This is a genomic window from Parabacteroides goldsteinii (genome assembly GCF_020091425.1).
Lineage (GTDB): Bacteria > Bacteroidota > Bacteroidia > Bacteroidales > Tannerellaceae > Parabacteroides > Parabacteroides goldsteinii.
This window is the reverse complement of the sequence record NZ_CP081906.1, coordinates 2652886-2710556: the sequence shown is the minus strand read 5'-3', so window position 1 is coordinate 2710556 and position 57671 is coordinate 2652886. Positions and strand designations below refer to the sequence as shown.

Below are 57671 nucleotides of genomic sequence, written 5' to 3'. Positions count from 1 at the left end.
TATAAAGGTGATATGTCGGTAAAAGATGTCCGTGCAGATCGTGATGAACGTTTACAACTTTTCATGATGACTCCGAATGAAATTTTGACGGATGGACAGGTGGAATTTGTGGATACATTGTCTTCATTGCCAAATATTCTGGCAAAAGCAGAAAGTCGTAATGTAACCGGTTATCAACTGCGCAAAGGGTTGTCTAATAACTGGAGCCGCGATTGGAACGAATCTGAAGAGGGTTCTCCGATCTTTCGTGCTACCGAAGCTTATCTGAATTACATAGAGGCTTCCTGTATCGAAAATAATGGTACCAGTATTGATGGAAAAGCACAGGGGTACTGGAGACAGCTACGTGAAAGAGCTGGCTTGCCGAGTGATTATAATGTAACGGTAGCAGCAACAGACCTTGGTAAGGAAAGCGATTGGGCGGTGTATTCTGCCGGTCAACAGGTAACGCCGTTGCTATATAATATTCGTCGAGAACGCCGTTGCGAGATGATGGAAGAAGGTTTGCGTATGTTTGACCTGAAACGTTGGAGAGCATTGGATCAATTGAATGCTACCTGGCAACCTGAAGGTATAAATTTGTGGGAATCCGGATTGTCTCACGAATATGCAAACCAGGGGATAAATCTCGTTGCAGACGGTTCTGATGTGGCAAATGTATCTTCTCCGGATAGAAGTACTTACCTCCGTCCTTATGAGATTATCAACAAGGTTTCTAACCTGATGTATGGTAAAGGATATGATTGGTGTGATGCCCATTATTTGAATCCAATTTCAATTATACATTTCCGTAATACGGCTGAGAATCCGGGCGACTTGACAACTTCTGTGATTTATCAAAATCCGGGATGGCCTCTTGTCGCAGATGAAGGCCCGAAGGTTAAATAATGATATATGAACTCTGAAAGATAACAGAGCATAGATTTCATAGGTATTAGCATAATTGATGTGGAAGGTTTCCTCCTCTGTGAAGAGGGGAAACCTTTGAGCTGATATCATCGAATTATCGGATATTTCAAGTAAGAATCTTTAAAACTATTTATTATGGCAATATTAATTAGAGCAATCCAGAGGGCTAATCCGCGGGATAAGAACGCACCGAAAAAATGGTATGCCGTTCAGAACTCTACCGGATTGGTGCCGGAAACGAAAGTGGCCGAGCTCATTGCCGACGAGACGACTCTCAATCCGTCGGAAGCGTTGATGTCTATCCGCCAACTTCGGAAGGTAATCCAACGTCTGATGGCAGACGGTCATAGTGTGAAACTAGGTGACTGGGGTACATTTTCCCCATCCCTTAACAGTAGGGGCAAGGATAAAAAAGAAGATCTGAAGGCTACGGATATTAATTGTGTAAATATTAATTTCCAGCCCGGAGAAGAATTGAAGGCTGCTATGCAAAAAGTGGACTTTGTATGGATCGACAAGCTGGTTGAAGGTAAAACAAATACCGGTGGTGGTTCTGGCGAGTCTGGCAGTGACCGTCCGGAGATTGAATAATTTCTATTTTCTGAATGATTAAAATTTCCTCTTCGGTTTTCCGGAGGGGATTTTTTATTCCGGCTTTTTGAGTTGAAGAACTCTGTTTTGTAACATGAAGGAGTAAACTCTGAAACATGAAGAGATTTGTTTTGAAACATCAAGAAGTCTTTTCCGAAACTTGAAGAAGTCGGCTTTGCGAGATGAAGAAGTTTATTTCATGAGATGAAGAAGTCGGAATTTCGAGATGAGGAACTTATAAGTTTTCCCTTATTCAGGTGTAGGTTTTGATATATTTTACATTTATATATATTTTGTTTTTTATTCCATAAAAGATTTTTACCTTTGGCACATCGTTCACTATCGGACGTCCAACCATTTAAAACCTTGTACTATGGAACAGTACGTAAACATTATGTTAGATCGCGGCTTCAAAGCCGTATTCGGTAACAAACAAGTAGCTATCGACTTTATCAATGCCGCCTTGGAGGGCGAGCGACAAGTTAAAGACTTGACTTACCTGGATAAAGAAATTTTACCCGAGTCATTGGACCAGCGCACAGTTATTTTCGATTGCCTTTGTGAAGATGTGGATGGGACGAAGTTTATTTTGGAGATGCAGAATTGTCCCCAACGCTATTTTTTTAACCGTGGATTTTATTATATTTGCCGAATGATCTCCCGTCAGGGACAGATAGGTTCGGGGTGGAAGTATGAACTTCTTCCTGTGTATGGTATCTACTTGTTGAACTTCAGTTTGCCGGAATTTTATTCCTGGCGAACGAACGTAGTCTTGGCGAATGAAGAAACAGGTGAATCTTTTGGTGAAATCAAACTGAAACAGATCTATATTTCGTTTGAGTTGTTTAATTTGAGTAAAGAGGAATGCGTAACTCCTTTTGAAAATCTGATTTATATATTGAAGAATATGGATATATTTGATATGTCTCCTTTCAAGGAGGAAAATGAAGCGTTTCGTCGCATACTCGATGCTGCAAACGTGAATGCAATGACATCCCATGAACGTGACGTGTATGACGAAGTCCTGAAGCGTTATCGTGATTGGCGATGTACGACTGAATATGCTATCGAACAAGCCGAGGAGAAAGGTTTGAAGAGAGGCATGGAAAAAGGTCTGGAAAAAGGTCAGCAAGAAGCTTTACAAAGAACTGCTCAAAACATGAAAGCGATGCAAATATCGACTGATGTCATAATGAAAGCAACCGGTATGACCTCCGAAGAGATCGAACAGCTTTAAAGATTTATATTAAAAAGATAGCCATAAAAAATCCCGGGGAATTTTTCTCTCCGGGATTTTTTGTAATATGAATAAAGTTTGCAGCAGTCTGTTATTTTATCGGCCGGATAACAAACTCGAACATTGTCTTCTTTACCGGAACGAGGTATTGAGGTAATACACCCGGGCCGCAGGTAGCTGTTCCTACGCCGGCCTGTTCAGCATCCAGATGGACGGTGACTGTGCCGCTTCGTTTCAGTTGGTTGATATGCGTGGATGCATCGATATTGCTATCCGCGAAAGGAACGATACTGAATTGCCATGGATGGGCGGCCGTTACGTGCAGGCCGTTACCGGCTTCGTTGGTGATTGTTGCCCAGCGCATATCCGTGCGGTTACCTGTCGATTGCGGTTTGACGTAATAATGGAACAGACGTTCCGCGTCTGTCCGGTCGATGGCGATACGGCCGCTTTGGATACGGTCTGTGTAGGTTTCTCCGGTACGCCCCAGGTAGGAAACCTGTGCATATTCGGCAGGCATTTCAAAGGTCAGTCCGATACGTGCCAACGATTTGACGATGGTGGTGTCCGGGGTAAAGGTAGTTGCTATCTTTACTGTGCCGTCAGGGTTGACACTATAGTGCTGTGTCGCTGTCCCTACTGTTTCGGACTTGTCATTCAGTAGTGCCAGGGTTGTCTGTACGCTGTTCTTAGCTGTGCGGAAGGCTGTTGTCTGTTGGCTGAGTTTGTCGAGGCCGGCGGCTTTCCAGAGGCGGGCACCATTGCGGTCGCGGTTATCGTTGTCGGTAATCGGACGGTACAGGCTGATGGTGAGAGGGGTTGAAAGTAACTCTTTACCATCGAGTTTGTAAGATGTCATGGCTCCTGTTTCCGGAGAGAAAGAGATGCTTATACGGTCGTTGCTGAACGTGTTGCCGGATTGTTTCAGGGCGGACGCTTTCAGACTCGGATATTTCGGCTGATAGTTTTTATTGGCTACCAACACAAACTGGTCGTAAGCTACTTCATGGGTGGTAGGCAGGAACGGACGTGCCTGCTTGGGTGTCCAGCTCAGGTTCAGGAAGACTTCTTTGCAGTCTTTCGGCAAAACGGTTTTGCCTAGTGTCAATGTTGCTGTCTCGTGGGGGAGGCAATCGACGGTCTCCGTTCCCTGGCGGACAGTGCGGCCGTCGTCTGTAACCAACTGCCAGTTTAAGGTATATTCATTCAGGTTGCTGAAGTCGTACCAGTTTTTAATGGAGAGGGTCAGATTGTGTTCGTCTGTCAGCTTTGTCTTGATATATTGGTAGACTTTTTTCACTTCGTTCAGATGCGGATGCGGTTCGCGGTCGGCATTGACCAGGCCGTTACAGCAGAAGTTGTCGAAGCTAGGGATACCTTTAGGACCGTAATCGCCGCCATACGACCAATACCAATTGCCATTCTCATCCAGTTCGCGGAAAGACTGGTCCACCCAATCCCAGACGCAACCGCCCTGTGCCATCGGTTCGTCTTCGAATACGTCCCAGTATTCTTTCAGGCCGCCAACACTGTTACCCATCGCATGCACATATTCACAGAGGATAAAAGGACGGTAGATTTTCGGTTCCTTCTGGTTCAGATATTCTTTGATTACGTCTACGCTGCGGTACATGCGGCAATAGATGTCGGTATTGTAGTTTTGTTCGGCACGTTCGTACTGTACGGGGCGGTTCTTCTCGACCGATTTCAGCCAGTCGTAGGTACGTTCGAAGTTGATGCCGTTGCCGGCTTCGTTGCCCAGCGACCAGATTACGATGCAGGGATGGTTCTTGGAACGTTCGTACATCCGGCGGGTGCGGTCCATATGGGCCGGGAGCCAGGTACTGTCTTTAGCCAGCGATTCGGGACCGTATCCCATTCCGTGCGATTCGATGTTGGCTTCGTCGATCATATAGAGGCCGTATTCGTCGCAAAGTTCGTACCATAACGGGTCGGTCGGGTAGTGGGAGTTGCGTACGGTGTTGATGTTGTACTGCTTCATCAACTCGATATCTTTCAGCATCAGTTCGCGGCTGACCGTACGGCCCAGTTGCGAATGTTCATGGCGGTTGGTCCCTTTCACCAATGTCGGTACGCCGTTCACGCAGAAGCGGCCGTCTTTGATTTCGGACGTGCGGAAGCCTACTCTGCCTCCGGTCAGTTCGGTTTCTTTGCCACCAGCGTCTTTCAGGGAGAGGACGAGCGTGTACAGGTTCGGATGTTCGGCACTCCAGGCTTTTACACCGGGGATTGTCGCTTCTTTGAATATAATCCGGCTGTTTTCTCCAGCAGGGATTTTAGCTTCCTCTTTCAGGACTGTTTTGCCGTCGGCATCTTTCAGCTGGTAAGCGATGCGGCTGTCCGGATTGGCAGGACCGGCAATCTGAACGTCCAGGTTGAAGATACCGTCTTTGTAAGTATTCTTGTCGAGAGTGGATACCACCTTGTAGTCGGCAATATACTGCCGGGGCGTGCTGTAGAGGTAGACGCTCCGTTCGATACCGCTCAGGCGCCACATGTCCTGGCATTCCAGGTAGGAACCGCTGCTCCAGCGATAGACTTCCAGGGCTACAGTGTTCTCGCCCGGTTTCAGCTTATCGGTAATATCCCATTCTGCCGGGGTTTTAGAACCCTGGTTATATCCTAGTTTTTCCCCGTTCACCCATACATAATAGAAAGAAATGACGCCTTCGCAGCAGAGAACTATGCGGCGGCCGTCCCAGTTTGCCGGAACAGTGAAAGTGCGGCGGTAAGAGCCGACTTCATTTTCTTCATAAGGGACGAAAGGCGGATTCTTTTTGAAATTGAACATCGGGTCGTCGAACTCATACGTTTCGTTTACGTAGATGGCGGTACCGTATCCCTGCCGTTCCCAGTTGCCGGGAACGTTGATATCTGCCCATCCTCCGGTATAGAAAGAAGGCTTGTAGAAATCTTTCGGGCGGTTGTCCGGGTTCTTTGTCCAGTGGAATTTCCATTTTCCGTTCAGGCTCTGGTACCAGGGGGACGATTCGTGGTCGCGTACGGACACGGCTTTCTCGTTCTCAAAAGGCCAGACGTAAGCATGCGGTTCCAGTTTGTTGAGTCCGGTTGCGTACTGGCTTTGCCACTCGGGCTTGTTGTTGTCTGTCGACCCTGTAGCCGCCTGGAGCATCCCCAGGCAGCACAGAGCGAAAATAGATAACCTCGTTTTTCTCATTTGTATTTTAGAATTGATATGTTTTATTGTACTGTGACTTCATCTATATACATCCAGGTGCCTTGTCCGGGACGTGTATGATCGTCCGGGCATTTGCCGGGATTCCTCAGGGCGACTCTCAGGTAACGGCCTGCTGCTTTCAGATTGTCGAATGTCTTGTCTTCGATGCGGATACCTTCGCGGAATATTTCTTCCGGAGTAAAACTGCGTTCTGCAACCTGCGTATATGTCTGGTTGTCGTCTGAGACGGACAACGTAATCCGGCCAGGGATATGTGCGCCCATTCCGTAATTGGTGATGCAGCCGATTGTTATTTCATTTATTGCCTCCGTTTTTCCCAAGTCGATCGTAAAGGTCGCATCTTCGTCGTACCAGCCGCACCATTCGAAGTCGGATTGTTTGTTGCTACCCCGTAATCCGTTGGTCAGGCGGTATGTCTGGTTGTTTCCATCCTGAACGGGGCGGGCGGTGGCCTTGTTCCAATGGAGCGGGAGGGTCAGGGTTTTTCCCATTTGTTTGCCGTTGGCAAAGGTTGCAGCGTTGATTGTGATATCGTTGGTGACAACCAGAGAGTCGGTGTACAGGGATGATGTGGCGACCGGTTCGTTCCCGTCAGTCGTATAACGTATTTCCATATCCGGCCGGATACAGGTGAGGGTAACTTTCAATGTATCGTTATTGCCTGTTACCAGATGGTCGATGTTGAACATGGAACGGGCATAATTTACTCCCAGATAGTCATAATGTTGTGTTAATACATCCAGGCGTTTCAGGAAGCCGGGCCAGTCTTTCCGGTTTTTTCCCGACCAGGCTATTTCGGCAACGGCGGCCAGACGGGGGAAGATGAGGTATTCGGCATCTTCGGGAGAGTTGGTAAATTCGGTCCATAACGAACCTTGAACACCTAAAAGGTTTGCTGTTACCTCTGGTTCCCATTCCGGTTGTATGGGTTCATAGTCATACACATTTTTCAGTGTGTTATTACCGAAATAAGTACGAGGCTCGAACCATTGCGGACCTTGGTAGCGAATCAGATAAAGCACACGTGCCGGGGTCATGATAAATTTATGACCGAGTTTTCCGGCTTTGTACCCGGCAGTACCTAATCCCTGCCAGCCGTAAATAACGGCATCTTCAGGTATTTTGCTATTGGTCAGTTCATCCCAGCCCATAACCTGTTTACCTTTGCTTTTTACATAGTCAGCCATGCGGTTCATGAAATAGCCCTGTAAATCCTCGACGTCGGTGATGCCTTCTACTTTCATCCGTGCCCGACAAAGTGGGCATTCTTTCCAGTATCTTTTGGAGGCTTCATCGCCTCCCAGATGAATATAGTGGGAAGGAAAGAGGTCTGCAACTTCATCTATCACATCTTCCAGGAAGGAAAATACTTTGTCGTTTCCGGCACAATAGACGATTTCGGATGCATGTGCACCCATACCCGGAATGACGCTGATAAAATCTTTAACTATGGGACATGCCAGTTCCGGATAGGCAGCCAGTGAAGAATTGGTATGTGCCGGCATCTCTATTTCCGGGATAATTTCAACCTGATGTGTTCCGGCATAGGCGATAATTTCTTTCATGTCTTCCTGTGTGTAGAAGCCCCCTACAGGTGTTGGTTCTTCTGGCTGGGCATTTTTGCGTTGGGAGAAATCGCTTTCGCGGGCAACACGCCAGGCTCCGATCTCCGTTAATCGGGGATATTTTTTTATTTCCAGTCGCCAACCGTTTCCGTCGACCAGATGCAGATGTAGTTTGTTCAGTTTCAGCATGGCCATATAATCAATGATTTTGATTATATTTTCTTTAGGAATGAAAAAGCGGGAAACATCGAGCATTAATCCGCGGTAGGGAAAGCGTGGGCTATCTTGAATGCCTAGTGTTGGTACGTTCCATTGGATATTGTTAACCGGTTCCTTACTTTCTATAGCTGGAGGAAGTAGCTGGCGAATTGATTGTATGGCATAGAAGAAACCTGCTTTATCTGCTGCGTTGATGGAGATACGGGAAGGAGTTATGTCCAGTTTATAACTTTCCTTTACGAGTGTTGTGTCGGTAGAAAAAATGACGGAGGCGGAAGCGGCGGACGAACCAGTGTTTACCATAGGGGTAAATCCGGCAGAGGAGGTAAACAAATCAGCTAATAATCCTGCAATCGGTTCCTGTTCCCGGTTCTCGACCTGGATGACAGTATTCTTGCTGAATGTGAAATGGCTGTTTCCGGCTACTTGTTGTTCCGGTAGCGGGACAATATTAATTGGGACCGGATCAGTGGTGGTACATCCGGTAATCAACCAGACAATAAAGAAAAAAAGAAGGAGTTTGCTTTTTGTCATTTGATATACTTTTAATGTTAACAATATTGTTTTATGCTACCGGAGTATGCTGTTGCAAATGTAGATGTATGGTTATAGGTTTATGTCCGGATTTGTACAAAAAACTTCAATATTTGTCCATAAAAGGATATTCGTGTTGATTCTTGTATATTATTCGATTGTGAACTATGTCGCTACGCAAATGGTAATGAACTGTGTTTTCCTGTAAATAAGTTCTGGATGACCCGTGTGATGGAACTGCTGGCGGATAAGAATCTCAGCATCCTGGAGGTTTCGGAGAAGGCAGGGTTTACCAACCAGCGTTATTTTAGCACGGTATTTAAACAAGCTAATGGAACGACTCCGTCCAAATACCGACAGGAACATTTCAGTTGAAAATCTTATTTCCGAATGGGCAGCAGGTAAATGATACGTGCGGAGATTACCTGGCTGGACGATTTGTTGAAGTAATCGCTTTTGCGACTGCCGTAAATATCACCCAGCGCATAATAATAGCGTCCTTCCAGCAGGAAATAACCGATGCCGGTACGCAGTTCAAGCCCCGGACCACCACACAATCCCCAATCGAATTTTTTCTGGATGGCCATGTTGTGTTGCTCATTGGAGCCGGCGTTCGTATTCGTCTCGTTCGGGTTTGTTTCCGTCTTTTCGCTGAAGGCATAACCTATTTTGGGACCCAGGTTAAAATAGAACTTGAATCTGTTGCTGCCGAAATAGATATGAGTGAAGAACGGTATTTCGAAATAATTGATCGTACGACTGTATTTGTAGGTCGGATGTTCTTCGAATTCCTCGTCCCATCCTTGTTGGCTGAAATTCAGTTCGGTTTGCAACCCCAGGTTCTTTTCTGTGTTCCAGCGCAGCACCAGTCCGGCATTGTATCCCTGTTTCATTTTCGTATATACCTTGGGATTGAAACTTACGGACGAGAAGTTCATACCGAAGGAAGCACCTACGGAGACCTCCTGAGGAAACCTGCTTTGCTGTGCCATGGCGCTTATAATAACGGCCAGGCACAAAAAGGATGTGATTATACTCTTTCTGATCATCTTACTTCGCTACGTGTTACGTTAAAATCACTCTGGTAGTGAACGATAAATATATTGGTATTGATGAATCCGCCCCAATTGTTTACCCGTTCAAAATCGAAACCTGTCTGTATGCTCTTGTAACGGATCTTATCCAGGTTGTTTTCGAAATTGGAACCATATTTTTTGATGGCATCAAAGAAGAACATACCGGTGTCGAATCCTAATATACCGTATTTAGGGAACGTATTGATCAGGTTCTTGCTATACCATGTCTTATATTTTGAATAGAAATCGGCAACTTCGGGCGAAAGGTTATCGGCATAGAAGTTACTATATATATATGTATTCAAGGCAAAGAAATCATCCAGGCACTCACGAGTGTATGTTTGCCATACAGGATAACCGAACAGGGTGATATTACATTCGGGTTTAGACTCAGCCAGCATACGTAGAGGAGATTTGAGTTTATTCAGTGCATCCAGTGAATCGGAAGTCGGAATAATCACACTTCGTTTATTTGTACTGAGCATAGCTTCCATCTCGACCGGGAATGTTTCGGCTGAGTAGGTCAGTTCACGCCAGGCGATGTTCCGTTGTTTCATTTCTGCTTTGAAGGCTTTGATGAAATCTGCTTTCTCTTCTATACCGGGCACTTTTACAAAGATGATATTATCGTTTCCAAACAGGTCGCAACCAGCTTGGGATGCTTTGGCATACAAATATGAGTGAGGCGTATTAACCTGGTATACATGCGCATTGGATAATACATCGTCGTTTTTGGAAGTGAACGGGATCACGTATTTGATGTTATTCTTTTCTGCAAATTCGGCAACAGGGGCGATCTGGTCGTTCTGTACGGCTCCGATGATCAGGTTTGCTTCCTTCAAAGCATCTTCTTTCAGGATTTCTTTTACCTTCTTGGTGCCGTTGCCAGTATCGAAGACGGAAAGTTCGATCGAACAACCGCTGTTGCGGAGGCTGTCGACAGCCAGCAGCATACCTTCGTAATATTCAATAAAACGCAACGTGTTGGAAGAAGGAGTTGCTTCGTTTGTCATGAACGGCAATAACAAAGCGACCTTGATCATATTGACGTGCTTGATCTTTTGAGGTGTCGACAAAAGGGCATTGACGTCTCTTTCATGCATGGCAGGGGCTGTTTCAGTCACTGTCTCTTTAGTCTCTACCGGTATTTTAATGACCATACCGGCTTTTACTCCGTTTTTCAGTTCAGGGTTCCTTTTGATCAGCTCTGCACTGGATACATTGAATTTCCGGCAAATGCGGTACATCGTTTCTTTCTTGGCGATCGTATATTCGATTTCCTTGGTTACGGTCTTTATATCTGTGGTCGGCAGTGTCTCTATAGGAGTTGCCGGGATACGGATTGTCTTGCCTATGGTAAAAGAGGAAACGGATAATCCGGGATTTGCCGCGATAATATCAGGACCGGGCACTTTGTACCGGACAGATAATGAATACAGCGTTTCTTTGGGTTGTATAGTATGATACAGATAATTATCTTCAGCGTTTCCCATCGGAGCGGAACTTACATCCTTTTGTGGGATTTTTAAGGTGGCTCCGGCCTTTATGGATTCGCGGCTTTCGGGATTCAGGCGATAAATATCGTCGACAGTTACTCCGTACATGGTTGCGATCGAGTAGACTGTTTGTCCCCGTTCAATCGTATGATAAAATATATTATCATTTAGTTCGTTAGTAGTAATGATCCGTGCTCTGTTGTTTTGTGAATACAAGGAGACAGCGGAAAAACTCAGGCATAACGTCAATACGTATATACTAATCTTATTCATTTGCTGATTCGAATATTTGCAGCAAAGATAGTGTATGTCCGTATAAAATACTAATTTTGGAAGCTAATTAGGTTATAATATATGCAAAGGAATTGTTTAAGAAGAGTGATCGGGACGCTCTGTTTTTTGTTATTGATACTTGCAGCACATGCTCAAAAATATACGGTAACAGGGGGGAAAGGTACGCCTTATCTTGCTTTTGATAATAAGAAAGGCAACACCAGTAGCCGATTTGAAGTTTACCTTGTGTATGGCATGGATAATGTGGAAATACGATATACCCCTACATCAAGTACATATCAATGGTACCGCTATAAAAATAAAGCAGGCGTTGGAGGGGATGCTGAAAAAATACCTTCTGTAAATGAAGGAAATACAACTGTTATCCGGAATATAGAAGAAGGATATGGTTATTATATATTGGAAGACGATGCTTACTCGAAAGCTGGAGGGTATGTATGGATTATTGACTATAGCAAATATGAATTCAATATAACCAGTTTGTTTGTGGATACACAAAAAAGTGGTTGTGATGCCATGTATCTGGGTGGTACAAGCGATATAAAGGATATGAGATATGTGCTTCCTGATGTTAATGGCACTCCCGGTTTTCTGGAACGTGAGTTTGACGTGACTTATCAGACAATGGAAATACCGGAAGGAGATAATCAGAGTATTATTCCTAAAACGGCGACGGCGACTATAACGGGAAATCCGTTTAAAGCCAGCTTAGAACCTCCCTACAGCGATACGGAAGTAGAGTTGAAGGGCGATCAGTTTGCCCGTCATTTCGGTGTGGAAAAATCAATGCTTACTGATATGTATCAGGCTGTCGCTGTGCTGGCTGTTATGAAAATAGATACTTTGTCTTATGCTTCAGATGTGCCTAATATGGTCGTAAAAGGCGACAGCCTCTCTGCTCCGGTCGAGTTTAATTTTACGGCAATTGCAAATACGCCGGTTGCTGCTATGTTTAATTGGAAGATATACAGGAAGGATGAAGGCGGAGGAAGCAGTGAAGGTAATGAAGAAGGCGAAGAGAATAACGGTACGCTATTGAGGGACTTTAGCGGAGAGGAAACTTCTTTTATTTTCAACCAAAATGGTACTTACGTGGTTAAATTAACAGTGAACGACCGGACTGGTCAATGCCAGGCAAATCCACCTGATGTTACGGTAAACATTTCGGATTCTTACCTCGATGTACCGAATGCTTTTTCGCCCGGTACATCACCCGGCATTAACGACGAGTTCAGAGTAGCTTATCGCTCTCTGACCCGTTTTAAATGTTGGATATTCAATCGGTGGGGAGTGGAAATGTATCATTGGACGGACCCGTCGAAAGGCTGGGACGGCAAAAAGGGAGGCAAGTATGTAGCCCCCGGTGTTTATTTTTATGTGATTGAGGCTACCGGCTCGGACGGTAAACCTATAAAGAGAAAAGGTTCTATTAACATTCTTAGATCAAAACAAATTCAGGATGAGATTATCGAAGAATAGTATATTCAGTTTTTTGTCGGGCGGTCTGATTTGCCTGACTGCTTGTTTGTCTATCGGCTCAAGCGATTCGGAAAAAGTAATGGACGGGCGTCCGGTGGTGATGTCGATGACATCGTCGCCCGATATACCTGCGTCGGTTATTTTCTGTGGTAAACCTATTGATCTGACCCGCTATAATATGCGTGAAGGGTTCGACCGTGAAATGAGTAGTTTTACCTATTTCCATTCGACCACTATGTTACTGATCAAGCGGGCCAACCGCTATTTCCCGGTTATCGAACCGATATTGAAGGCAAACGGTATCCCCGATGACTTCAAATATCTGGCTGTGATAGAAAGTCATCTGGACCCGCGTGTGTCGTCGCCGGCACGTGCCGTGGGAATGTGGCAGTTTCTGGAAGGGACAGGCAAACAATATGGCCTGACTGTTACTCCGACGGTCGATGAACGTTGCCATGTAGCCAAGGCGACCGAGGCTGCCTGTAAATACTTGAAAGCTGCCTACGACAAATATGGCGATTGGGCGAATGTGGCTGCTTCCTATAATGCGGGTATGGGACGTATCTCCGGCGAACTGACCAAACAGGAAGCCGACAGTACTTTCGACCTTTGGCTGGTAGAGGAAACAAGCCGTTACGTCTATCGTATCATGGCGATCAAACAGATATTTGAGAACCCGTATAAATATGGTTTCGTACTCCGGGCGGAAGACCTGTACAAGCCGGTTGCCTGCGAAGATGTGGCTGTCTCGTCAGATATTCCCGATTTGTCTGCTTTTGCACAGAAGTATGATATAACCTATGCCGACCTGAAACGCTTTAACCCCTGGTTGCGCGACCGGAAATTGCAGACATTGGGCAAGACTTATACGCTTCAGGTTCCTAAACAAAGTGATATGTATTACAAGACACCAAACACGTACGTGCATAACCCGGCTTGGGTGGTAAGATAAATTCCTTTCGGGTGTAATCGGAGTTCCATTCGGATGGAACAGGATTTTCTCCCGGATGAAAAAGAAAACAGTGATAAGAAGTATGAATGATAAGAATGCATTGGAAGGCGGACGTATTTCCGTTTTAGGCGCCCGCGTTCACAATTTGAAGAATATAGACGTCGAGATACCGAGAAACAAACTTACCGTGATAACGGGTATGAGTGGTAGTGGTAAGTCATCACTGGCTTTTGATACGATTTTTGCGGAAGGACAACGCCGGTATGTGGAGACATTCTCTGCCTATGCCCGTAACTTCCTCGGAAATATGGAACGTCCGGATGTGGATAAGATCACCGGATTGAGCCCGGTCATCTCGATCGAACAGAAAACGACCAACAAGAATCCCCGTTCTACTGTCGGTACGACGACAGAGATCTACGACTTTTTCCGTCTGCTTTATGCGAGGGCGGGAGAGGCGTACTCGTATCTGAGCGGAGAGAAGATGGTGAAATACACCGAAGAGCAGGTGCTCGACCTGATTCTGGAGCATTATGAGGGAAAGAAGACATACCTCCTGGCTCCGCTGGTCCGCAATCGTAAGGGACATTATAAGGAACTGTTCGAGCAGGTTCGTAAGAAAGGCTATCTGACCGTCCGTGTCGATGGCGAGATCAAGGAGATATTCCACGGCATGAAGCTGGACCGCTACAAGATGCACAGCATCGAAGTGGTGATCGATAAAATGGTTGTCTCGGCTTCCGACGAACGCCGCCTGAAAGAAAGCCTGCGTACAGCCATGAAGCAGGGTGACGGACTAGTCATGCTGCTGGATGCCGATACGGACGAGTTGCGCCATTACAGCCGCCGCCTGATGGACCCGGCTACCGGACTTTCCTACAGCGAACCGGCTCCGCATAATTTTTCCTTTAACTCCCCGCAAGGTGCATGCCCCAAATGTAAAGGATTGGGACAGGTGAACCTGCTGGATATGGAAAAGATCGTGCCGGATCCTTCCCTCAGTATCTATAACGGCGGGATCGTGGCCCTCGGGAAATATAAGAACTCGCTTATCTTTTGGCAGATAGAAGCCCTTTGCGAGAAGCATGGGGTAACGATCAAGACGCCGATCAAGGATATTCCGGCGGAGGCGATCGACGAGATCATGAACGGAACCGACGAACGACTTCAGATCAAGAACGAATCCCTGGGTTCTTCCAATTATTTCCTGTCTTATGAAGGCGTTGCCAAATATATCCTGATGCAGCAGGAGAGCGAGGCGTCCGCTTCCGCACAGAAATGGGCGGGGCAGTTTATTAAAATGACTACATGTCCGGAATGTAACGGCCAGCGTCTGAACAAAGAGGCATTGCATTACCGGATTGCCGATAAGAATATTGCGGAAATATCTTCTTATGATATATCCGAACTGTATGATTGGCTGGACGGCATCGAAGACCGTCTGGACCAGAAGCAAAAGCAGATTGCCATAGAAATATTGAAGGAGATACGTTCCCGCCTGAAATTCCTGCTGGATGTGGGGCTGGATTATCTCTCTCTCAACCGTGCTTCGGCAAGCCTTTCCGGCGGTGAAAGCCAGCGTATCCGCCTGGCAACCCAGATCGGCAGCCAGCTGGTCAATGTGCTTTATATCCTCGACGAGCCGAGTATCGGGTTGCATCAGCGTGATAATGTCCGTCTGATCAACTCTTTGAAAGAACTTCGTGATACAGGGAACTCGGTCGTTGTCGTGGAACATGACAAGGATATGATGCTGAATGCCGATTACGTGATCGACATGGGTCCGAAAGCCGGCCGTCTGGGCGGAGAGGTCGTGTACGAAGGTACGCCTCAGGAGATGCTGAAGGTCGATACGCTGACGTCCGCTTATCTGAACGGAAAAACAGAAATTGCCATTCCTGCCGAACGTCGGAAAGGAAACGGCAAGTTCATCTCCATCAAAGGAGCCGGCGGTAATAACCTGAAAAACGTAGATGTGACTTTCCCGCTGGGAACGCTGATCTGTGTGACAGGCGTGTCGGGGAGCGGCAAATCGACGTTGATCAACCGTACCCTGCAACCGATCCTGAGCCAGCATTTCTATCGTTCGCTGGAAGATCCGTTGCCTTATAAGTCGATCGAAGGTATTGATAATGTGGATAAGATCGTCAATGTCGACCAGTCGCCTATCGGACGTTCGCCGCGAAGCAATCCGGCTACCTATACGGGTGTGTTTTCCGATATCCGTAACCTCTTTGTCGATCTTCCCGAATCGAAAGTAAGGGGATATAAACCGGGACGCTTCTCATTCAACGTGTCCGGCGGTCGTTGCGAAACCTGCAAAGGGAATGGTTACAAGACCATCGAGATGAACTTTCTGCCCGACGTATTGGTGCCCTGCGAGGACTGTCATGGCAAACGTTACAACCGCGAAACACTGGAAGTGCGTTTCCGCGGTAAATCCATTGCGGATGTACTGGATATGACGATCAACATGGCGGTGGAGTTCTTTGAGAATATCCCGACCATCTTGTCTAAGATCAAGGTCTTGCAGGATGTGGGCCTGGGTTATATTAAACTGGGGCAACCTTCCACCACGTTGTCCGGCGGCGAAAGCCAACGTGTGAAGCTGGCAACTGAACTGGCTAAAAAGGATACAGGCAATACATTATATGTACTGGACGAACCGACAACCGGTCTTCATTTCGAAGACATCCGTGTTCTTCTGGGTGTCCTGAACAAGCTGGTGGAAAAGGGCAACACCATCATCGTCATCGAGCATAACCTCGACGTCATCAAATGCGCCGACTACCTGATCGACATGGGCCCCGAAGGCGGCCGTAAAGGCGGTCAGGTCTTGTTTACCGGCACCCCGGAAGAGATGGTAAAGAAGAAAACGAAGAGCTATACCGCTCCGTTCCTGAAAGAGGAGTTGAAACAATAACCTGGCATAGGCAGACGAGGAATATGGCACGCCTATCCCCGTTTGCCGACATAACTAAGATAGAATAATAACTAAGTGAAGACAGATATATGAAGAATCCTATCCAAATGATCAAACAATGCGTAGAGAAGGAAGAACCTTATTTCCTGCTGCGCGGACAAGATATATGCGCCCTGGCGGCCATTGAAACCTATTACGAAGAGGTGAAGAAAAATGTGAAAGATCCCTACTTTATCGAGGAGATCGAAGAGATCATGAAAGACTTCCGGGCCTTCCGCGAAGAACAGCAAACCCATATACCGGATTGATCGATGGCAGACGACAGTTACAGAACCATTAAACAAGTAGCCGAGGGCTATTACACGGAGAAGCGTAGCCGCTTTATCTCGTATGCCATCCCCGTGCGTACGGTCGAAGAGGTGAAGGAGCAACTGGACCGGTACCGTAAACAATATTATGATGCACGCCATGTCTGCTGGGCTTATATGCTGGGACCGGACCGCCTGACGTTTCGTGCAAACGATGACGGCGAACCGTCTTCCACTGCCGGGAAACCGATCCTCGGACAGATCAATTCCAATGAACTGACGGATATCCTGATCCTCGTAGTCCGTTATTTCGGAGGTATCGAGCTGGGTACCAGCGGGCTGATCGTTGCCTATCGTACGGCCGCTGCCGAAGCGATTGCGGCCGCCGAAATAGAGGAACGTACGGTGGATGAAGATATCACAGTCGCTTTCGAATATCCCTACCTGAACGGGATCATGCGCATAGTGAAAGAAGATACCCCCCTTATTGTATCTCAAAAATTCGAAATGGACTGTGAGATGACACTACGTATCCGAAAAGGGGAGGCAGAAAAGTTGAAGAACCGCTTATTGAAAGTGGAGTCGGCCTATCTGAAGTAATTTATTAATAATCTGAAACATGAGTTACCTGCTATTTTCGATTAGAGAGGATTTCCTTATTTTTGTACTCTGAAATCTAAACAAGCAAATAGTGGTAATATAATGAAGAAGATTCTGTTATTTTCTTTTTTCTTAGTGATTGGTTTGGTTGTCTCGCAGTTTCTTCCCGCTATGGTGGGAGAGAACTATTCGATGGTGAAGACGATCTCCAACACGTTGTTGTATGTGTGCCTGGCCTTTATTATGATCAACGTGGGCCGGGAGTTTGAAATGGACAAAACCCGTTGGAAATCTTATACGGAGGATTACTTTATTGCAATGGCAACCGCAGCCTTTCCCTGGATCTTTGTGGCGTTGTATTATATGTTCGTCCTGCTTCCCGATATCTATTGGTCGAGTGGCGAAGCCTGGAAGGAAAACTTGTTGCTGAGTCGTTTTGCGGCGCCTACCTCCGCCGGTATTCTCTTTACTATGCTTGCTGCTGCCGGACTGAAGGCTTCATGGGTATATAAAAAGGTGCAGGTTCTGGCTATTTTCGACGACCTCGATACGATCCTGTTGATGATACCGCTTCAGATCATGATGGTGGGACTGCGCTGGCAGTTGGGTGTTATCATCCTGATCGTGATGGTGCTGCTTATGCTCGGGTGGAAGAAGATGGGCACTTATAATATGCGTCAGGACTGGAAAGCGATCTTGCTCTATGCAATTGTGACGCTGGCTATTACACAGGGAGTTTATCTGGTGTCCAAACATTTCTATGGTGAAGACGCCAGTATTCATATCGAAGTGCTGCTGCCTGCTTTCGTCCTGGGTATGATCATGAAGCATAAGCATATTGACACGAAGGTCGAACACAATGTGGCTACAGCCATATCCTTCCTGTTCATGTTCCTTGTGGGAGTGAGTATGCCGGTATTCTTTGGCATTGATTTTGCCAAACAATCGGCCGAGGCGGCAACCATTACCGGGGCGCAGCCGATGATGTCGTGGCCGATGATCCTGTTGCATGTTCTTATTGTCTCTTTCCTTTCTAATATAGGAAAACTTTTCCCGCTGTTCTTCTATCGCGACCGACGCAAACGTGAGCGTCTGGCATTGTCGATCGGTATGTTTACGCGTGGTGAGGTAGGAGCAGGTATTATTTTCATCGCTCTCGGATACAATTTAGGTGGACCGGCCCTGATGATTTCTGTCCTTACTATTGTGTTTAATTTAATTTTAACTGGTATCTTTGTGGTCTGGGTAGAAAAATTGACCCGCAGCGCCTATCAGCTCGAAATGGCAGAGAAGCAAAGACAATAACACAGTTAGGAATTACGGAGACAGGTCAGCAAGCTGTCTCCGCAAATATTTTAAACACAATGGATCGTACTATTAATGTTATCCTGAAACCATTGCGCCGTTTCGCTACACAGAAGTCGAGCGCCAGTTTTCTATTGTTTATGGCCACCATACTGGCTATGATACTGGCCAATTCCCCTTGGGCGTATGCTTATCATCATATATTATCTTATCCCATAGATCTTCAGATCGGTAAATTCAATTTGTTTTCGCATCACGGAGAGCCGATGCCGATGCTGGCTTTTGTGAATGATGCCCTGATGGCCGTATTCTTCTTTGTGATAGGGTTGGAGATCAAGCAGGAGGTTTTGATCGGCGAACTCAGTTCGGTCCGTAAGGCGATCCTTCCGGTAATTGCCGCTTGCGGTGGTATGATCGTGCCGGTCCTTTTCTTCCTTCTGGTGTGTAATACAGGACCGGAAGCACGCGGGGCTGCCATCCCAATGGCTACCGATATCGCTTTTGCCCTTGCCGTTCTGGGACTTTTGGGGAAGCGGGTTCCTCTGAGTATGCGAATTTTCCTGACGGCGTTGGCTGTTGTCGATGATATCGGCGGTATAATTATTATCGCTTTGTTTTATAGCGGGCATATTGCCTATCAGCCGTTGCTGATTTCCCTGGCCCTGTTGGCGTTATTGTATGCCGGAGGGAAGATGCGGGTAAATAATAACCTGTTCTATTATATTGTCGGTTTTTTTGTCTGGATTTTGTTCCTGGAATCGGGTATTCATCCAACCATAGCAGGGGTATTGGTGGCCTTCACCGTGCCTGCCCGTCCGAAGATCAACCTGAACGATTTCACCTGTGATATGACCGGCTATCTGAATATGCTGGACTATACGGAGGTGCGCCAGTCTAAAAAGGCCGCCGTGCTGACTCCGACGCAGATACAGGTATTGAACAATATCCATTCGCTGGCGGATAGAACGATCAGTCCGTTGCAAAGCATTGCCGACAAACTGCATCCGATGGTAAATTACCTGATCCTTCCGCTGTTTGCCTTTGTGAATGCCGGTGTCACGTTCGGCGATATCCAGCCTGCGTCTCTGGTCAATGTGCCGTTGGCAGTCTTCCTGGGATTGTTTGTCGGAAAGACATTGGGTATTTTCTCTTTTACCTATTTCTTTGCCCGTACAAGCCTTGCCTCTATGCCGGCAGGAATGACACGTTGGAATCTGTTTGGGGTGTCGATGTTAGGAGGTATTGGTTTCACAGTTGCACTGTTCATCGCCAACTTGTCGTTTAACACTACGGATGCTGTAGGCATGGATTTGCTGAACCAGGCTAAACTTGGCGTATTTACGGGATCGTTTGTCTCTGGACTTTGCGGATACTTATTGCTGAAAAAGGTGCTGCCGAAGGCGGCAAATGAGTGATAACATACATTTGACGCACCTTTCTGCAATCAGATTCTTATACTTCCCAAATCTTATACCCCTTATTCGCAACGACATAAATAACAAATTGGCGAATATGGAAATCCGGCAATAATTCTTTGGCATCGGCAGCATAGCGGCACACCTGTTCGACATCTTCCGGATGCAGCACTTTCACGTATAGCATAGGGTATCTTATAACTTCTCATAGCGAAACATGTTAATCATTCAGACAAAGGTAGTTCATTTTCTGTTATATTCCTGCCAATATTAATTTAAATAGGAAACAGTATGGATGAAATGACTTTGATTAGGAAAGGGGTTGCACGTAATGGGTTCGTGCTTTATGCTCTGAATATTATTGACCAGGTGGAACAGGAAGGACGGTTTGGGACGGCACATGCCTATATGAGTAGCCTGAAGTCGCTGGTGCAGTTTACCGGGAGCCAGCGGATACCCTTCCGACTGTTCCGGTCGGGGATGCTGAATAGTTATGAGAACTGGTTGTTGGGACAAGGCTGTTGTGAGAATACGGCACATTTCTATCTGCGTAATTTACGCGCCCTTTACAACAAGGCTGTGGCGGAGAAAGTGATCCGCCCGCGCGAAAACCCTTTTGCCGGCATGTCGCTGGAATCGATGCCGACACGTAAACGGGCATTGCCTAAAAGATGGGTGAAATGGATAAAGAACCTCAAATTGGATGAAGGAACCAGCCTGGCTATGGCACGCGATATGTTCCTTTTCAGTTTTTACACCTGCGGTATGGGGTTTGCTGATATGATTCTATTGAAACATGAGCAATTGCAACGGGAGATGATCCATTATGAGCGGGTGAAGACCGGACGGCCCGTCTCTGTTTTTGCAAATGGTGACTTGTTGAAGATTATTGAAAAATATCGTACCGATAGTTGTTACATCTGGCCTGTGCTGTCGGATGGGGCGAGCGAGGAAGCCCATTATAAATGTTATCGGAGTGCCTTATGCTCATTCAATCGTCATCTGAAGATCATTGCGGAGAAAGCGAATATCCCCGAATCACTGTCGTCATATATGGCCCGCCACTCTTGGGCAACCGCCGCCCGCAACCAATTGATGCCTACTGCGGTGATTAGTTCCTGCCTGGGACATGCCAACGAAAAAACGACACAGATCTATCTCGACTCGTTCAACGAAGGGTTGGTGAAGCGGATAAATAATAAAGTGATCAATCTGGATTGATAGGGGATGATAATGAAAGAAAGTTTCCATTACAAATGGAAACTTTCTTTCTGTTGACATTTGACAGTTAAGTGAATAAACTACAATTTGTCTATTTCTTCGACAGACAGACCGGTACACTGGGCGATCGTTTCGATATTAACTCCCTGCTTTTTTAAATTTGCAGCAATCTGGCGTTGTTCTTCTGCTTTACCTTTTGTCATCCCTTTCATTTCGGCCTCCTCCACCGCATATTCCAAGGTATTGCGCCAGTCGCGGTAAATCTTCAGGTTCTCATCGTAAACAGCCCGTTCGTGAGGAGTCATTGCATTCAAGTTTGCCACGTCGAGCAGGCGTTTGAAGGCATCGTTTTTCTCCTTAAACGGAGACATATCAAATAAATTCATATTCTTCAATATATAAACCATATTCTCCAGAGGCGTTTTGCATTCCTCTTCTCTTAGATTGAACAGATCGAACGACAGATAAATCTGTTTCAGTTTGACCTCGCCAAAAGTTTTCCCTGTCGCCTCATTGGCCATTACCACATCGGTGCGCCAACTCTGAAATTCAGGCAGACTAAAGTTCAACAGGTAGATGCCATATACCGGAAGCAAGCTATACTTCCAGTCAGCTCCGCTCTCTCCCTGACGGGAGACCAGTCGACAAATGTAATAAAATCCGCGGTTAAAGAAATAATGTTGGGGACAATTCAGCATTTCAAGTACAAATTTGCTCCCGTCCACATCTTCGCAAAGGAGATCGAAGATCACCGTACGTTGTTCTATTACTTCGGGTTGGATTTCTTTATCGAGATAGGTCAGGTCTTTCACCTGGCGTTCGCCCTCGAGCGTGGCGTTGATAAAGTCGATTGCCACTTGCTTTTCACCGAATACGGTTTTAAAAGCCTTGTCGAGCATGATGTTCATATACTTTTCCATAAGTCAATAGTTTTAGTTGTTTTATTACCCGATAGCAGGTAACGAGACAAATGTAGGCAATATTTTATTTATTCCAAACAGAGAAGGGGATTATTTGATTCAGATGTAGAAAATAATGAGCCAATGTGGCAATTTAGAAATATTTGAACTATCCTGTTCCCGTGCTCGACACGGGATCGCAAAGGCACAAACCGTATCCTATATGTATCTTTTGATACAGCCTGTTCTTCTGCGGCCCCGTGTCAAGCACGGGGACAAGATAGTTCACTTTTGATAGATTATGAACAGGATTAACTCCACCAACGATTATGAACTGTATTGTATAGAAGAATGCTATTCCTATTTTTTATTGGTATTTTTGAAAATCAATTTGTCATTTAATCCCTTTTATAGGAACTCTCTATGGAGGCGGGTAAGGGATTGGGAGTATTTATGCGTCTCTGAGGAAGTTAAGCGATGACAGGAGGAAAGGGGATTGGGGAAATCGGATGACTTTTTGTTTGCGCATTTGGAATGGGGCCCCGGGCTGTTTGTGATGGTGGCTGCTTGGTTGATGGAAACGGCTACATTTTGTCAGGCAGGAATGGTGTGGATTTTTTTACCTTCCAGCGAAAAAAACACTGAATAACCGATGCCTGCTTAGGGAAAAAAGAGACGTGTTACAATTATCTCCCAAGCAATTTCAATTGGCTGCCGGACAATTCCGACCAGTTGCCGGGTGGTTGAAACTATCCGGCAGCTAACTGAAACTATCTGCCGGGTAATCGATACCAAACCGGAGCCAATAATCATGAAAAAGGCCTTTTTACCCGCCAAAAGCAACCGATTTGCGTCCGGATGGCCTCTGTTGAAAAAAGAGGGCGTTACGAAAAGAACTTAAAAAGTGATTGCAATGATAGCCTATCGTTGATTTTTGTTACTTTTTGATATCCTTTAGACTTCTGATAATCAGTTTGTGTTTTTCTTTGTCGTCTCTCTTATTCACCTTTTCCCTCTGTAACTCTTATCCCATATCAGCCGGATTTGTAGCATCCTAACAACAATCACCGGGTTCATTTTTTTGTGATTTTACGGCCTGTTCAATCTATAAATAAAACTAAAAAATAATTGTTTGGTGGAGAAGAAGAGATGCCCTGAATTTCATATCCTTCTGAATATAGGGTGCTGCATCTCTATTGATAGTAGAGATACATTATATTTACTTAACTAAAAACTGGTACAAAGGTAGTAAATATCTGTTTTAAAAACTCCTTGATCATTAAGAAGTAAATAATATTTAACTATTGAAAAAATGTTATCAATTTCACGTTTATTTACGTATTTTGTTGTGTGAATAAAAACCAATGAAGGTTAATGTTATTTGTATCACATTGAATTATAGTCGATTAAAGGCTGTGTATCTCTACTATCAATAGAGATGCAATATTCAGGGAGGAAAAATGAAGCAAAAAACAGGTATAGGGTTCATCTTTTGCTTGCTTGCAATCATGAGTATTTTATCTTGTTGCAGGAGATCTGACGAGCCGGCTGCGGAACTTGTCGATGGGACAGTCCGTATCTGTTTTGAATGGGATACGGTGCCTTCCGGCATACAGCCTCCGGAGGGGATGACGCTCCGTTTCTATCCGGAAAGCGGTGAGGGGACGGTCTACGAAATGAAATCGGATACGGTCTCTTTCTCCGGCAATCTGCCGGTCGGCAATTATCGTGTACTGATCTATAACCGTCCGACACCGGGTATCTGGTTTCGCGGACAGGAGCAGTTTGAAACCGCTGAAGCCTGCGTAAAACCTCTGACCCGTTCGGTGGAAACGGTCGGTCAACCGGATTGGTTTACGCTGGCTACGCTCGGAGAGTATGAAGTGAGGAAAGAGGATTCGGGTGCAGAGCCTTTACGGGTTCATCCCGAGCCAATTGTGCGGCGCATCTCTTTTCGTATAAAAGTGACCGATGCGCGGGAGGTGGAATCGGTATCGGGTCGCCTCCTGAATGTGGCCGAAGCAGTCAATCTGAGTACGGGAAAGTCTGTAGCCTCCTATGTGGCGGGCACCGATATCCCCATCCGCGCGGAAGAGGGCCTGTTCGTGGGTTCGCTTTTGGTGTTCAACCTGCTGGATAAGGATGAGATCCCGGGTGGAGGAGCCGATAAAAACCTTCGTTTGCAGATCAACTATGCGGACGAGACGAAGGAGGTGCACGAATTGGATATCTATGACGACCTGATCAATATGGGGGATGGCGATAATGCGGATGTGGAGTTGGATGTGACTCCTTCGGGCATCCATTTTCAGGTTCGTATAACTGAATGGATAGCGGGACAGGGTCCCGATGTATCGGTTGGTAAATAAAAAAATGATAGAGAAATGAAAACAACGACATTAGTATTAGTAGCGGGCCTGGGCCTGTTGTGTGCCTGTTCTGACAACCGTGAGACCGAAACGCCGGACCTTTCGGGTGTGATCCGTTTTGAATCTGGCATTCAGACGAAAGCCGGTCCGGTGACGGGTACGCAGTTTGCAGCCGGAACGAAAGTGGGCGTGTACACGCTTGAAAACAGGAACGGCGTACCCGTCTGGACGACATCGGTTAGTGATGCTTCGAACAACCTGATTATGAACAATGTGGAAGCGGAGGTCAGCGGTAGCGGCGGCCTGGTCTACGAACCTGTAAAGATGTACACGGCGAATGCCAACTACAGTTTTTTTGCCTACTATCCTTATGAAGCGTCCGTCACGGATCCTTCTGCCGGTCAGCCGCCTAAGCTGGCCTGCACGTTCGGGAAGACTCCGTCGGACCAGATCGATTATATGTATGCGAGTCCGCTGGAAAATAAAAAGCCGGTGACCGGCGCTTACCTGCTGAGCTTCAACCATGCCCTGACGCAGGTCACGGTAAAGGTGGTGAATGGTACGGGCGATAAACTGACGCTGCACTCTTTGAAAATACAGGCCCCCGGCGGTGCAACGCTGAATATCGGCAACGGTACGTGGAGCGCACCTTCCGGATCGGAAACCTATATCCTGTTTGGTCCGTCTGCTGCGGAAGAGATTCAGCCGAAAGCCTCTTTCTCTGTACCGGGACAACTGATGTTGTTGCCTGTAGCAGCCAAAGGGACGGCCTATACTTTTGATATGGGTGTGACGGAAGGCGATGCTTCTTCGGCCATAGAGAAAACCGGTCAGACGCTGACATTGCCGACGGAAGGTTTACGGGCGGGATATTCTTACGAATATACAGTGACTTACGGAAGTGCTTCCTCCATCCAGTTGTCTACCAGCGTGGTGGAATGGCAATATGTATCAGGTCCGGGTATCACGGTAAAATAAAGGAGAGGGGATGAAACGGCTGCTGATATATCTGGTTTGCGCCGCCATGTTTGGGGGGTGTTCTCCCGACGACCGTCGGGAGACGCCTTCGGGCGGAGCAATTCGTTTCGTGGCAGACGTCTCTGTAGAAACGAGCAAAGCTTCGGGTCTTCTGTCGGGAACCGTATTACCGGACGGAAGTCGTGCCGGACTTTTCGCTTGTTCGACGCAGACCGGCGGTAGCAGTGAAGTTGTCATGAACAACGTAGCGGGAACGATCGGTGTGGAAGGGGCGGTCGATTACGATCCGGTGAAGTATTACGAAGCGGGAAAGAACTATTCTTTTTATGCCTGTTGGCCCTATACGGCGTCGATGGCCTATACGGATGCTGCCGACGCCCCTTCGCTGAAAATCAGCCTGGGCGATCAGGCGGGGAGTCAGGCGGATTATCTGTGGGCATCCCTGAAAGTAACGCCTGATACCGACAGGTCGAATGATATCGGCCGGTTGACTTTCCGGCATGCCTTGTGCCGGATACGGGTACGTATTTGGAACGGTAGTACAGCCGGTGTTTTTTTGAATAGCATTACGCTGACGGCTCCGGGGAGCGGCACGCTTTCGCTGGCCGACGGAAGCTGGGAGGAGGTAGAGGAAGGCAATCGTTTTCCCTCTTTTATCCTTTGCCGTTATAGTGAGGCGGTGGAACTTCCGCAAGAGGCTTTCTACGAGATACCGATTTCGTTGCTTCAACTCCCGGTGGGAGCAGAGACAATGAAAAAACAGGTTTTCAGCATTACGATCGACGGACAGACGTTCGAGGTTTCTCCCGCCACCCCTGCCGAAGGCTGGGCGGCAGGCTACTCTTACCTTTATACGGTATGGTATGCCACCAATGGTGTCACTTTCCAGGGTACGATCGAACCCTGGCTACCTGTCGAGGCAGGAGAGGTCGACCCGGAAGAATAGTTTTGAACAATATAAAGTATTAATATTAAAAAGAAATTAGTGTATGAAAAATCTTATTTTATTAACAGCAATCGCTTTCGCTGCTGTCTCCTGTTCTGAGGACGACGGGTTGCAGAATAGCAAACCGGAGGCTAATGCGATCCTTTTCGGTACAACGGTGCAGATAGAAACCAAGGCCGTGGTAAAAGGGACGAAGATCCCCGACGGGGAAAAAGTGGGACTGTATGCCCTGGAAGCGGAATCATCCGCATCCCCGGCATGGAAAGCCTCCGCAAACCTGATGGATAACATCGAAGCGGTTGCGAACAGTTCGGGAGGATTGGACTATTCTCCGCTACTGAACTATACGGTGGACAAAGTGTATAACTTCTATGCTTATTATCCGCATACGGCTGTTTCCCAGGCAGGTGGCGACGGAGTCGTGGCGCCAACTACTACTGCTGCCCCCAAATTGAAAGTGACTCTGGAAAAAACACCGTCCGCACAGGCCGATTATATGTATGCCGCGCCGATTGAAAACTACAAACGGACATCAGACGAAGCCGGTGTTATTCAGAAGCTGGTGTTCAAGCATGCCTTGACACAGATACGTTTTAAGTTCAAGAATACGGAAGAGTCGGATGCGATAGTCATCAAGAGTATCAAGGTGAAAGACAATGATAAGGGTACAATGAGTATAACGGATGGGGAATGGAGTAGTTTGAGTGCAACATCATCCGACGGGAATACCTTTACTTTCTTTCAGCCGACAACCCCTCAGACAGTAGCAGCCGGAACAACTTTCGATATCCCGGAACAATTGATGCTGTTCCCGAAGACAGGAGAGGATATGGTTGGTAATTCGACTCTTAAATTTGAGTTGGCTCTGGATGCCAGCGGTACGGAAAAAACGGTGGAGATCACCCCGACAGTCCCTGCCACAGGTCTTACAGCGGGCACTTCCTATCTGTATACGTTATTATACAGTTCCACAGCCAAAGACTTCATTTCCTTATCCACCGAAGTGGTCGACTGGGTAGATGCCATAGGCGGCGATTTGCCGGTAGTACCCGATAAACCCGGGGCGTGAAGCGGTAAGATAAAGATGTAGATATAGAAATAATTGAACTATCCCGTTCCCGTGCCCGACACGGGATCGTAAAGGCACAAACTGTATCCTATATGTATCTTTTGATACTGCTGGTTCTTCTGCGGCCCCGTGTCAAGCACGGGGACAAGATAGCTCAATTTTGGCAATATGTGAAACATTCAAATCTGACAATAATTAAAACAACAAACATGAAAACAACTAACATATTACTAACCATCCCCCTACTGCTTCTCTCGGTTACCGGGTGTACTTCCGACGAACAGGGGGATGACCCCGTTACAAACGGGAAGGGAGAATACGCTGTCAACTTTAGCGGAAATATAAATTTGACGCAGACAAAGGTAAGCACGTCGGAGAGTGTGGCAACTGGGGTAAAAGCAAAAATCTCCACCTTTGTAACGGACGAGACTTCTACTCCTGTTGTCGATGCAAAAGGATATACGGTCGATGCATCCACAGCCGGGGAATTTAATGGCGATGACAGTTTCACAATGTACCTGGCAAAAGGTTCTTATGACTTTTATGCCGTATCGGCCAATATCACTACTTCGGCAGGAATTCCGACCTTCACAAGTGGCACATCGACTGCCGACCTGCAAAATAAGGTCGATTATCTCTATGCAAATAGTAAGAATGTATCCATTCCCGGAGCCAGTGAGGCAGGTAATAATATAACTCTTAGTTTCGAGCATAAAGCTGTCCGGATTACTATTGACGTAAAATCCGGAACCGGGTTGGAACTGACCGGCTGGCAGGATGGTGACGATCATGCGACCATAACCCCTCCTGTAATAACCAATTGTAAGATGAACTTGACTGATGGTGTAATAACACCGGCAACGAGTGTGAATACAACTGCGGATAATATGGAAACAACAGCTGTGGCTACTAAAGCCTCTACAGCTTCTTATACGATGCTTCCTTTGGCTGCTTCGGGAGGCAATGCTCACCAATTGACTGTCACCTTTAAGGTTAAAGTACAGGTCGGAGGCCGTGCAGAAGAGAATAGAACCTATACGGCAACATTAACAGCACCGAATACCAGTGACAACGGTAACACGACCGCCTTCCAGTCCGGCAAGAATTACACCTACACGGCCACTCTGAACCCGACTGCAATCACCTTCACCGGCGCCACAGTCACAGACTGGACACAGGTAGGCACAACGGAAGACCTGAAACCCAGCGAACCGGATCCGGTGCCATAAATATAAAATAATAAATAAAACACATATGTCCCATCCTTATTTATATATCCTGTCTTTCATCCTGCTACTGTCGGCTTGTGCCGATGGGGAAGAACATGCTGACGAGGTTGTCGATCCGGCTCCGCCCGGGGAGATGGTTGCCGTGTCGTTCAGTAGCGTTATCGGCCTGGCTACAAAAGCAGGCGGGGAGGCAGCGGGAGTTACCGCAGATACGGATCCCGTACTCGCCGATGATGTACAGGTAATTGTCTATGCCTATAAGGAGACCGCTGCCGGTGTCCCTACTGCTGCCCCGGTTGCCAGTCGAACTTATAAGGCTGCGAATGGGAATGGGAGCCTGACGGAATCCGGTAGCGAGGGCCTGATGTATCTAGCCGCCGGTAAATATTGCTTTTATGCCCTGTCGGTCAATGAAAACAGCCAACCGCCTGTATTGGCGGAAGGCTCCTTTTCGGAAACCGGCGAGCTAACCAATAACACCGACTATATCTATTGCAAAACAAATGCAACCATCTCGTCTACCTCGGGCGAAGAACAGGAGGTTTTGTTATCCTTCTCCCGCCTGTCGGTACGTATCTAACTGAAGGTGGTGAGCGAAATCAACGGAACGGATGCCGGTAAGGCGACGGAGGCAGCTACGCCGGTAATCAAACTGGCAGCTACCGACCCGGTTGGCTCAAAAATCAGGCTGGGGGCCGATCCGGTAATTACCTCCGGTCGTGTGCCGGATGCAGCCGTTGCCAACACAGGGATGACAGTCACAGGAACGCTAGCTGGAGGCGGTTTTACAGCCGGTTGCATCATACTTCCGATGAAGGCTGGGCAGGAAATCCCTGTAACCATCACTTTTCCGACTATCACCTTCGATGGACTGCCCCAGCAGAAAGACAAACTTTATACACTGGCTATAACGACTCCGGAAGGAGGTTTTGTGTCTGGTAACCAATATAGTTACCGGGTGAATATCACAGGAAACGAAGTCGTCTTTCAGGGGGTGACGATTACTGGTTGGAAAGACAAAGAGGGCAGTATGCCCGATAGCGATATAACAGAAGATTTTATGTAACACAGCAACAACCATGAGAGATCGAATAAACATACCTGCGTTGGCGAGCCTTTGGGTTCCGGTTCTTTGCCTGGCACTGGCAACCGGATGTACCCGGGAGGAAGCGATCGACGGTCCGGAATCAGGCAACCGATCGGAAATCCATTTCTTTACCTCTACGCAGACACGTGCGGGGGGAAGTGGCCTGGCGACATCCGCTAAAGTTCGTATTTATCCCTATCATCGAAAAACGGGGACAACGGCACCGGTCATGGATGGCGGCAAAGAGTACGTGGCGGATGCTACCGCCGGAACAACGCTGACTCCGGCGGCTCCTGTGGGTACGGATGCCAAAAATATGATCCTTCCTGCCGGAACATTCGGGTTTTATGCCATTTCTACCAATAGCAGTACGGAAGAAGTTCCGGCGTTTAATACCGTTGCCAATGATGGCTATCCGACAGATGACGCGAAGAACACGACCGCACTTGTCAATGGAATCGATTATCTGCACGCTGTTAGAGAGGAGGCGATACAATTCGGTTCCGCGCAGGAGGTCCCTTTGACATTTAAGCATATAGGAACCCAGGTGCAGCTGACTATCCAGTTCGATGCAAATGCCTGTGCGGCAAGTGAGACGGCCGCTCAAAATTTTGCCAAAGCTGAGGTCTGGGTGCAGCAAACCGATGTAACAAATGTTTATATGTACCTGAGAGACGGCCAGGTGCGTGTCGGTAATAATGTGGGATTGCCGTTTTTGGACTGTGGTTCCGCGGCCGATAATTTGAATACCGGTAGCATGGCAAAAATGTCCGTAGAGAAGGTCGGAGAGGTGACAGGGAGCATTCCGGCCAATCAGGTGGCCACCTTCAATATGCTGCCATTGAGATCGGAGGCGTCCCGGAAGATGTGGATTAAAGTCGTTATCGCTGACCTTAAAGTCGGGGATACGCCAGCGGCAACCCACACCTATAGCGGACAACTCGATGCCTCCAACGGCTGGAATCCCGGTGAACGAAACAGCTATACGCTGATTCTGAAAGGTAATGAGATTTCTTTTTCCGGGGTAACGGTGGAAGACTGGAAAAACGGTACTTCGGGCGTGGTGGGCGGTATAACGGACTCGTCGTCATCAACAACAACAAACTAAACACGGAAAACATGAAACAACTGACAGCTACAATAACTACCGGTCTGTTCCTGCTGCTTCCCATAGCCTGTACGCAGGAATACGGACAAGAACAGGCAGACAGCCGTGATATAACAGTCGGCTTTACGGCTACGGCAGGTGAGTTGGCTGCCCGGGCGGAGGCTGCCGTCGGCAAGTCCCTGGAAGCAGGAGCGAACGTCACGGTACATGCCTGGACGAGTGCCCTTTCTTCCGCCACATCGGAGAATCCTGCGCTTTCAAATACGTATACCGTCGATAATTCGGGAGAAACAGCGGTGTTGAAGGCAACAGGCGGTCCTATGCAGGTACAGACCGGATTGAGTTATTATTTTTATGCCCTGTCGACCAATAGTGCAACGGATGTCGTGCCCGCATTAAGCGGCAGTTACCAGACATCCACCCTTCACAACGGAGTCGATTACCTGATGGCAACAGCCAATATAACTAACAGCGGCGGTGATAGTGAGATTACGGTTCCTTTGTCTTTCCGCCATCTGGCAGCCCAAATCGTATTGACCGTAAAACCGGCAACCGCCGATGGCTATCTGTCTGCCGATGCTCTGTCGGTAAGTATTGCCGACACCGATCCGACGGGCAGTTATATCGATTTGTCCGTCGGTTCCGATAGTCCTGCATTGATAACGGGAGGTGTTCCGGGCGATCTGCCCAGTGGGCAGACCAAGGGGGCTACAGTATCTCAATCCTCTCCGACCGAATTTACCGTCTCCTTTATCGTCCTGCCGGTAACAGCTTCCGCCCGGGGGATCCCGTTGAAACTGGATTTTACCAATTTGAGCTTTGAAAGCGGTAAAACCACGGCCTCTAAAAGCTATACGGCGAGTATCCTGCCGGAAACCGGTAAAACACTTACGCTGGAGGGGGGCTACAGTTACGCATACGAAGTGAGAATCGCCCGTTATGCCGCTTCATTCAGCCTGCCGACAGTAAAACCCTGGGAATTGTTCGGTGTGGATATGGATAAGATAGAACTGGACCCGAAATAATCAGCTTCGGAAAACAAGTATACGTATGAAAAAGAGTAACAATATATGGATCGTTCTTTTGTTGTTGGCATCCTGTCGGCAGGATACAGTCGTGCCGGACGGGGAGGTGCTCTATCCAGTGACGTTCAGCCTGCCGGAAGTGGAGGTGATGACCCGCGCAACGGAAAGCGAAGCGTTGGGAAACGGCAAAACGCTGACAATAACCGCTTATAACCCGGATACGAAAGAGATGGCGGGAAGTAGTCAATATGTCGCAAGTTCCGGCAGTCTCGGATTGGCAACGGGTGCGGGCCTTTTGTATCTTCCTGCCGGTACCTACGATTTTTGTACGATGGTTCCGGGGACCGGTCTGTCGGAGGATGGGCGTTCTATTACGGTTGCTGCCAATGTGGATGCGTTGGGTTCGGTTACCCGGGCGCAGATGTTGCCGGAGCCGACGAGTGTCACGCTGAATAGCCTGGATCATCTGGCTGCGCAAATCAGCTTTACGGTGCGGGTAGTTACGGCAACTTCGCCAATCACAACTTTTGAAGTAAAGAAGGTTGTTGTAAATGGTATGGTGGAAGCCCGGGCCGATAATTATAAGTTGCCGGAAAATGAGTGGGTTATGCCGGATGTATTTAACGGTAATCTGACGATCGATAATCAGAGTGGGAATCTGTTTACTTATTCGGCGGATGCTCCTGACGGAAAAAACGGGAAACACTATAATATCCAGAAAGAGCCCTTAGTTATCTTCCCCCGGCCTGCCGGTACGTTTGAGGCTGTCATCACATTGAATGTGGGAGAAGAGAACAAGGCGGCTGTGGAAAGAACAGTAAAAGCAACCATTAACAAACTGGCATTCGAGCCGGGCAAACGATATCTGTTTGAAGTGAACTACGGCTGGGATTTTGTGAGTTTCACGGTGACAGTCGCTGCATGGAATCCGGTAGATAATAACCAGGACACAGTGGGGAGCGGCGAACAGGAGATCGAACATATCTTTACGATCGAAGGTAGTTGGGTAGATGTATCATTGGAAGGAGAGATAGGATGAAACAGTTGAAAGCGATTTATTACGGATTGTTTGCATGGGGCATAGCTTCCGGTTGTTCCGGAGGTTTACCTGATCACCCGGAAGAAGGGAGGGGCGATGAACCGGTACCGGTCTTTTTTTGCCTGAGGCAGGAACCGGTTGTCTCGATCGCGTGTGTCGACGGGTTGACGAAAGCAGACCCGCCGGCAACCGGAGAAACAACGGAACTGGCTATTAATGACCTGACGGTTTTGCAGTTTGACTGGGATGGTACGACGGGGGATGGCACTGATGCTGAATGTGTAACGTCGCGTTTCATCCTTTCGCCTCAACCGGAGACTGGTACTGATATAGAAAATCTTTACTCTATCGGTCTGCGTTCCCAGAGCAATGCAGACCAGTATATCATCTTCATAGCGAATGCCGGAGCCGTATTCCAGGATTACGAAGGAGGAACACTTGGAGCATTCAGGGAGAAGACGGTGGCGCTCGACCAACAGACCATGAATGAAAAGAATATCATGATGATTGCGGCAGTTAAAGCCTCCTTTACCTCCGGTGGAAATCAGGGAAATCCTATTGCGGTAGACTTGCAGCGGTTGGTGGCACGCATCCGTTTCACCTGGAAAAAGAACCTGAAAGTAACGGGTGCCAATTTTACCCCGTCTGTCCTGAAAATAGGGAATGTGCCTAATGTATTGAGATATGCCGACGGATTTGTCGATACGGCTGCCGGGGCGGATTATCCCGAAAAGAAGGAGGCCAATTTCAAAGACTATACCTCTATTGTCGCCGGGATCGACAAAGGGTATACCTGGTATGTTCCCCTGAACCGGCATGCCAAAACAGGAAAAGGAGCGACCTCCTATGAAAAAGATGCAATCAATGCCCCCGATGCATTTTGTACCTATGTGGAACTGTCAGGCGTATATACTACGCCGAATATGCCCGACCAGCTGGTCAGCTACCGGTTTTATCCCGGAGGAAATACAACGAACGATTATACGATCGACCGGAATTGCGCTTACGATATTCAAGCCGTTATTGAAGGGTTAAACTCGTTTGACAAGCGGGTGACGAAAAAGACCTTTGAATATACAGAACCCGCCAATTGCTTCGTAATAGCCCCGGAGCCGGGTAATGAATTGTCGTTTAACCCTTACCTGGCCCCGGGAGCAAGTGTGGCGGGCACAGGAGTGCTCTACGAAGACCGGTTGATCGACGGACGTTTCAGCAGAGTGGCCGGGGTGAAAATTCTCTGGCAAACGGTAGAAGGTTTGATCCGGTCGGTATCTCTAACCCAGGGGATGGTCGATATCGCTACGAATACGGACGGTGTTGCCGGAAATGCCCTGGTTGCGATTTACGATGATGAGGGAACCATCCTCTGGAGTTGGCATATCTGGGTGACTCCCTATGAGAAAGTGCTTTATAAAAATGGTACAAACGGGCGTTTGCAGAACTATGCCGGACAGACCTGGATGGATCGTAACCTGGGTGCACTGAGTACGATCAAAGGGGATGAAGGTGCCCGTGGTGTCTATTACCAGTGGGGACGTAAAGACCCGTTTGTTACCTCGGTTGTTGCCGGGGGAACGGCTCCCGCTCATAGGGATATGGGAACAGCTTTGAATATAGACAAGTCGGTCGAAAATCCTACTGTGTTTTTTACCAATCAGGCGGATAACACCTGGAATGGCGGGGGACCGTTGCCTGCATTGTGGCAGGCAACAGGCAGCAAAACACTGTTTGATCCCTGCCCGGCAGGTTGGAGGCTGCCGGGGAAAACGGCTTGGGAGACTTTTGTATGGAGCACTAATTTTTCTTGGGATAGCTCAACAAGTTCAGGGGCAGCCAGAGATGTCGAGGGCGAGACATTGCCTGCCTGGTATCCGTTGTCCGGACGGTTGGATAATAGTTCAATGGAGTATGCTGCTTCCCCTGCCTACCTGTGGTCGGCATCTTTCGGGAACACAATGCCGTATGTTTTCCAGTTTAGTTCAAGCGGGGCCTCCACAGTAGAAACCTCCGGAGCCTGGGGGGCAGCCGTGAGATGTGTCAAACAATAAAGAGAAAAAGAAGAATGGATAGAAAGAAGACAAATAGAACCCGGTTGATCGGAATATTGTTTTTACAGGTCGTCGGTTGGGGTGTTGTAACCGGTTGTGTGGAGGACGGCAGACGGACGGAAACGGATGACCGCAACAGCATAGAGGTAACCTGTTGTTTGCAGATCGAACCGCTGGTAGGCGAACCGGCTACGCGGGCGGATAATACGCTTATCAATGGAGAAGGCACAACGGCAGAAGAGACGGTGGTAAATGACCTGACGGTGATACAGTTTGACGGGAACGGAGACGCGACAGACGAATCGATTGTGATCCGCACATTCAATGGTAAGTTGAATCTGACCAGTTTGTCTATCGGCCTGATGCAACCGCCTTCGAAGGGAAGTCAGTATCTTTATTTTATCTGTAATGCCGGTGATGTGTTTGCCAATTTTGTGGGAACGCTGGGTGAGTTGGAAGAAAAAATACTGACAATCAGCCGGAAGGGTGGTTTGTCGGGAGGAATTGTAATGACCGGAGCCTGTCGTTCGACGTTGGTAGGCGGGACACCGATAAAGGCGACGCTGACCCGCCGATTTGCCAAAATTCGTTTTACTTATAACGCGGATGGATTGCCGGAGGGGGATACCTTCGAGCCGGTGTGGTTGCAATTACTGTCTGTTCCCAAGGCGATGATGCTTGAACCGGCATCGGCAACAACGGATATTGTTGTCGGTTTTTCCGATCTTGATCCGGTTTTAAAAGAGATAGAGAAGGGATATGTCTGGTATATACCTGAAAACAAACGGGGGAAGGGTAAGAATACCGGTGGTAGTGCGGCCAATAAAGGCGCGGTGAGTGTTCCTGATAATTATTGTACTTATATTTTACTGGAAGGCAGGTATCATCAGAGTAGTGATAATAAAGATTATAAAGTCTTTTACCGCTTTTATCCGGGAGCAGATGCGATCAATGATTTTAATCTGGAAAGTAACCATGTATATAATGTAGGATTGACCTTAAAAGGGATAGGTAACAACGACGACCGGGTGGCATCGCAGACGGCAGAGTCGCTACCCGGAGCAAATTGCTATATGACAGCACCCGGTTCTATTCTGACTTTTAATCCGTATGCAGCTGCGGGGATTGATGTTTCATCGACCGGATGGACGTATGCCGGCCGGATGGGAACAAAAGAGCAAAGTAAGATCGACCACGTCGGATTAGTCTGGCAAACGGAACCGGGATTGATAAGGAATATCTATTACCTGATTTCCAGCGGAGAAATACGTTTGGCTATAGATAATAAGTCAGGAAATGCATTGGTTGCAGCGTATGACGGGAATAATAGAATACTATGGAGTTGGCATATCTGGATAACGGATTATTCGGTGGCAAAGGCAGACTATTCTATGGAGGGAACCAGTGCCGAAGTTGATAATGGGTATGTTTATAAGTTTAAAGACTATATCTGGATGGACAGAGGGCCCGGTGCGTTATCTAATGAACGGACAAATGTTACAAACTTCGGTATGAATTACCAGTGGGGAAGAAAGGATCCGTTTGTTCCGGCAAATACGTTTACAGCAAATACCCTGACACCTACGTATGATGCGAATGGGGAGAGGGTCGAAACTACTGCAAAACAGTTTGATCAGGCTTATGTGAATACAGTCGGAGATATGTTTGATAATGTGATGCAGAATCCGCTTACATTCTTTACGAATGGAGGGGCTGCATCAGGTACACCTGTTAATACAAGCAATGAATGTATATGGTATGGTATGTCAGCGAAAGGTGATTTGTGGTCGTCGATAAAAACCTTTTTCGATCCCTGTCCGGCAGGGTGGTGTGTTCCACCGGCTGGAGCAAGGCCGGGATCTGGTGATGTATCTTATCATTATGCTTCAAATGCTTCCGGGAATGGTTTTTATATTAAAGGAATCGAAGGTCTGTTTTGGCCTTATATTGGCTATAGGCAGATCTCGACAGGAGTGCCTAGTGGTGTTGGAGCGCAAGGAATATACTGGACTTCTGAGAATGGAAGCAGTAAGGGAAGTAATTGGGCTAAAACTTATGGGGCTGGTAATGCGAATTGGGATAATACTATGTTTGACCAAAGCCGCAGACACTCCGATGGTATGGGAGTCCGTTGTGTAAAAATCAAATAAACGCAATAAATATATGAATAAGATCGAACTGGCCCGTGCCATCCAGGAAGCGTGTGGATGCACGCAGACAGAAGCAGCCGGGTTGTTGAATACTGTTATAGATGTATTTACAGAGCAACTGTCGAATGGCAATTCCATCAACCTCCAGGGGTTCGGTACCCTGAAACCCTGGCATCAGACCTTGCGTGACGGTCGCAACCCGAAAACAGGAGTACCCGTCACCATCCCTCCGCGCATCAGCGTCAAATTCCGTCCGGGAAAGTTTCTGCTGGATGCATTGAATAAAAAGCAATAACTAATTTTGTAGAAAATAATGAGGCTCGAAACTAGAAATAATTGAACCTACTTTTCCCTTGATGGAAAAGTAGGCAAAAGATCAAGGCTACACCTGCTTCGCTACTTCGCATCCTACGTTCGCTGTCGTCTGTGAACTCGCTGCGCTCAAACAGCACAGCCTCTGGGCGCTCTCTACGGATGCTTCGTTTAACGCTCATCAGTTGAGGCCTTTCATAGAACGCTTTGCGTTCTCTTGGGATTGCTGATACTACCTGTTAAATCCGAAAGTTTTTGTTTTATAAGTATCGGTGTCGGCCATCTTAAGAGGAAGCATAGCTTCCTTGGAAAGGCCTAAGCGGGTGAACGTCCGCGTAGGTGAAAGACGGAACGGTAAAGAAAATCCGTTGTTTGAGCGTAGCGAGTTTCGGATTTTCGAGTGGAGTCTTTCACCGGAGCAGTGAAGCCGGTTGAGCCTTGAACTTTTGGTTACTTTTCTTTCAAGAGAAAAGTAACATTCAAAACTGATAAGGTATGAGCCAGCTTTTTGCGAATATATATAATAATGTGGAATAATCTGAAAGATCTCTTCGGAAGCGAGAAGCCTTCCGTAAATAAGTTCATCTATAAATTCAACCAATTGCCTTCAGAAAAGCAGGTCAGAGTTTTAAAGGCGGTACGCGAAGCCGCCTTTTGTGACTGGAATGAATTGCCACCGTATTACCGTGATTTTCTTCTCTCCCTGTTCAGCCGCTACCGGACAGAAACCCTGGATTCCTTACATCAGGATACGATTCTGGGTGAAATGACTTTTCAACTGAAGAATCCTCATTTGATCTTGCGTGTAATAGCCTTGCTGGAAGGGCGGAAGAATGGGGGATCTCCGTGTTATCTGGATGTTGCCTTCTGTTTTCTGCTGGTCTTCCCTTTCCCTTGTTCGGTGGAATACATCGGAGATTGCCTGCGCACCAAATTTGTGACCGTCGATGATATCGACTTGTTAATAACTGTTGGTGATTTGCAGGATGGAGCGGGACATATACCGTTTAATTCTAAATAAGTATAAATAACGGCCATAATTGTCTGCCGGAATATGCGGGAGAAAATAAGTTTTAGTCAATATACAGGTTTTTGCCCGGGGGAATTCCTCTTTTCGGGTGAGTGATTTTCGTATTCCGGCAGAATACCCGTTTGGTTGCTGTCCTATCTTTGTTATGTGCTCCGATAGCGGACATACAATTCATACATTATTCATTTAATACATTAATTATTATGGCAATGAAGTTTAAGCTGGTTACGAGAAAGAACATGGGGTCGGATCAGGAAGAAGTTCCGGAGAAAATTTATGCACAGATGGTGTGTGGCGATTATGTTCCTTTTGATGAATTTGTGGAAGAGGTTGCCGACAGTTCGGGAGTGGGCAGTGCCGGGGTAAAGGCGGTGATCGACCGTACGGTCGTTGTGCTGGTTCGCCATATGCAACACGGACGAAGAGTACAGGTGGGAGACCTGGGACATTTCCGCTATAACTTCGGATCAGAAGGAGTGCCGGATGAAAAGAGTTTTGCAACGAACATGATCCGCGAGCCGAAGGTTCGTTTCTTTCCGGGGAAGGCGTTGCGCGTGGCTAAAAGTCGGACGAGTTTCGAGAAGATTGCGCTTGGCGATAAGGCGGAAGATAATGGTGGCGGAAGTGGCGGTGACAGACCGGAGATTGAGTAATTGAGTATTGAAGATCGGCGGTTCAATATGTAAGGTTATGAAACGGTTGACGGTTCAGTTGATTATTGCAATCCTGCTCACAATGAGCGGGATTGTCCTTCTCTTCAGCGGATTCTGGATCGATCCTCAGGGATTGATTGATAACAGCGTATTGGTGGCTTTCGGGGAGATCAGTACGTTTGCCGGTGCCCTTTTCGGGGTGGATTATACCTATAAATTTAAAATCAAAAACAATGAATAACACAAATCACAAGACTATGTTAAGCGAGCATTTCGCATTGGAAGAGTTTACCTACAGCCGTATCGCGGTAGAAAATGCACTCGACAACACGCCTCCTGCCGCAGCAAAGACGGCTTTGAATCATCTGGTTACTTATTTGCTGGAACCTTTACGGAAGTTTTACAAATCCCCTGTTGCGATCCTTAGCGGATACCGTAGCGATGCCGTGAACCGTCTTGCCGGCGGTGTTGTTGCCAGCCAGCATCGGATAGGGGAGGCTGCTGATTGTTATGTGGCAGAGGGACCGGAGCAACTACTGGCAGCTCTGCAAAACTCCGGCCTCCCTTTCGACCAGGCTATCTTATACAAACGCCGCCGTTTCCTGCATCTTTCCTTAAAGCAGTTCGGAAGGAACCGGATGCAGGTACTTGTTTATATGATTTGTGTTATTTGTTTGTTTCCGGGCTGCGGATTAAGAAGGAACATACGCCAATCTGAACAGTACGGTTACAGCGATTCCGTCGTTTTCATCCGTAGCGACAGCCTGTTACTTCAACAACATTCAGCCCTTCACGACTCTTTATCTTGGGAATTAAAGCAAATCATCTATCTTCCGCCAGACACGTCCGGCAGGCAACCCCTGCAAAGCATCACCTTCGCCCGTCTTCTCCCTACCACCCACCAAACCGACAGCCTTACAACCAAAACTACTACACAACAATCCAGGTCCGCATATACGGAAGAAAGATCACTTACACAGAAAGAACATCGCGCAACGGGCTATCGGGTTTTGATATTGGTGGTAGTCGGGGGAGGCTTATTTATTAGTACTTGGAGATATCTGGCAAGAAAATATCAGTCGTAAAGCAATATTTAAGTTGAAACTTATTAGAAAAGAAATATATCCTTATCTTTGTACAAAATGATATATCTGAACAATGATTACAAAGATATCAATAGAGAACTATAAGTCAATAACCAAACTGGATTTTTCTCCGGGACGTTTTAATATACTTATAGGGGAGAATGGAGGAGGAAAATCTAATCTTCTTGAGGCCATATCATTTGGGGTAGCTGCTTCTTTGGATAAATTAGATAATGAATTTCTTGGATTGAGAGGTATCAGAGTTACCGAACCTCAGTTTGTGATGTCATCATTTGAGAATAATCCTCCAAAAGAAATTGTTATTTCTTTTCTAACTGATAGGAAAACTTCAAGTATAATTTGTCGGATCGATCCTAAAACAAAAAAGGCAGAATTGTTTGCTGGCTTTCCTATCAGCGGGAATGCGGAAGCGGAACCATTGAGTTATGAAACTATCTCACATATTAAAAACATATTATCTAAAGAAGGGATTTATGTGAACAAGCTGGATATTAGATCCACTTTAGCTGCAGAAGCACATCCTTTTTATGGAAAAGTAGATCCGGAACTTGGGCGTTTTGTTTTTTATTGTCCGGAGGAATCTGCCTTACGTACATTTCGTGATGAATATCAATTATTACCTTTGGGTAGAAAAGGCGAAGGTGTCTTTAAATATTTGAAAGAATTGTCCCAATCTGAAGAAGGAAAGCTTGTTTTAAATGAAATCAATGAGAACCTGTCTCTCCTTGATTGGTTTGATCATATAGAAGTTCCTGCTACAGGGTTATCAAATGATTATACGGTATATATTAAAGATCGCTATTTGACAGATACTATGTCGTATTTTGATCAGAGAAGTACCAATGAAGGTTTCCTGTATCTGTTGTTCTATTTCACATTGTTTATTTCAAAAGATACTCCTGCTTTCTTTGCAATTGATAATATAGAATCGTCTTTTAATCCGAAATTGTGTACTAAAATTATAGAGGTTTTGCAAAAGTTAGCGGTAAAACATAATAAGCAGGTGATCTTGACTACTCATAATCCATTTATATTAGATGGCTTGGATTTATCGGATGAAGATCAGAGATTGTTTGTTGTCAGACGAAATGATGAAGGGCATACGAAAATCAGGCATATTGAATATAAACCGGAACGAAAGAAAAAACTGTCAGAGCTTTGGATGAGTGGAGCTATCGGAGGATTGCCGGATAACTTTTAATATAGATACGGAAATGACCATCGCATTAGTAACAGAAGGTATCTCCGAATACCGCATAACAAAGCATATTCTTACAAAATACTTTAAAGGGTATAACGAAGATATTGACATCAATCAGATGCCACCGAAATTGACTGAAGATGAAAAGAAACAGGCTGATGGTGGTACCAAAGGTGGTTGGGTTGAGGTTTTGAAGTATTGTGAGAACCAGGAAAAACTGGAATCAATCGTTCAAAGTTTGAGTAACATTTAATACAGATTTATTATGTGTAGGATATTTACTTTTCTATTGTTTTGTCTGGTCTCGTTTTCTATGTCTGCCCAATCCTCGAAGGTGGAAGTCTCTTATGAACTTTGTAAGGATGATATGACACGGGAATTGATGGATTTTCAGGATATTCGTTATTATCAGGTATTTATTAAAGGTGATTTTTCAGGAAAGATGTGTAATTTGGTGATGGTACATTGTCGGGATGGTCAGTTGTCCTATGATGAACCGATTCGTTTTCAGGAAAAGGATTCGACGATCCGGCTGACCTATTTTGCCCAGTCTATTGATAGTGATACAGCCAAAATCTCTCTGAAAAGTAAAGCTGTACATTCAACTCGTAAATATGATGTGAAGAACTGTAAAAGTCATATACTGATGGAAACCTATACGGAAGCTCCTCTGACTACGGCGGATACTATACCGGTAATTGCTTATACAACAGGCTTGGTTCAAAATTTTATGTTTGAAGGGAAACCTGTAACCGGTATTGATTATTGTGGATTACGTTTTGCGAAAGTTAATCCTAAAGAGTGGTCGGACAAGTACGGGGTAAAGGACTTTGTTTATTATATCATTTATTTTGAACCTTTCGACATAGGGAAAGAATAACTATTTCACCTCGAAAAGTATCTTACGCTGATTACCCCAGTTGTCGATCAGAGTGAGCATGTGTTTACCGGACTCCACTGTGCAGGCGATCTGGTGGTTGTCTGTTGTTTCTCCAAGGTACGTGTCGTCGAGATGCCAGTAGATGGTGGCGTCGGGACGGGCATGGGCGGCTTTGAAGATAAACTTCTCCTGTTTGCCGGAGAATCCTTTCGGTAAGTATAAGATGGCGTTGTGTTCCGGGTAGATCAGTTCGATCTGCCGGCTTTGTGCCTGTTCGCATCCCGGTTTGATGGGAGGGAGGGGGACGTAGTCGATATGGTAGTTACGGTAATAATATTCCTGTGAAGGCGGGAGCACGAACCAGGGGCGGGTGATCATCCGGTCGACAGACTCGCAGGAACTGTTTACACGAAAACGTCCGTCTGCCGATAGATGGACGAGTTTGTGGTAAGGACATACCGGGGTGTTGATGCCGGAACGGGGGATATATAATGTGTCCGTCTGGTCACAGATCCGGGAGGCTTTGTGTCCGCTGTTGCGACAGATCACCGCCTGTTCCAGTTCGTCGTAAGGCATATCGAACCAACTGCTGCCGGGTAACAGTGAGAAGAGGTCGAAGAGGACAGGGGCTGCATTTCCTACTCCTGTCAGGCCCGGGCGACCTTCGCCAGACGCATTTCCCACCCATACGCCGACGACATAGCGGGGAGTAGTCCCGATAGCCCAGGCATCGCGTCCTCCGTAACTGGTCCCGGTCTTCCAGGCGATCTGCTTCATCGATTCGAATTGTTGCCAGTCGGCTTCTTCTTCCGGGCGGTTGAGGGCGGACATGGCTTCGTAAGTAAACCAAATGGAGGCGGCTGATAATAATGGCTTATCGGTAAGTCGCTTGTCTGTGATTGATTGTATGGGTTCTTTTTCTTTGTTGGGGAATGGTGTCAACGGATGAATATCCTGCGGATTATATCGTCCGTTGTAAGGATGGTAATGGGTGAGAACCCGGGACAGGGAGGCATACATTCCGGATATATCCCATAAAGTACCTTCTGCGCCTCCCAGAATCAGGGACGCTCCGTAATGTTCTTCCGAGAAACGGAGGGAGGTCATACCTAATGTCTTCAGTAAGGTCATGAAACGGCCGGTATTATATTGCGACAACATGCGGACCAGAGGTACGTTCAGCGAACGTTCGATTGCCCGGTGGGCAGGGACGGCACCGTTAAATGTCTTGTTATAGTTCTGCGGCATAAAACCGTTGATGTTCAGAGGTACATCCGATACGAGGGTGGAAGGGAGTATCTGTCCGTCGTGCAGCATGCCGGCATAAAGGAAAGGTTTCAGGATGCTCCCCGTGCTACGGGGGGAAGTGATGATATCGACCTGGTTTCCCCGTTTTTCGTCGGCCTGGAAGGTGGCATTTCCAGCATAGGCCAGGATTTCTCCGGTTTCCACGTCGGCGATAAGGGCAGCCAGGTTATGGATATGGTTGGAACTGCTGTATTCCCGGGCATAACGGTTGACGAGTTCCTGGGTTTGTTTCTGCAAGGAATACTGTACCGATGAGGTGATACGTATTCCCGGTGTGCCGGCGGCCAGCCGTTCCAGCAGATGAGGAGCTTCGTTGGGTAAGGGTACCGGGGCTTCCGGCAGAGGTTCCATGCAGGATAGTTCGTATTCGGTATTGTCGATGATATTTCTTTCCTTCAGCGTGTGCAGGAGTTTGTCGCGTTTTGTTTTCAGTTGTTTCCGGTTCCTGCCCGGATGGATAAGGGCGGGAGAGTTGGGTAGTACGGCCAGTGTGGCACTTTCCGCCCATGAGAGATCGGAAGCGCTGCGTCCAAAGTAACGCCAGGCCGCTGTCTCGATGCCTACAACGTTCCCTCCGAAGGGGGCATGGGAAGCATACAGGTTGAGTATTTCCTTTTTACTATGGGTCGTCTCCAGGAAGAGCGCCCAGCATATCTCGATACTTTTTTCGTACACGGTACGATCCCGGTTTCCCCGGGCGAGGCGTGCCAGCTGCATGGTCAGTGTACTTCCTCCGCTGACGACGCGGTGGTACCGGACATTCAGATAGGCGGCACGCAGAATGGCTGCCGCGTCTATCCCCGGATGATAAAAGAAATATCGGTCTTCATAAGTAGTCAGGCAGGTAATGAATTTATCCGGCAGAGAATCGGTCGCCGGAAACCGCCATTGCCCGTCCGGTGCAATCCTCGCTCCCAGCAGGTTACCCTCCGAAGAGTAAAGTAATGTCGAGTAAGATACGGGGAACAGGGTACGGGGAACCAGCAGGTACATCCCTCCCCAAAGAAACAGGATAAACAGCAAAATAGATATTATCCAGGTTTTATTTATCGTCATAATGCCCTAAAGCTGATACTATATAAACTGTCACGATATTTTCATCTACTATGATCTCTGCTCTATGTAATGTTTTAGTTGCCATACTTTCCATTGTTATAGTTATTACAAAGATAAGGATAAAAATGAAAGATCAGGTGGAATACGTTCTATCGTAGAATATAATTCTTTATATTTGTGAAATAAGTAGATGTGCTGATGTTTGTTTTTGATCTTGAATAAGTAGTAACCGTTAATTGGAAGAAATATGGCAAGGTATCTTTATTTGATGTGTTTATGCTATTTGTTGTGCCTGTTGGGCAGTTGTACTTCAAAGAGTAGTGAAGGCGAGACGGGAGAGTTGCCTTTTAACCCGCATGTGGAAGCGTTTACCTCGGGTAAAATATCCAGGTATACACCGGTGTATCTGATATTCAATCAGGATATACCACAGGATAAATTACAGAGCGACCGGTTGTCGAAGCTGGTCCGCATCAAACCGGATATAGCCGGAGAGTTTTCTTTTGAGAATAACCGGACTATCGTTTTCAAACCTGCAAAAGAGTTTGACCGGAATACCTCCTACAAGCTGACGGCCGACCTTTCCGAATGGTTTGACGTGACAGGCAAGGACAAGCAGTTTACCTTCGGCTTTTCTACTTTCCCTATGGCGTTGCGTGCCAATCTGGAATCGATGGAGATCAACAAGAAGAACGAGAACGGTTATGATGTACTGTGCACTTTGCTGACCCCCGATAAGGAGACACCGGAAACAGTTGAATCGTTGGTCCGCTTCTCAGAAAAGGTGGATGCTGTATGGCAACACAGCCCCGACGGTAAAAAACATCAGGTTACTTTGCAAAATGTACAGGCCGGAACCGACGGAAGCCGTACGCTTACCCTTTCCGTTGCCCCGAATAAACTGGGCGTTGCCGAAGATAAGCTGCTATCCGTAAGTATCCCGGATATGAACGATTTTGAGGTTTATGACGTGACTTATGTGACGGAACCGGAACGGTATGTGGAAGTGACGTTCTCTAAAGAGCTGGATTCTTCGCAGGATATGCAGGGATTGGCCTTTATCGCCGGGAATACCTCCGAGACGGTGAATGTGGAGGGGAATCGTCTGCGTTTATATCCCGATGCTCAACGTACGGGAGTTATGAATGTACATCTGAACCATCAGATACGCAGTAAGAACGGCCTTACTCTGAAAGAAGATATTACCCGCCAGGTCGAGATCAGCAGCCTTCTGCCGGATGTCAGGTTTGTCGGGCAGGGAGTTATTATACCGCAATCCACTCAATTGCTCGTACCTTTCCAGGCCGTTTATCTTCGTGGCGTTGTGGTACGTGTGATAAAGATATTGGAGCAGAATATCGGCCAGTTCCTCCAAGTGAATAATCTGGACGGGACTTCGGACCTGATGCGTGTGGGCCGCCTGGTCGCACGTAAGACGATCTTCCTGGATGAAGACGGCAGCGATCTTACCCAATGGAACACCTATGCTATCGATATGAAGCAAATGATGGAACCTGAACCCGGTGCCATTTATCGTGTCGAACTTTCTTTCAATAAAGATCTGTCGGCCTATCCTTGCGATGATTCCGTGAAAGTCTCCCGCGAACAATTGCTTGCTGAAGATGAAATCAAATTCAAAGAGGAAAGTTCGCGTTTCGATAATGGCGGATACTATTATTATAATGGTGATTTCGACTGGAGTGGTTATAATTACAACGAACGGAATGACCCCTGTTCGAATAGTTACTATTATAATAAGGTAGAAGGCAAGAATGTGCTGGCAACCAACCTCGGCCTGATAGCAATGGCAGGTGAGGATAATGAAATGACAGTCCTGGTGCATAACCTGATGACGACTCATCCGGAGAATGGTGTCAATGTCGCAGCTTACAACTACCAGAACCAGCAGCTGGTATCGGGTATTACGGACAGCCAGGGACAGGCCCGTCTGAAGATAACTTCAGGCAAGCCTTTCTATCTGATCGCCTCTTTGGGAAATGAACGCTCTTACCTGCGTGTGGATGGCGGATCGGCATTGTCGTTAAGCTCTTTCGATGTCTCCGGCGAGGTCGTACAGAAAGGCATTAAAGGATTTATCTATGGTGATCGGGGCGTCTGGCGTCCGGGCGATACCTTGTTCCTGAGTTTTATGCTGAACGACCGTGCCAAAAAACTTCCCGCCAACCATCCGGTGGTAATGGAACTGTATAACCCGTTGGGACAATTATATCTGCGTAAGACACAGACCCGGGGAGAACTGGGTGTGTATTCGTTTGCCATGCCGACGGAACCGGATGCACCGACAGGCGCCTGGAATGTAACTGTAAACGTGGGAGGCGTCAGCTTCACCAAACGCCTGCGTGTGGAATCCATCAAGCCGAACCGTCTGAAGATCGACCTGTCCATGCCCGAAAAGACATTATTGCGCGGCGATCCGCTGAACGCACGTCTGCATACGGAATGGTTGCAGGGAGCAACGGCAAGGAACCTTAAATACGATATTCAGGGAACCTTTATCTCTACACCGACCACTTTCAGCGGATTTAAGGATTTCTATTTCGATGATCCTTCGAAAGTGTTTAACAGCGAAGAGAGCAAACTGATCTCCGGAACGACCGACGAGAAGGGAGACGCCCTTGTGCAGGCGAAGTTTGAGATCGGTTCGACGGCTCCGGGTATGCTGATGGCAAACTTCGTGACCCGTGTGTACGAAGAGTCGGGCGATTTCAGTATCGATGCCAACCGGATGTTGTATTCGCCTTATAAGCGCTATGCCGGTATCAAGTCGCCGCAGCAGACACGCGAACAACTCAATACGGGAAGTAATTACACCTACGAAGTCGCTTCGGCCGATTACCTGGGCAACCCGCAGGCCAATACGGAACTGGAGGTACAGGTCTATAAAGTGTATTGGTACTGGTGGTGGAGTTCCGACAACAGTAGCCTGGCAAACTATGTCTCCGACTCCTATAACAAACCCGTCAAAAATATGACAGTCCGTACCGGGGAGAACGGGCGCGGGACCTTTAGCTTATCGTTCGGCAATGAAGAGTGGGGCACTTACTTTATTTCCGTGAAGGATAAGGAAAGCAAGCATTCGACCGGTGTCATGAGTTATTTTGACTGGCCTTATAACGAGGGACGGAGGAATGCCGACGGCAGTGAATCGGCCAGCATGCTGACCTTCAAGACGGATAAGGATAATTACCAGCCGGGCGAGAAACTGGTTATCACCATCCCTTCAGCCAAAGGAAGCCGTGCCGTTGTCAGCATAGAAAACGGCACGAAGGTATTGTCCGTCACCGAACATACCTGTGACGACCAACAGACCGTAATCAAACTGGACGTGACCAAAGAGATGCAGCCGAATGCCTACGTTTATGTAACGTTGTTGCAGCCTCACGGAATCACGAAAAACGATTTGCCGATCCGTATGTACGGCGTTGTCCCGTTCATGGTGACTTCTCCGGAAAGTCATTTATATCCCCAGATCAGCATACCGGACGAGATCAAGCCGGAAGCCAACTATGAGGTAACCGTTTCCGAAAAGGACGGCCGCGAAATGGCCTATACCTTAGCCATTGTGGACGAAGGCCTGCTCGACCTGACTCGTTTCCGCACCCCTGAACCCTGGAAGGCGTTCAATGCCCGCGAAGCCCTGGGTGTAAGTACCTGGGATATGTATAATTTCGTAGTCGGCGCTTACGGCGGACGTATCGAACAATTGTTCAGCATCGGTGGCGACGATGCCCTTAACAAGGGGCCGAAAGCCATTGTGAACCGTTTCAAGCCGGTTGTCATGTTCGACGGCCCGTTCCTGCTGAAGAAAGGGGAGAAGCAGCGTCATTCCTACCGGATGCCGAACTATAACGGTCGGGTGAAGGTCATGGTCGTAGCCGGCAACGGTGAAGCCTACGGAAATGCCGACAAGAGCGTTTTCGTGCGCAAGCCTGTGATGTTGCTCGGAACGTTGCCCCGTGTGATCGGTGTCGGCGAAGAGATGGTTGTCCCGGCCACCGTATTTGCTACCGAGAACGGTGTCGGAAATGTCAATGTCTCGATCAGTTGTTCCGATAATATGGAAGTTGTGGGACCGGCCACCCAACAATTGAACTTTACGGAGAAGAGTGACAAGCAAGCCTCGTTCCGTATCAAGGTGAAAGACCAGCCGGGAGCCGGACGCGTAACGATCACTGCATCGGGCAAAGGCGATAAGTCGGTTTACACAACGGATATCGAGATACGTTCAGTCTCCCGTCCGCAGGTGAAGGTATTGCCTGTCACCCTGGAAGCCGGTAAGTCCTGGAAAGAAACGGTTCGGATGCCGGGAATGAAAGGTACCAATTCGTTGACCCTCGAAGTGTCCGACGTGCCGCCTTTGAACCTGTCTTCCCGCCTGTCATACCTGATCGGTTATCCGCACGGATGCGTCGAACAGATCACCTCCAAAGGTTTCCCGCAATTGTACGTCGGTGAATTTGCTGCTTTGTCGAAGGCACAGCAGACAACGACCGGAAACGCCGTTAAGGAAGTCATCCGTCGCTTGCGTTCTTACCAGACGGTAGACGGTGCATTCTCTTACTGGCCCGGCGGAACCAGCAGCAATGCCTGGGGAACGGTCTATGCCACCCACTTCCTGCTTTCTGCCGAGACGAAAGGATATCTGGTGCCCGACGGCATGAAACGGAATGTCCTGAATAATCTTCGCCGTGTGGCACGCGACTGGAAGCCCGTCAACTCCTATTATTCCCGTTCGGAAGAGATGACGCAAGCCTATCGCCTCTATGTTCTTGCTTTGGGACAGACGCCGGAAGTAGGCGCCATGAACCGCCTGAAAGAAAATAAATCGTTGCAACCGATGAGCCGCTGGCTGCTTGCCTCCGCCTATGCCTTGATCGGCCGCAGCGACGTGGCAAAGAACCTGATCGAAAAGACTACGGAACTGAAAACAGATTATTCGGACTACGACCTTACATTCGGCAGCGACCTGCGTGACCAGGCCATCCGCCTGATGACGCTTACCCTGCTCGGAGACGGTAAGGAAGCCGCCCTGCTCACCCGTGACATCTCGAAAGAACTTTCGTCGGACGATTGGCTGAGTACGCAATCCACGGCCTTTGCCCTGGTATCCCTCTCCGAATACATGGCAAAATACAAGGTGGGCGGATCGATGGATTTCACCTATTCCTGCGCCGGAAAGAATGACAAAGTCAGCTCCGTCAAGAACGTTTGGACGGAAACCTTACTGGAAAAAGCTGGGGCATCCGCTTCCGTAGAACTAAAGAACACCGGAACATCGACCTTGTTCGCCCGCATCATTACCGAAGGTATTCCCGAACAGGGTAAGGAAGAAGCCTATGCGAACGGCCTGTCGCTAGCCGTCAGCTACACCGACCAGAACGGCCGGGCTGTGAATATAGCTGACATGCAGCAGGGAACGAATTTCATAGCCGTGGTGACGGTCAAGAATCCTACCGCCCGTGGCATAAACAACCTGGTCTTGACGGAAATATTCCCTGCCGGCTGGGAAATCCTGAACACCCGCTTCCTGAACGACGGGGCGACAGACAAGACAGCCACAGGCATAAATTACCAGGATATCCGCGACGACAAGGTGTATAGTTACATCGACTATCTGCCTTCCGGCCGCCAGGTGACGGTAAAGATCAATCTCTGTGCCGTTTATCCGGGACGTTTCTATCTGCCCCCGGTTTATTGCGAAGCCATGTACGATAATTTGGTACGGGCGAATACCGAAGGGAAAGAAGTGGTTGTAGAGTGAAAAAAAGTCTTTTAGGCCTAAGAAATCCCGGTTAACTGTTTAAAGTGGACTTCTTAGGCCTAAAAAGTGGCTTTTCAATGGTGAAAGTTTATCTTTTAGGCCTAAAAGACGTGTTTCAAACGTTTAAAGTAGACTTCTTAGGTCTAAGAAATGACTTTTCACCGTTTAAAGTTCATTCCCTAGGTCTAGGAAGGCAACTTTCACCGTTTAACCGGCATTCCCGAACTTCCAAATCGTAAGATAGTCCAACTACATCGAAACAAATGCTTGTTTTATTCAGAAGTAACCTTTTTATCTTTGCCGTGGATAAATACAACTGATTCATGAAGAAAAAACACTTACTCTTTGCTTTGTTTTGTAGCGGACTTCTATCCTGTACAGCGCCTACAGCAACTCAACAGTTAGCCGGGGATATCCTGGCCGACCAAAGTTTTCATACCGTCGACAGTATGGCCCGTGCCGTAATCCGCAGCGGTTTTAATGCCGGAAGCGGTTACTCCCAGATATGGGCGCGCGATATGAATACCTTTATTGAAGTGGCCTGCGAAGAAAGCAACCCGTCCGATCTGCGCAATGCGATCCTGCTGTTTTTTGCCCTGCAACAGCCAAACGACGAGATGATAGACGGATATGTCCTGAAAACAGACTTCAACTGGGGTGACGATCATCCTTATTATTCTGATGCTGCGCCCGACCATGTCGCTTTCAAGAATACAGTCGAAACAGACCAGGAATCTTCCCTGATCCATATCGTAGGAAAGTATATCCGCAAGACCGGCGACACCTCTATCCTGAACGAAGTGGTAGCCGGCCGCACCGTCTACGACCGTATGGTCGGAATGATCGACTATCTGATGAAGGAACGTTATAGCGAACAATATGGCCTTCTCTACGGAGCCATGACGGCAGACTGGGGCGACGTGCAACCCAACGACGATTTCGGTTGCGATATGAATGAATTGTCGGACCCAGCGATCGATGTCTACGACAATGCCATGTTTATCATCGCCCTCGATTTTATGCAGGAAATGACTGCGGATAATGTGGATAAGACCCGCTGGAAAGAACTTCGCCAGCATATAGCAGCGAATACCCGCAAACATCTCTGGGATGAACAGCGTCAGAAGTTCATTCCCCATATCTACCTGGAGAAATCTCCGATACCGGAAGGCTTTAACGAACTGGATGTGCATTATCACGGAGGAACCGCCATCGCGATAGAAGCCGGTCTGTTGTCTCCCGAAGAAATAGCCGTTGTCAATGCGCAGATGTTGGAGAATGTCCGTCTGTCCGGTATGCCGAGTATCGGTCTTACGTTGTATCCTACTTATCCGGAAGGGTTCTTCCGTGGTGGAATGTCCAAACCCTATATTTATCAGAATGGGGGAGACTGGACCTGGTTCGGCGGTCGTATGATCCAGCAGCTTATTGCCAACGGCATGGTGAAGGAAGCCTATGAAGAAGTGCATCCGATGATTGACCGCGTCATAAAGAACCAGGGATTTTATGAATGGTACGGCAAAGGTGGCGTACCCAGCGGTTCCGGTCATTTCAAAGGCTCGGCCGGGGTACTGGCGAAAGCTATCGAGATGTTCAATCAATGGTCGGAAGAGAATAAATAATAAAATATCATATAAATGAGAAAAAGTAATTACGATAAAAGTCCCTCGACAACCGTCGACGGGGCTCTTTGGAAAGGTTGGGAGTCTGTTCTGGATAAGTTGAAGGACGTATGCAACGTCCCGGAAGAGTTGGCACGAAAGGTCGTTGTCATTGAATGTTATCATGGTGTATACCCGGAGGAACTGGCTGAACACCTGGCAACATTGCATCCTTCTTTGATGATTCATTCGGATCAATGTTTTAAAGGCGTAGAAGATATTGAGAAGATGACGCGTCCTTATCTGACAGACGATCGCCTTTTTGGACGCCGCGCCCCGTTTTACTATGCAGACTTCCTGGATGCGGACAAAGTAAAAGAATGCCGGGAAAAGATAAAAGCTGCGACCGGACTGGTAATCGTCTACGGGCATGCTGCGGCAGAGGTTGTCCCCGAAGCTGATGTGTTGGTCTATGTCGATATGGCACGTTGGGAGATACAACAACGTTTCCGCCAGGGAAAGATCGACGGCCTGGGAGTAAGAAACCGGGAGGAAGCGCCTTCGCTCCATTACAAACGCGGATATTTCATTGACTGGAATGTTTGTGACGCCCTGAAAAAACAACTGTTACCGAAAGCCGATTACTGGCTGGACACTCATATCCCCGGTATGCCTAAAATGATAACCGGCGAAACCCTGCGTGCCGGACTGGAAAAGACAGCCCGTAAACCGTTCCGTGTGGTTCCTTTCTTCGATCCGGCCCCCTGGGGAGGACAATGGATGAAGGAAGTTTGCGACCTCGATAAGGAACAGGCAAACTTCGGCTGGTGTTTCGACTGCGTGCCCGAAGAGAACAGCCTGTACCTGAAAGTAGAAGGCGAACTGTTTGAGATGGCCTCTAATAATCTTGTATTTTATCAAACCCGTAACCTGTTGGGAGGCCCGGTCGAATCGCGCTTCGGACAGGATTTCCCGATCCGTTTCGACTTCCTGGATACGATGGGAGGGGGCAACCTCAGTTTGCAGGTACACCCGACTACCCAGTATATCCGTGATACGTTCGGTATCTATTATACACAGGACGAAAGCTATTATCTGTTGGATGCCGGAGAGGATGCAACCGTTTACCTCGGTCTGAAAACGGGCGTGAACCCGGATGAGATGATCGACGCATTGAATGAAGCCCAGGTATCGGGTAAGCCGTTCGATACGGAGAAGTACGTAAACAAATGGCCGGCCAGGAAACATGATCATTATCTGATCCCGAACGGTACTATCCATTGCTCCGGTTCCAATGCGATGGTACTGGAGATCAGTGCTACCCCGAGCCTTTTCACATTCAAATTATGGGACTGGGGACGCCTGGGGTTGGACGGCAAACCGCGTCCAATTAACATTACCCACGGTTCGCATGTGATACAATGGGAACGGCAGACGGAGTTTGTACGCGACCAGTTGGTCAACCATTTCGAACCGCGTGCCGAAGGCGAAGGCTGGGTAGAAGAACGTACCGGTCTGCATGAAAATGAGTTTATCGAAACCCGCCGTCACTGGTTTACCGGCACAGTGCCGCACAATACAGGTGGGGGAGTCAACGTTTTTAATGTGATAGAAGGAGATGAACTGATCGTGGAAAGTCCGGTAAATGCGTTCGAACCGTTTATCGTTCATTATGCCGAGACATTTATCGTACCGGCCGTAGTCGGTGATTACACGATCCGCCCGTATGGCATTTCAGAAGGAAAAACCTGCGGAACGATCAAGGCTTATGTACGGACGAAAGGATAACAATCGAATATCAATTAAACACACATATATATAATGTATAACGATAACCGCATAGTAATGACTCTTGATGCCGGAGGGACCAACCTGGTCTTTTCGGCTATCCGTGGGGGAAATGAGATAGTGACTCCTATAACGTTGCCCTCTTGTGCCTGTAATCTGGAACAGTGCCTGGGGCAATTGGCAACAGGTTTTTCCCGGATTCGCGAACAACTGACGGAAGCTCCGGTTGCCATCAGTTTTGCTTTTCCCGGGCCAGCTGATTATCCGGCCGGTATTATCGGTAATCTGCCGAACTTCCCTTCTTTCCGCGGAGGCGTAGCGTTAGGCCCGTATCTGGAAGAAAAGTTCGGCATCCCTGTCTTCATCAATAATGACGGCGACCTTTTTGCTTATGGCGAAGCGCTTACCGGCGCATTGCCGGAGATAAATCTTCGTCTGGAAAAGGCAGGAAGCATGAAACGTTATAAAAATCTGCTCGGCGTAACACTCGGTACCGGTTTTGGTGCCGGAGTCGTGATAAACGGTGACCTGCTGATGGGAGACAATGCAGCCGGAGGCGATATCTGGTGCTTCCGCAACAAGAAACACCAGCAATATATCGTAGAGGAAAGCGTCAGTATCCGAGCCGTGCAGCATGTCTATCGCGAGCTTACCGGCGACACTTCCGCTTTGACTCCGAAAGATATTTTCGATATCGCCGAAGGTACCCGTCCCGGGAATCAGGATGCCGCCCGCCGTGCCTTTGCCGAACTGGGGGAAATGGCCGGGGATGCCATAGCGCAGGCCATCACTTTGATCGACGGTTTGGTCGTGATTGGCGGAGGACTGACCGGTGCCGCCAAATATTTCATGCCTGCCTTGCTTGAAGAGATGAACAGCGAGACCGGTATGATGGACGGAAGCCGTTTCAGCCGTCTGCAAAGCAAAGCATTCAATCTGGATGACGAAGCGGACTTCAACCGGTTTGCCCGAGGGGAAGCGGTGAAGATACCTGTTCCCGGTTCGGACCGCCAGGTGGATTACGACCCTTGCAAACGCATCGGTGTCATGATAAGTAAGCAGGGAGCCAGCCGCTCGGTCGCTCTGGGTGCTTATGTATATGCCTTAAATCATTTATAAGAATATAAAAATAAATACGCCATGAATAAAAACTATTTAATAACTCCGGTTCTCACCCTTCTGACAGGCTTGCTGGTTGTTTCCTGCTCACCGGTGAAAGAAGAGAAGGCGGTTGCGGAGAACCTGTCCCAATATGTGGAGCCACGTATCGGGACGGCACATTGCCGCTGGTTCCATTTCACCCCCGGTGCGATGCCTTTCGGTATGGCGAAACCTGCTCCGTCGACAAACGCCCATTTGGGGAATAACTCCGGCTGGGAAGCAACCGGCTATGATTATCGCGATACTTCCATTGAAGGTTTTCCCTGTCTCCACGAGTTTCAGGTGGGTGGTATCGTCCTGATGCCGACGGTGGGTGAGTTGAAGACTGTCCCCGGTGCCGTGAATGATTCGACCGGAAGCGGTTACCGTTCCCGTTTCGACCATTCGGAAGAGATTGCCACTGCCGGTTATTATTCTGTGAATCTGCAAGACTACCATATCCGGGCAGAATTGACATCTACTCCTCGTGTGGCTTTTCAGCGTTATACGTTCCCTGCTTCCGAAGAAAGCCGTATCCTGTTCGATATAGGTAACCGGCAGGGTGAAAGCGGTGCTGTGAAGGATGCCTCCGTCACGTTGAACGATGACGGGACAGTTGAAGGCTGGGTGATTACCTTGCCGGAATATGTAAAGAAATACCAGCCGGGCGCAACAGTGCCGTTGTATTTTTCCGCCCAGTTGGATAAACAGCCTTCCGGATACGGCACCTTCATCGGTGAAAAGGTACAGCCGGATGCAAAACAGGTTTCCGGAGTCGGTTCGGGTTTATATCTCACCTATAAGACTGCGGAAGGAGAAAGCATTACTGCCAAGGTCGGCCTGTCATATACCTCTGTGGAAAATGCCCGTCTGAACCGTGATACGGAAGCCCGCACGCTTACCTTTGACGAGGCGAAAGAGGCGGCTCACCGGCAATGGGAAAACTACCTCGGACGCATCCGGGTAGAGACACCGGTCAAAGAAGATAAGGTGAAATTCTATACCGGTCTTTACCATGCCCTGCTGGGACGCGGCCTTGCCAGCGATGTAAACGGAGCCTATCCCCGTAACGACGGTAGTGTAGGGCAGATACCTTTGGAAAATGGCAAGCCTGCCCATAACCTTTATAATACCGATGCAGCCTGGGGAGCGCAATGGAATCTTTCGCAAGTTTGGATTTTGGCTTATCCTGAATATGCATCCGATTATATCAGCAGTCATTTGCTGGTCTACAAAGATGCCGGATGGTTGGCGGATGGCTTGGCCAATAGCCGTTATGTATCGGGGGTAGGGACCAACCTGCTGACTACGATTCTGGCCGGGGCTTATCAGTGCGGTATCCGTGATTTCGATGTCGACCTGGCTTATGAGGCTTCTATTAAAAATGAACTCGACGGTACGAACCGTCCGCTGGGGGCCGGAAAGGTCGATACGGATAAGTTCCTGGAATACGGATATGTCCCCCATCTGGAAAATGGTAATGGTCCCGACGAGGCCTTTATGTTCTCCGCCTCCCATACATTAGAATATTCTTACAGTGCCTGGGCAGTCGCTCAATGGGCAAAGAAATTGGGTAAGACTGACGACTATGATAAACTGATGTGGCTGTCGAAAGGCTGGGAGCGTATCTATGATCCGTCCACTAATTTTGTTCATCCGAAGAAGGCTGATGGAAGTTTCATTGATAACTTCAACCCGATGCAGGTGTGGCGCGGTTTCCAGGAAGGAAATGCCTGGCAGTACACGTTCTATGTGCCGCATGATGCGGCAGGCCTGGTCGGCAAAGTCGGAGCCGATGTTTTCAATCAGCGTCTCGACAGTATCTTTACTGTTTCCCGTGAGCTGATCTTCAGCGGTGGCACGGAGGTAGGAGCCTTTGCCGGTCTGCAAACTTTGTATAATCATGGCAACCAACCTTGCCTCCATATCTCCTGGTTGTTCAACGAGGCGGGACGTCCTTCGCTGACCCAGAAATGGGTACGTGCCATTCTGGACGAGTTCTATGGAACGGATGGTATTCATGGTTACGGTTACGGGCAGGATGAAGACCAGGGACAGTTGGGTGCCTGGTATGCGATCGCTTCCCTGGGACTGTTCGATGTCAAAGGACTGACAGACCCGCAACCTTCTTTTGCTTTGGGCAGCCCTGTATTCGATAAAATAACGATTCAGCTGAATAATACATATTATAAAGGAAAAGAATTTGTTATCGAAGCAAAGAACAACAGCAAAGAAAACTATTACGTTCAGCAGTACCGTCTGAATGGTAAAGTCTATCCAACTACCCGCATTCCTTTTGAAACAATTGCAGCGGGAGGACGTCTGGAACTGGATATGGGGAATCAGCCGGTAGATACATATAATGATTATTGAAAAAACAATACATACCATGAATAAACAAAATTCGAAAGCCATTTATCCCATCCTCTTCGGTTTCTTTGTGATGGGTTTCGCTGATGTTGTCGGCATAGCAACCAACTATGTAAAGGTAGACTTCTCCCTGTCCGATACATTGGCAAACCT

General features: G+C 47.7%; 46 protein-coding genes (2 of these 46 only partly in view). 38 read left to right on the top strand and 8 right to left on the bottom strand.

All coding sequences use genetic code 11. The features are described 5' to 3' along the window. The 3 genes from K6V26_RS12350 to K6V26_RS12340 form a co-directional block, all read left to right on the top strand. Nucleotides 1–888, top strand: partial view of a RagB/SusD family nutrient uptake outer membrane protein gene (locus K6V26_RS12350; protein ID WP_224265466.1) — the 3' portion only. The gene continues 1086 nt to the left of window position 1, outside the view; 888 of the gene's 1974 nt are visible here — the last part of the coding sequence; the start codon falls outside the window, past its left edge; the stop codon is at nucleotides 886–888. A 156-nt stretch (nucleotides 889–1044) separates the two neighbouring features. Beyond that, nucleotides 1045–1500, top strand: coding sequence for an HU family DNA-binding protein (locus K6V26_RS12345; protein WP_007658139.1), 456 nt, complete (start codon nucleotides 1045–1047; stop codon nucleotides 1498–1500). A gap of 373 nt (nucleotides 1501–1873) precedes the next feature. Continuing rightward, the gene (locus tag K6V26_RS12340) at nucleotides 1874–2737 is read left to right on the top strand and encodes an Rpn family recombination-promoting nuclease/putative transposase (RefSeq protein ID WP_007658138.1); all 864 of its coding nucleotides are present in this window, start codon (nucleotides 1874–1876) and stop codon (nucleotides 2735–2737) included. A gap of 91 nt (nucleotides 2738–2828) precedes the next feature. Here K6V26_RS12340 and K6V26_RS12335 read toward each other — a convergent pair whose 3' ends face one another. After that, entirely contained in the window at nucleotides 2829–5936 is a 3108-nt protein-coding gene (locus K6V26_RS12335; protein WP_394373137.1) for a glycoside hydrolase family 2 TIM barrel-domain containing protein, read from the bottom strand. Between the two features lie 23 nt (nucleotides 5937–5959). Continuing rightward, a complete protein-coding gene (locus K6V26_RS12330) occupies nucleotides 5960–8275 on the bottom strand; it encodes a glycoside hydrolase family 20 protein (RefSeq protein ID WP_224265465.1) in 2316 nt (771 codons plus the stop codon). 219 nt (nucleotides 8276–8494) lie between these two features. Here K6V26_RS12330 and K6V26_RS12325 point away from each other — a divergent pair, with 219 nt between their 5' ends. Beyond that, the gene (locus tag K6V26_RS12325) at nucleotides 8495–8650 is read left to right on the top strand and encodes a helix-turn-helix domain-containing protein (RefSeq protein WP_195586968.1); all 156 of its coding nucleotides are present in this window, start codon (nucleotides 8495–8497) and stop codon (nucleotides 8648–8650) included. Nucleotides 8651–8655: 5 nt separating this feature from the next. On the opposite strand, the gene K6V26_RS12320 is transcribed toward K6V26_RS12325, so the two are convergent. Both K6V26_RS12320 and K6V26_RS12315 read right to left on the bottom strand, forming a co-directional pair. Beyond that, entirely contained in the window at nucleotides 8656–9324 is a 669-nt protein-coding gene (locus K6V26_RS12320; RefSeq protein WP_044214351.1) for a porin family protein, read from the bottom strand. Beyond that, entirely contained in the window at nucleotides 9321–11120 is a 1800-nt protein-coding gene (locus tag K6V26_RS12315; RefSeq protein WP_195586969.1) for a LysM peptidoglycan-binding domain-containing protein, read from the bottom strand. The genes K6V26_RS12320 and K6V26_RS12315 overlap by 4 nt, the downstream gene beginning before the upstream one ends. An 81-nt stretch (nucleotides 11121–11201) precedes the next feature. Between K6V26_RS12315 and K6V26_RS12310 the strand changes: the two genes are divergently transcribed. The 7 genes from K6V26_RS12310 (at nucleotide 11202) to nhaA (ending at nucleotide 20123) form a co-directional block, all read left to right on the top strand. Next, the gene (locus K6V26_RS12310; protein ID WP_195586970.1) at nucleotides 11202–12620 is read left to right on the top strand and encodes a T9SS type B sorting domain-containing protein; all 1419 of its coding nucleotides are present in this window, start codon (nucleotides 11202–11204) and stop codon (nucleotides 12618–12620) included. Then, nucleotides 12601–13572, top strand: coding sequence for a lytic transglycosylase domain-containing protein (locus K6V26_RS12305; protein WP_007658129.1), 972 nt, complete (start codon nucleotides 12601–12603; stop codon nucleotides 13570–13572). The genes K6V26_RS12310 and K6V26_RS12305 overlap by 20 nt, the downstream gene beginning before the upstream one ends. 82 nt (nucleotides 13573–13654) lie before the next feature. Further along, nucleotides 13655–16495, top strand: coding sequence for an excinuclease ABC subunit UvrA (gene uvrA, locus K6V26_RS12300; RefSeq protein ID WP_046147664.1), 2841 nt, complete (start codon nucleotides 13655–13657; stop codon nucleotides 16493–16495). Nucleotides 16496–16584: 89 nt separating this feature from the next. Beyond that, complete coding sequence (locus tag K6V26_RS12295; RefSeq protein WP_007658121.1) at nucleotides 16585–16803, top strand: hypothetical protein; 219 nt, start codon at nucleotides 16585–16587, stop codon at nucleotides 16801–16803. Nucleotides 16804–16806: 3 nt separating this feature from the next. Next, the gene (locus K6V26_RS12290) at nucleotides 16807–17403 is read left to right on the top strand and encodes an IMPACT family protein (RefSeq protein ID WP_007658120.1); all 597 of its coding nucleotides are present in this window, start codon (nucleotides 16807–16809) and stop codon (nucleotides 17401–17403) included. A 102-nt stretch (nucleotides 17404–17505) separates the two neighbouring features. Next, on the top strand, nucleotides 17506–18708 hold the full coding sequence (locus tag K6V26_RS12285; protein ID WP_046147367.1) for a cation:proton antiporter family protein: 1203 nt from the start codon (nucleotides 17506–17508) through the stop codon (nucleotides 18706–18708). A 59-nt stretch (nucleotides 18709–18767) separates the two neighbouring features. Further along, nucleotides 18768–20123, top strand: a complete 1356-nt coding sequence (gene nhaA / locus K6V26_RS12280; RefSeq protein WP_010802754.1) for a Na+/H+ antiporter NhaA — start codon at nucleotides 18768–18770, stop codon at nucleotides 20121–20123. Between the two features lie 37 nt (nucleotides 20124–20160). On the opposite strand, the gene K6V26_RS12275 is transcribed toward nhaA, so the two are convergent. Continuing rightward, the gene (locus tag K6V26_RS12275) at nucleotides 20161–20310 is read right to left on the bottom strand and encodes a hypothetical protein (RefSeq protein ID WP_158599467.1); all 150 of its coding nucleotides are present in this window, start codon (nucleotides 20308–20310) and stop codon (nucleotides 20161–20163) included. 104 nt (nucleotides 20311–20414) lie between these two features. Here K6V26_RS12275 and K6V26_RS12270 point away from each other — a divergent pair, with 104 nt between their 5' ends. Then, nucleotides 20415–21344, top strand: a complete 930-nt coding sequence (locus tag K6V26_RS12270) for a tyrosine-type recombinase/integrase (RefSeq protein WP_224265464.1) — start codon at nucleotides 20415–20417, stop codon at nucleotides 21342–21344. A gap of 80 nt (nucleotides 21345–21424) precedes the next feature. On the opposite strand, the gene K6V26_RS12265 is transcribed toward K6V26_RS12270, so the two are convergent. Further along, nucleotides 21425–22264 carry an Rpn family recombination-promoting nuclease/putative transposase gene (locus K6V26_RS12265; RefSeq protein ID WP_224265463.1) on the bottom strand — a complete coding sequence of 280 codons (840 nt, stop codon included), beginning with the start codon at nucleotides 22262–22264 and terminating at the stop codon, nucleotides 21425–21427. A 1439-nt stretch (nucleotides 22265–23703) separates the two neighbouring features. On the opposite strand from K6V26_RS12265, the gene K6V26_RS12260 reads away from it, so the two are divergent. The 13 genes from K6V26_RS12260 (at nucleotide 23704) to K6V26_RS12200 (ending at nucleotide 37586) form a co-directional block, all read left to right on the top strand. Beyond that, nucleotides 23704–24612, top strand: a complete 909-nt coding sequence (locus tag K6V26_RS12260; RefSeq protein ID WP_224265462.1) for a DUF5119 domain-containing protein — start codon at nucleotides 23704–23706, stop codon at nucleotides 24610–24612. Between the two features lie 15 nt (nucleotides 24613–24627). Then, entirely contained in the window at nucleotides 24628–25590 is a 963-nt protein-coding gene (locus tag K6V26_RS12255) for a fimbrillin family protein (RefSeq protein ID WP_224265461.1), read from the top strand. Between the two features lie 10 nt (nucleotides 25591–25600). Beyond that, nucleotides 25601–26536, top strand: coding sequence for a fimbrillin family protein (locus K6V26_RS12250; protein ID WP_224265460.1), 936 nt, complete (start codon nucleotides 25601–25603; stop codon nucleotides 26534–26536). A gap of 43 nt (nucleotides 26537–26579) precedes the next feature. Further along, nucleotides 26580–27605 (top strand): fimbrillin family protein, encoded by a 1026-nt coding sequence (locus tag K6V26_RS12245; protein WP_122328548.1) that lies wholly within the window; start codon nucleotides 26580–26582, stop codon nucleotides 27603–27605. A 209-nt stretch (nucleotides 27606–27814) separates the two neighbouring features. Then, complete coding sequence (locus tag K6V26_RS12240) at nucleotides 27815–28834, top strand: fimbrillin family protein (RefSeq protein ID WP_224265459.1); 1020 nt, start codon at nucleotides 27815–27817, stop codon at nucleotides 28832–28834. 25 nt (nucleotides 28835–28859) lie between these two features. Further along, complete coding sequence (locus tag K6V26_RS12235; RefSeq protein ID WP_224265458.1) at nucleotides 28860–29414, top strand: fimbrillin family protein; 555 nt, start codon at nucleotides 28860–28862, stop codon at nucleotides 29412–29414. A gap of 9 nt (nucleotides 29415–29423) precedes the next feature. Then, nucleotides 29424–29900: a fimbrillin family protein gene (locus tag K6V26_RS12230; protein WP_224265457.1), complete on the top strand. Its 477-nt coding sequence runs from the start codon at nucleotides 29424–29426 to the stop codon at nucleotides 29898–29900. A 13-nt stretch (nucleotides 29901–29913) separates the two neighbouring features. Continuing rightward, nucleotides 29914–31029, top strand: a complete 1116-nt coding sequence (locus K6V26_RS12225; RefSeq protein ID WP_224265456.1) for a fimbrillin family protein — start codon at nucleotides 29914–29916, stop codon at nucleotides 31027–31029. An 11-nt stretch (nucleotides 31030–31040) separates the two neighbouring features. Further along, complete coding sequence (locus tag K6V26_RS12220) at nucleotides 31041–32054, top strand: fimbrillin family protein (protein ID WP_224265455.1); 1014 nt, start codon at nucleotides 31041–31043, stop codon at nucleotides 32052–32054. 25 nt (nucleotides 32055–32079) lie between these two features. After that, on the top strand, nucleotides 32080–33093 hold the full coding sequence (locus K6V26_RS12215) for a BF2992 family fimbrillin-A clan protein (RefSeq protein ID WP_224265454.1): 1014 nt from the start codon (nucleotides 32080–32082) through the stop codon (nucleotides 33091–33093). Beyond that, nucleotides 33090–35141, top strand: a complete 2052-nt coding sequence (locus K6V26_RS12210; protein WP_010802767.1) for a DUF4906 domain-containing protein — start codon at nucleotides 33090–33092, stop codon at nucleotides 35139–35141. The genes K6V26_RS12215 and K6V26_RS12210 overlap by 4 nt, the downstream gene beginning before the upstream one ends. Before the next feature lie 14 nt (nucleotides 35142–35155). Continuing rightward, nucleotides 35156–37291 carry a DUF4906 domain-containing protein gene (locus tag K6V26_RS12205; protein WP_224265453.1) on the top strand — a complete coding sequence of 712 codons (2136 nt, stop codon included), beginning with the start codon at nucleotides 35156–35158 and terminating at the stop codon, nucleotides 37289–37291. Between the two features lie 13 nt (nucleotides 37292–37304). Continuing rightward, complete coding sequence (locus K6V26_RS12200) at nucleotides 37305–37586, top strand: HU family DNA-binding protein (RefSeq protein WP_122328542.1); 282 nt, start codon at nucleotides 37305–37307, stop codon at nucleotides 37584–37586. Nucleotides 37587–37617: 31 nt separating this feature from the next. Here the strand turns inward: K6V26_RS12200 and K6V26_RS12195 are convergent, their stop codons facing one another. After that, nucleotides 37618–37785, bottom strand: a complete 168-nt coding sequence (locus K6V26_RS12195) for a hypothetical protein (protein WP_154278419.1) — start codon at nucleotides 37783–37785, stop codon at nucleotides 37618–37620. 344 nt (nucleotides 37786–38129) lie between these two features. Between K6V26_RS12195 and K6V26_RS12190 the strand changes: the two genes are divergently transcribed. The 7 genes from K6V26_RS12190 (at nucleotide 38130) to K6V26_RS12160 (ending at nucleotide 42473) form a co-directional block, all read left to right on the top strand. Beyond that, complete coding sequence (locus K6V26_RS12190) at nucleotides 38130–38624, top strand: hypothetical protein (protein WP_224265452.1); 495 nt, start codon at nucleotides 38130–38132, stop codon at nucleotides 38622–38624. A 212-nt stretch (nucleotides 38625–38836) separates the two neighbouring features. Beyond that, the gene (locus K6V26_RS12185; RefSeq protein ID WP_224265451.1) at nucleotides 38837–39286 is read left to right on the top strand and encodes an HU family DNA-binding protein; all 450 of its coding nucleotides are present in this window, start codon (nucleotides 38837–38839) and stop codon (nucleotides 39284–39286) included. A 37-nt stretch (nucleotides 39287–39323) separates the two neighbouring features. After that, nucleotides 39324–39527, top strand: a complete 204-nt coding sequence (locus tag K6V26_RS12180) for a hypothetical protein (RefSeq protein WP_186961410.1) — start codon at nucleotides 39324–39326, stop codon at nucleotides 39525–39527. Then, complete coding sequence (locus tag K6V26_RS12175; protein ID WP_224265450.1) at nucleotides 39520–40371, top strand: D-Ala-D-Ala carboxypeptidase family metallohydrolase; 852 nt, start codon at nucleotides 39520–39522, stop codon at nucleotides 40369–40371. Before K6V26_RS12180 ends, K6V26_RS12175 begins: the two co-directional genes overlap by 8 nt. 73 nt (nucleotides 40372–40444) lie before the next feature. Next, the gene (locus tag K6V26_RS12170; protein ID WP_048317032.1) at nucleotides 40445–41593 is read left to right on the top strand and encodes an AAA family ATPase; all 1149 of its coding nucleotides are present in this window, start codon (nucleotides 40445–40447) and stop codon (nucleotides 41591–41593) included. 13 nt (nucleotides 41594–41606) lie between these two features. Beyond that, the gene (locus K6V26_RS12165) at nucleotides 41607–41846 is read left to right on the top strand and encodes a hypothetical protein (protein ID WP_007658106.1); all 240 of its coding nucleotides are present in this window, start codon (nucleotides 41607–41609) and stop codon (nucleotides 41844–41846) included. A gap of 12 nt (nucleotides 41847–41858) precedes the next feature. After that, nucleotides 41859–42473: a hypothetical protein gene (locus K6V26_RS12160; protein WP_010802774.1), complete on the top strand. Its 615-nt coding sequence runs from the start codon at nucleotides 41859–41861 to the stop codon at nucleotides 42471–42473. Here the strand turns inward: K6V26_RS12160 and pbpC are convergent, their stop codons facing one another. Beyond that, on the bottom strand, nucleotides 42474–44774 hold the full coding sequence (gene pbpC / locus K6V26_RS12155; RefSeq protein ID WP_224265833.1) for a penicillin-binding protein 1C: 2301 nt from the start codon (nucleotides 44772–44774) through the stop codon (nucleotides 42474–42476). A 310-nt stretch (nucleotides 44775–45084) separates the two neighbouring features. On the opposite strand from pbpC, the gene K6V26_RS12150 reads away from it, so the two are divergent. The 6 genes from K6V26_RS12150 to K6V26_RS12125 form a co-directional block, all read left to right on the top strand. After that, nucleotides 45085–50619 carry an alpha-2-macroglobulin family protein gene (locus K6V26_RS12150; protein WP_224265449.1) on the top strand — a complete coding sequence of 1845 codons (5535 nt, stop codon included), beginning with the start codon at nucleotides 45085–45087 and terminating at the stop codon, nucleotides 50617–50619. Between the two features lie 323 nt (nucleotides 50620–50942). Beyond that, entirely contained in the window at nucleotides 50943–52241 is a 1299-nt protein-coding gene (locus K6V26_RS12145; RefSeq protein ID WP_224265448.1) for a GH36-type glycosyl hydrolase domain-containing protein, read from the top strand. Between the two features lie 15 nt (nucleotides 52242–52256). After that, nucleotides 52257–54008, top strand: coding sequence for a class I mannose-6-phosphate isomerase (locus K6V26_RS12140; RefSeq protein ID WP_224265447.1), 1752 nt, complete (start codon nucleotides 52257–52259; stop codon nucleotides 54006–54008). 30 nt (nucleotides 54009–54038) lie between these two features. Continuing rightward, nucleotides 54039–55127 carry an ROK family protein gene (locus K6V26_RS12135; RefSeq protein ID WP_224265832.1) on the top strand — a complete coding sequence of 363 codons (1089 nt, stop codon included), beginning with the start codon at nucleotides 54039–54041 and terminating at the stop codon, nucleotides 55125–55127. Between the two features lie 21 nt (nucleotides 55128–55148). Beyond that, on the top strand, nucleotides 55149–57521 hold the full coding sequence (locus K6V26_RS12130; protein WP_224265446.1) for a GH92 family glycosyl hydrolase: 2373 nt from the start codon (nucleotides 55149–55151) through the stop codon (nucleotides 57519–57521). Between the two features lie 16 nt (nucleotides 57522–57537). Next, on the top strand, nucleotides 57538–57671 hold the start of the coding sequence (locus tag K6V26_RS12125) for an MFS transporter (RefSeq protein ID WP_010802781.1). 1012 nt of this gene lie beyond the right edge of the window; 134 of the gene's 1146 nt are visible here — the first part of the coding sequence; its start codon is at nucleotides 57538–57540; its stop codon lies beyond the right edge, outside the window.

Coding starts and splice junctions, on each gene's coding strand:
- K6V26_RS12345 (WP_007658139.1), top strand. CDS start 1,045: ATGGCAATATTAATTAGAGCAATCCAGAGGGCTAATCCGCGGGATAAG.
- K6V26_RS12340 (WP_007658138.1), top strand. CDS start 1,874: ATGGAACAGTACGTAAACATTATGTTAGATCGCGGCTTCAAAGCCGTA.
- K6V26_RS12335 (WP_394373137.1), bottom strand. CDS start 5,936: ATGAGAAAAACGAGGTTATCTATTTTCGCTCTGTGCTGCCTGGGGATG.
- K6V26_RS12330 (WP_224265465.1), bottom strand. CDS start 8,275: ATGACAAAAAGCAAACTCCTTCTTTTTTTCTTTATTGTCTGGTTGATT.
- K6V26_RS12325 (WP_195586968.1), top strand. CDS start 8,495: ATGACCCGTGTGATGGAACTGCTGGCGGATAAGAATCTCAGCATCCTG.
- K6V26_RS12320 (WP_044214351.1), bottom strand. CDS start 9,324: ATGATCAGAAAGAGTATAATCACATCCTTTTTGTGCCTGGCCGTTATT.
- K6V26_RS12315 (WP_195586969.1), bottom strand. CDS start 11,120: ATGAATAAGATTAGTATATACGTATTGACGTTATGCCTGAGTTTTTCC.
- K6V26_RS12310 (WP_195586970.1), top strand. CDS start 11,202: ATGCAAAGGAATTGTTTAAGAAGAGTGATCGGGACGCTCTGTTTTTTG.
- K6V26_RS12305 (WP_007658129.1), top strand. CDS start 12,601: ATGAGATTATCGAAGAATAGTATATTCAGTTTTTTGTCGGGCGGTCTG.
- uvrA (WP_046147664.1), top strand. CDS start 13,655: ATGAATGATAAGAATGCATTGGAAGGCGGACGTATTTCCGTTTTAGGC.
- K6V26_RS12295 (WP_007658121.1), top strand. CDS start 16,585: ATGAAGAATCCTATCCAAATGATCAAACAATGCGTAGAGAAGGAAGAA.
- K6V26_RS12290 (WP_007658120.1), top strand. CDS start 16,807: ATGGCAGACGACAGTTACAGAACCATTAAACAAGTAGCCGAGGGCTAT.
- K6V26_RS12285 (WP_046147367.1), top strand. CDS start 17,506: ATGAAGAAGATTCTGTTATTTTCTTTTTTCTTAGTGATTGGTTTGGTT.
- nhaA (WP_010802754.1), top strand. CDS start 18,768: ATGGATCGTACTATTAATGTTATCCTGAAACCATTGCGCCGTTTCGCT.
- K6V26_RS12275 (WP_158599467.1), bottom strand. CDS start 20,310: ATGCTATACGTGAAAGTGCTGCATCCGGAAGATGTCGAACAGGTGTGC.
- K6V26_RS12270 (WP_224265464.1), top strand. CDS start 20,415: ATGGATGAAATGACTTTGATTAGGAAAGGGGTTGCACGTAATGGGTTC.
- K6V26_RS12265 (WP_224265463.1), bottom strand. CDS start 22,264: ATGGAAAAGTATATGAACATCATGCTCGACAAGGCTTTTAAAACCGTA.
- K6V26_RS12260 (WP_224265462.1), top strand. CDS start 23,704: ATGAAGCAAAAAACAGGTATAGGGTTCATCTTTTGCTTGCTTGCAATC.
- K6V26_RS12255 (WP_224265461.1), top strand. CDS start 24,628: ATGAAAACAACGACATTAGTATTAGTAGCGGGCCTGGGCCTGTTGTGT.
- K6V26_RS12250 (WP_224265460.1), top strand. CDS start 25,601: ATGAAACGGCTGCTGATATATCTGGTTTGCGCCGCCATGTTTGGGGGG.
- K6V26_RS12245 (WP_122328548.1), top strand. CDS start 26,580: ATGAAAAATCTTATTTTATTAACAGCAATCGCTTTCGCTGCTGTCTCC.
- K6V26_RS12240 (WP_224265459.1), top strand. CDS start 27,815: ATGAAAACAACTAACATATTACTAACCATCCCCCTACTGCTTCTCTCG.
- K6V26_RS12235 (WP_224265458.1), top strand. CDS start 28,860: ATGTCCCATCCTTATTTATATATCCTGTCTTTCATCCTGCTACTGTCG.
- K6V26_RS12225 (WP_224265456.1), top strand. CDS start 29,914: ATGAGAGATCGAATAAACATACCTGCGTTGGCGAGCCTTTGGGTTCCG.
- K6V26_RS12220 (WP_224265455.1), top strand. CDS start 31,041: ATGAAACAACTGACAGCTACAATAACTACCGGTCTGTTCCTGCTGCTT.
- K6V26_RS12215 (WP_224265454.1), top strand. CDS start 32,080: ATGAAAAAGAGTAACAATATATGGATCGTTCTTTTGTTGTTGGCATCC.
- K6V26_RS12210 (WP_010802767.1), top strand. CDS start 33,090: ATGAAACAGTTGAAAGCGATTTATTACGGATTGTTTGCATGGGGCATA.
- K6V26_RS12205 (WP_224265453.1), top strand. CDS start 35,156: ATGGATAGAAAGAAGACAAATAGAACCCGGTTGATCGGAATATTGTTT.
- K6V26_RS12200 (WP_122328542.1), top strand. CDS start 37,305: ATGAATAAGATCGAACTGGCCCGTGCCATCCAGGAAGCGTGTGGATGC.
- K6V26_RS12195 (WP_154278419.1), bottom strand. CDS start 37,785: ATGAGCGTTAAACGAAGCATCCGTAGAGAGCGCCCAGAGGCTGTGCTG.
- K6V26_RS12190 (WP_224265452.1), top strand. CDS start 38,130: ATGTGGAATAATCTGAAAGATCTCTTCGGAAGCGAGAAGCCTTCCGTA.
- K6V26_RS12185 (WP_224265451.1), top strand. CDS start 38,837: ATGGCAATGAAGTTTAAGCTGGTTACGAGAAAGAACATGGGGTCGGAT.
- K6V26_RS12180 (WP_186961410.1), top strand. CDS start 39,324: ATGAAACGGTTGACGGTTCAGTTGATTATTGCAATCCTGCTCACAATG.
- K6V26_RS12175 (WP_224265450.1), top strand. CDS start 39,520: ATGAATAACACAAATCACAAGACTATGTTAAGCGAGCATTTCGCATTG.
- K6V26_RS12170 (WP_048317032.1), top strand. CDS start 40,445: ATGATTACAAAGATATCAATAGAGAACTATAAGTCAATAACCAAACTG.
- K6V26_RS12165 (WP_007658106.1), top strand. CDS start 41,607: ATGACCATCGCATTAGTAACAGAAGGTATCTCCGAATACCGCATAACA.
- K6V26_RS12160 (WP_010802774.1), top strand. CDS start 41,859: ATGTGTAGGATATTTACTTTTCTATTGTTTTGTCTGGTCTCGTTTTCT.
- pbpC (WP_224265833.1), bottom strand. CDS start 44,774: ATGTACCTGCTGGTTCCCCGTACCCTGTTCCCCGTATCTTACTCGACA.
- K6V26_RS12150 (WP_224265449.1), top strand. CDS start 45,085: ATGGCAAGGTATCTTTATTTGATGTGTTTATGCTATTTGTTGTGCCTG.
- K6V26_RS12145 (WP_224265448.1), top strand. CDS start 50,943: ATGAAGAAAAAACACTTACTCTTTGCTTTGTTTTGTAGCGGACTTCTA.
- K6V26_RS12140 (WP_224265447.1), top strand. CDS start 52,257: ATGAGAAAAAGTAATTACGATAAAAGTCCCTCGACAACCGTCGACGGG.
- K6V26_RS12130 (WP_224265446.1), top strand. CDS start 55,149: ATGAATAAAAACTATTTAATAACTCCGGTTCTCACCCTTCTGACAGGC.